At 42.8% G+C, this 41,441-nt stretch carries 30 protein-coding genes (1 of these 30 cut by a window edge); 25 read left to right on the top strand and 5 right to left on the bottom strand.

Annotation, left to right across the window (positions count from 1 at the left end):
- The first annotated feature begins 805 nt into the window (after positions 1 to 805).
- The 8 genes from G610_RS22815 (at position 806) to G610_RS0115710 (ending at position 14,191) form a co-directional block, all read left to right on the top strand.
- Positions 806 to 2,242, top strand: coding sequence for an ABC transporter permease subunit (locus G610_RS22815; RefSeq protein WP_242829668.1), 1,437 nt, complete (start codon positions 806 to 808; stop codon positions 2,240 to 2,242).
- 12 nt (positions 2,243 to 2,254) lie between these two features.
- A complete protein-coding gene (locus tag G610_RS0115740) occupies positions 2,255 to 3,229 on the top strand; it encodes a carbohydrate ABC transporter permease (RefSeq protein ID WP_026525531.1) in 975 nt (324 codons plus the stop codon).
- Positions 3,230 to 3,493: 264 nt separating this feature from the next.
- On the top strand, positions 3,494 to 5,377 hold the full coding sequence (locus tag G610_RS0115735) for an ABC transporter substrate-binding protein (protein ID WP_026525530.1): 1,884 nt from the start codon (positions 3,494 to 3,496) through the stop codon (positions 5,375 to 5,377).
- Between the two features lie 151 nt (positions 5,378 to 5,528).
- Entirely contained in the window at positions 5,529 to 7,130 is a 1,602-nt protein-coding gene (locus tag G610_RS0115730; RefSeq protein WP_051198056.1) for a response regulator transcription factor, read from the top strand.
- 79 nt (positions 7,131 to 7,209) lie between these two features.
- A complete protein-coding gene (locus G610_RS0115725; RefSeq protein ID WP_026525528.1) occupies positions 7,210 to 10,791 on the top strand; it encodes a DUF5717 family protein in 3,582 nt (1,193 codons plus the stop codon).
- A gap of 14 nt (positions 10,792 to 10,805) precedes the next feature.
- Positions 10,806 to 12,113, top strand: a complete 1,308-nt coding sequence (locus G610_RS0115720) for a DUF5716 family protein (protein ID WP_155831050.1) — start codon at positions 10,806 to 10,808, stop codon at positions 12,111 to 12,113.
- Positions 12,110 to 12,940 (top strand): hypothetical protein, encoded by an 831-nt coding sequence (locus G610_RS0115715; RefSeq protein ID WP_026525526.1) that lies wholly within the window; start codon positions 12,110 to 12,112, stop codon positions 12,938 to 12,940. Before G610_RS0115720 ends, G610_RS0115715 begins: the two co-directional genes overlap by 4 nt.
- 54 nt (positions 12,941 to 12,994) lie before the next feature.
- Positions 12,995 to 14,191, top strand: coding sequence for a hypothetical protein (locus G610_RS0115710; protein WP_026525525.1), 1,197 nt, complete (start codon positions 12,995 to 12,997; stop codon positions 14,189 to 14,191).
- A gap of 125 nt (positions 14,192 to 14,316) precedes the next feature.
- Here the strand turns inward: G610_RS0115710 and G610_RS0115705 are convergent, their stop codons facing one another.
- Positions 14,317 to 15,333 carry a LacI family DNA-binding transcriptional regulator gene (locus G610_RS0115705; RefSeq protein ID WP_026525524.1) on the bottom strand — a complete coding sequence of 339 codons (1,017 nt, stop codon included), beginning with the start codon at positions 15,331 to 15,333 and terminating at the stop codon, positions 14,317 to 14,319.
- 287 nt (positions 15,334 to 15,620) lie between these two features.
- Between G610_RS0115705 and G610_RS0115700 the strand changes: the two genes are divergently transcribed.
- From G610_RS0115700 to G610_RS0115665, 8 genes are all read left to right on the top strand, one after another.
- Complete coding sequence (locus G610_RS0115700; RefSeq protein WP_051198055.1) at positions 15,621 to 17,510, top strand: beta-N-acetylhexosaminidase; 1,890 nt, start codon at positions 15,621 to 15,623, stop codon at positions 17,508 to 17,510.
- A 25-nt stretch (positions 17,511 to 17,535) separates the two neighbouring features.
- On the top strand, positions 17,536 to 18,528 hold the full coding sequence (locus G610_RS0115695) for a glycoside hydrolase family 130 protein (protein ID WP_026525522.1): 993 nt from the start codon (positions 17,536 to 17,538) through the stop codon (positions 18,526 to 18,528).
- A 10-nt stretch (positions 18,529 to 18,538) separates the two neighbouring features.
- On the top strand, positions 18,539 to 19,855 hold the full coding sequence (locus tag G610_RS0115690) for a glycoside hydrolase family 125 protein (RefSeq protein WP_035797767.1): 1,317 nt from the start codon (positions 18,539 to 18,541) through the stop codon (positions 19,853 to 19,855).
- A 179-nt stretch (positions 19,856 to 20,034) separates the two neighbouring features.
- The gene (gene purF, locus G610_RS0115685; protein WP_026525520.1) at positions 20,035 to 21,474 is read left to right on the top strand and encodes an amidophosphoribosyltransferase; all 1,440 of its coding nucleotides are present in this window, start codon (positions 20,035 to 20,037) and stop codon (positions 21,472 to 21,474) included.
- 176 nt (positions 21,475 to 21,650) lie between these two features.
- On the top strand, positions 21,651 to 23,084 hold the full coding sequence (gene purB / locus G610_RS0115680; protein ID WP_026525519.1) for an adenylosuccinate lyase: 1,434 nt from the start codon (positions 21,651 to 21,653) through the stop codon (positions 23,082 to 23,084).
- Positions 23,085 to 23,241: 157 nt separating this feature from the next.
- The gene (locus tag G610_RS0115675; protein ID WP_026525518.1) at positions 23,242 to 26,067 is read left to right on the top strand and encodes a glycoside hydrolase family 3 protein; all 2,826 of its coding nucleotides are present in this window, start codon (positions 23,242 to 23,244) and stop codon (positions 26,065 to 26,067) included.
- 12 nt (positions 26,068 to 26,079) lie between these two features.
- Positions 26,080 to 27,039, top strand: coding sequence for a glucosamine inositolphosphorylceramide transferase family protein (locus G610_RS0115670; protein WP_026525517.1), 960 nt, complete (start codon positions 26,080 to 26,082; stop codon positions 27,037 to 27,039).
- Position 27,040: 1 nt separating this feature from the next.
- Positions 27,041 to 28,144, top strand: coding sequence for a hypothetical protein (locus G610_RS0115665; protein WP_026525516.1), 1,104 nt, complete (start codon positions 27,041 to 27,043; stop codon positions 28,142 to 28,144).
- 64 nt (positions 28,145 to 28,208) lie between these two features.
- On the opposite strand, the gene G610_RS0115660 is transcribed toward G610_RS0115665, so the two are convergent.
- From G610_RS0115660 to G610_RS0115645, 4 genes are all read right to left on the bottom strand, one after another.
- Positions 28,209 to 29,078 carry a carbohydrate ABC transporter permease gene (locus tag G610_RS0115660; protein WP_026525515.1) on the bottom strand — a complete coding sequence of 290 codons (870 nt, stop codon included), beginning with the start codon at positions 29,076 to 29,078 and terminating at the stop codon, positions 28,209 to 28,211.
- The gene (locus G610_RS0115655; RefSeq protein WP_026525514.1) at positions 29,078 to 30,130 is read right to left on the bottom strand and encodes a carbohydrate ABC transporter permease; all 1,053 of its coding nucleotides are present in this window, start codon (positions 30,128 to 30,130) and stop codon (positions 29,078 to 29,080) included. The genes G610_RS0115660 and G610_RS0115655 overlap by 1 nt, the downstream gene beginning before the upstream one ends.
- Before the next feature lie 159 nt (positions 30,131 to 30,289).
- A complete protein-coding gene (locus G610_RS0115650) occupies positions 30,290 to 31,651 on the bottom strand; it encodes an ABC transporter substrate-binding protein (protein ID WP_026525513.1) in 1,362 nt (453 codons plus the stop codon).
- Positions 31,652 to 31,943: 292 nt separating this feature from the next.
- Positions 31,944 to 32,957, bottom strand: a complete 1,014-nt coding sequence (locus G610_RS0115645) for a LacI family DNA-binding transcriptional regulator (RefSeq protein WP_026525512.1) — start codon at positions 32,955 to 32,957, stop codon at positions 31,944 to 31,946.
- A 163-nt stretch (positions 32,958 to 33,120) separates the two neighbouring features.
- On the opposite strand from G610_RS0115645, the gene G610_RS0115640 reads away from it, so the two are divergent.
- The 9 genes from G610_RS0115640 to rpmI all read left to right on the top strand — a co-directional run.
- On the top strand, positions 33,121 to 34,095 hold the full coding sequence (locus tag G610_RS0115640; protein WP_330368172.1) for a hypothetical protein: 975 nt from the start codon (positions 33,121 to 33,123) through the stop codon (positions 34,093 to 34,095).
- 71 nt (positions 34,096 to 34,166) lie between these two features.
- A complete protein-coding gene (locus G610_RS21300; protein WP_035797766.1) occupies positions 34,167 to 35,879 on the top strand; it encodes an alpha-amylase family glycosyl hydrolase in 1,713 nt (570 codons plus the stop codon).
- A 190-nt stretch (positions 35,880 to 36,069) separates the two neighbouring features.
- The gene (gene cysK / locus G610_RS0115630) at positions 36,070 to 36,999 is read left to right on the top strand and encodes a cysteine synthase A (protein WP_026525510.1); all 930 of its coding nucleotides are present in this window, start codon (positions 36,070 to 36,072) and stop codon (positions 36,997 to 36,999) included.
- Between the two features lie 69 nt (positions 37,000 to 37,068).
- Positions 37,069 to 37,983, top strand: coding sequence for an Ig-like domain-containing protein (locus tag G610_RS0115625; RefSeq protein WP_026525509.1), 915 nt, complete (start codon positions 37,069 to 37,071; stop codon positions 37,981 to 37,983).
- A 51-nt stretch (positions 37,984 to 38,034) separates the two neighbouring features.
- Complete coding sequence (locus G610_RS0115620) at positions 38,035 to 39,327, top strand: adenylosuccinate synthase (protein ID WP_026525508.1); 1,293 nt, start codon at positions 38,035 to 38,037, stop codon at positions 39,325 to 39,327.
- 96 nt (positions 39,328 to 39,423) lie between these two features.
- Complete coding sequence (locus tag G610_RS21295) at positions 39,424 to 39,711, top strand: hypothetical protein (protein ID WP_051198054.1); 288 nt, start codon at positions 39,424 to 39,426, stop codon at positions 39,709 to 39,711.
- A gap of 53 nt (positions 39,712 to 39,764) precedes the next feature.
- On the top strand, positions 39,765 to 40,370 hold the full coding sequence (locus G610_RS0115610) for an HAD family hydrolase (protein ID WP_026525507.1): 606 nt from the start codon (positions 39,765 to 39,767) through the stop codon (positions 40,368 to 40,370).
- A gap of 250 nt (positions 40,371 to 40,620) precedes the next feature.
- On the top strand, positions 40,621 to 41,157 hold the full coding sequence (gene infC / locus G610_RS0115605) for a translation initiation factor IF-3 (protein WP_196809863.1): 537 nt from the start codon (positions 40,621 to 40,623) through the stop codon (positions 41,155 to 41,157).
- 115 nt (positions 41,158 to 41,272) lie between these two features.
- A protein-coding gene (gene rpmI / locus G610_RS0115600) for a 50S ribosomal protein L35 (protein WP_026494948.1) crosses the window boundary here: on the top strand, positions 41,273 to 41,441 show its 5' portion. It continues 32 nt past the right edge of the window; only the first 169 of its 201 coding nucleotides appear in the window; its start codon is at positions 41,273 to 41,275; its stop codon lies off the right edge, out of view.

Genomic DNA, 41,441 nt, shown 5'->3' with positions numbered 1-41,441 from the left:
CCTTGATAGGAGGTGCTCAAGCAGAGGAAATGGTCAAAAGTTGGATTTTCTCTGCGCAGGAAGGGATATTCAAGCCTAGGTAGGGGGGACTCAAGCAGAGGAAAACGTCAAAAACAGAATTTTCTCTGCTCAGGAAGGGATATTCGATCCTTGGTAGGAGGTACTCAAGCAGAGAAAAACGTCAAAAACAGAATTTTCTCTGCTCAGGAAGGGATATTCAAGCCTTGATAGGAGGTACTCGAGCAGAGGAAATCGACGAAAACTAGATTTTCTCTGCGTGAAAATAGAAATCGGAGCCTAAAGAAAAAGAGCATTTTTGATACAGGAGTCAGGTGTGAGGTTGACTGTCATGTATGCCCTGAATGTGGATATATAGAATTGTATGCTCATGATCTTCAAAAACTCAAAGACCTAAGATAAATAACGTTTATAAATGATGAGCCGCTACGTTTGCTTCAGAATAGAAGCCGGTGTAGCGGCTTTCCTTTTTATATTGGCACGAATTGAAGCTCAATTTAAATTTAATAATCTATATAGATTTGCGAAATAAATAGACCGAACTGACATGTTAAAATTATAGACGCAATATTGTTTCTTGTAATTGTTTTAACGACAAGGGAGAGATTTATGGAAGTGTCTTATCAAGCCAATTTAAAGGATACATTCCTCTCTCCACTTTTTGTTATGTACAAAAATTAGGGTGTTTTTAATCGGATTCTGAGGGTGCTGTAAATCCTCCCAAAACTCTAGAATTATTAGTATCAGATGATAACTGATGTCTGGTCAGTTTAGGGGAGGGGTTATAGTGTCTAAGGAAAAAGTTACGAAAATCGTATACTATCCATATAGGATAATTTCTGTTTTTCTTCTGATAATCCTGTTTTTTCCGGGGCTCAATGTAGCCAGGATAAGCGGACTTATCAATCGAAGCACATCGCTTCTTACAGCAGGTTTTTCTTACGGAAATCTCATAGCGAATTTTGGAAGAGCCTTTAAAAAGGGATGGGTCATGGAATCTACCATGCATCTTCTTAACATAGCAAGTCTCTTTATTTGTCTTGGAATAATGGCCTGTGCCATAGGTGCCTGTCTTTCTCTTGGAAATAAAAAATGCAGGTTCATGGGCAATCTTATAAGTACCGTTGGAGCTCTTGTTTCTGCCATTTCAATGTGGGGAATATGGTCGGCATATTTTCAGATTGCTGCTACCACAAAGCCCTCCAAGGTTGAGCCAATGTTTCAGAATTTCTACTACATAATGCTTGTGCTTCTGGTGGTAATGGTGGTCTTATCCGTACTTGAGCTTGTATTTGTCGGAAAGCCATCTAAGGATGAGAAGTTTGAAATGGAAACAAAGTTCAAGCTTTTCCTGATGTTCCTTCCCTTCATTATTTTGGCATTTGTATTTTGCTACCTGCCACTTTGGGGATGGAGATATGCCTTCTTTGATTACAAAGCAGGTGACACGCTTTCCATGGACAGCTTTGTGGGATTTAAATGGTTCGCTCAGCTGGTTCGAAATAAATCCACTACAAGAGACATCATAAATGTAATGAAGAACACCCTGGCAATGAGCGGCCTTGGAATTGCTACAAGCTGGATGCCTATGGCTTTTGCGATTTTCCTTTCGGAGATAAAAAACAGCAGATTCAGAAGGTTCGTTCAGACCTTTACAACAATACCGAATTTCATAAGCTGGGTTCTTGTTTTTGCTATTGCCTTCTGTATTTTTTCAACAGACGGATTTATCAGTTCTTTGATGATCAATCTTGGAATCTGGACTGAGGGTAAGAACTTCCTTATGAGCGGCTCCCATACATGGCTTAAGATGCTTTGCTGGGGATTGTGGAAGGGTCTTGGATGGAGCGCAATCATCTATATCGCGGGAATTTCAGGTATCGACCAGCAGCTCTATGAAGCGGCTACCGTTGACGGTGCAGGAAGATTCCAGAAGATGTGGCACGTAACAGTACCGGGACTTATGCCTACCTTTTATGTACTTCTGCTTATGGCGGTTGCAGGCATTTTGTCAAACGGTATGGATCAGTATTTGGTATTTGAGAATTCATCCAATACTTCACAGATCATGGTGCTTGATCTTTACGTTTATAAAATGGGTATCGTCAAAGGCGCAATTCCGCTGTCTACCGTGGTGGGAATGCTTAAGTCGGTAATAAGTGTGACGCTTTTGTATGTAGCCAATACGATCAGTAAGGTTCTCCGCGGAGAGACCATTGTATAAGAGGGGAGAAAAATGAGCGTATCTGAAATAGCAAAAAGAGAAGCGAAAGCTGAGAGGGAGTACATGAAAAAGCACAAAAGTGCTATCAGGCAAAAGCCCTCTGACATAGTTTTTAATGTGATAAACTACTTTGTTTTCGCAGTCTTTACCCTGGTATGTATATTCCCGTTCTATTACCTTTTCATAAACACCATAAGTGACAATGAACTGGTGCGGAAGGGCCTTATAAATTTCGTTCCAAGAGGAATACATTTTGAAAACTACATCCGTCTTTTGCAGGTTAATGACCTGTTTGGATCCTTTGGAGTAACACTTGCAAGAACTGTTTTGGGAACACTTCTAATGGTGCTTGCATCAGCCTTTGTGGGATATCTGGTTACTCAGCAGGACATGTGGGGGAGAAGTTTTTGGTATAGATTTCTGGTAATCACCATGTACTTTAATGCAGGAATTATTCCCTGGTATCTGAACATGGCTATGCTTGGTCTTACCAACAAATTCTGGGCATACATCATTCCGGGTATCGTTGCTCCTTACAACATTATCCTGGTGAAAACCTACATAGAGTCTGCAATTCCCGGAGAGCTTCAGGAAAGTGCAGCTCTTGACGGGGCATCTCATTTGAAGATTTTCTGGACCATAATTTTGCCGCTGTCAAAACCAATTCTGGCAACCATAGCAATTTTCGGTGCGGTAGGTCATTGGAACTCATTCCAGGATTCGCTGATCCTGATGCAGTCAGCGCCGCAGCTCTATACATTGCAGCACAGACTGTACATCTACCTTAATACCACAAGTAACCTGGCAGCACTTATGAGCGCGGGAAGCACCTCGGGAATCAGTAAAAGTGTGCTGGATTCAGCACTTAACGGCAAAGTAATCAAATACACAATAGCAATGGTAACAATCATTCCGATCCTGTTAGTATATCCTTTCATGCAACGCTACTTCGAGAAGGGCATAATGATCGGGGCTGTGAAAGGCTGAGCTGTATTTCATGCCCTGTCGAACCAATAATACATACATATTGTGTTCTGCTGACGCTTTCGCTCGATTAAAAACGTAGTGGTTCTAAAGTGGTAAAGAACACCACTTAAGAACCAACGTTTTTACACGCAGCTTCACACAACATATATGTATTCTGGTTCTGCCAGGACATTGAAATACATTCACTACTTTAAGTGATGATTTTGCTTCGAAGCGTTTGAAGTAAAAACATATAACAAAAACAAGTAAAGGGAGGTTAGTGAAATGAAATCAAAGAAAGTTTTAGCACTACTGATGGCATCGACTATGACTATGTCAATGGCAGCCTGTGGTACCAGCAATCCGGCAGGAACTGTGACAACAGATACTGCGGACGCTGACGACGCAGAAGAGGTGGTTGAAGAAACCGCAGAAGAAACTGAAGCTGCAACTGAGGAAGCAGAAACTGAAGAAGCAGCTACAGATGAGGCTGAAAGCAGCGAGGATGCAGGTGATGCAGGTGATGCAGCTGATGCTTCAGGGGATTTAGAGGCAGACTTAACTGACATCATTCCTAAGGAGACAGTTACACTGGATGTTTATGATCAGCTGGCAAACTACTCAGGTGAGCAGACAGGCTGGTTTGGCAAGATCATGCTTGATAAATTCAATGTTAAGCTGAACATCATTCCTGAAAACGACGGTGTCTATGACACACGTATGGAGTCCGGTAACCTGGGTGATCTTGTTATCTGGGGACAGGACGGAGATGACTACCAGCAGGCAGTTGATAAGGGAATGCTTTTTGACTGGGAAGAGGATGATCTTCTCACAGAGTACGGCCCTTACATCAAAGATAACATGCAGGCAGCTCTTGAGAAAAATAAGGGAATTTCTTCAGACGGTAAGCTTTACGGCTTTGGTTTTGATGTAACACGTTCAGCAGAGGATCCGGGCTCATTCATGTATACATGGGATCTTCGTTATGACCTTTATGAAGAGATCGGCTCTCCTGAGCTCACTGATTTTGACAGCGTTGTAGACTGCCTTGCAAAGATGAAAGAGGTTTGCCCTACAGATGATAACGGCAATCCTACATACGGTGTATCTCTTTTCAATGACTGGGACGGCGACATGGTTATGTTCGTTAAGTCAACAGCAACAGCTTATTACGGATATGATGAGTTCGGACTTGGACTTTATGATCCAGGCACCCAGACCTTCCATCCCGTACTTGAGGAGAACGGACCTTATCTGACAGCTCTTAAGTTCTATAACAAGCTCTATCAGATGGGACTTCTTGATCCTGATTCACAGACACAGGGATTTAACGGAATGCAGGAAGACTACCAGAACGGTACAGCATTCCTTAACGTATTTAACTTCATGGGATCAGCTCTTTACAACACACCTGATCACCTTGAGAGTGGAAAAGCTATGTTCCCTGTAAAGCCTTCAAAGGCTACACCTATCCGCTATGGTCTTAATGTTTACGGTGGTAACAGAATCTGGTCAATCGGTGCAAACACAGAGTATCCTGAGCTTTGCATGGCTATCATTAACTGGCTCTCAACTCCCGAGGGACGCATGATCTCTGAGTATGGTCCTAAGGACGTATGCTGGTACTATGATGAAAACGGAAAGACCTGCTTCACAGATATCGGACTTGCATGCAAGACAGATATTTCCACAGAGATGGGTAACGGCTATGACGGAACTTATGATGACGGTTCCTTCAAGATGAATAACTCAACATGGTCACTTGATGCTCCTAACCCTGACAGTAACGGCGAGACCTTCAACTACAGAAACTGGGAAAGCTTCTCAACAGAGGCAGGCTCTGAGATTGAGCAGAAGTGGAGAGATTTCGCAGGCGCTGATACACCTGATGAGTACCTTGATAAGTATGATTATGTTCTTTCGCCCGGAACAATGTACACCGGCGGCGTTCATTCAGATGAGCTCCAGGTTGTTTGGGATCAGGTATCAACCTGCGTAAAGGACAACACATGGAAGGCTATTTATGCTTCATCTGATGAGGAATTCGATTCTATCGTAGCAGATATGATTCAGCAGGCAGAGGAATATGGCTATGCTGAGTGCGTCGAGTTCCAAGAGAACGAGGCAAAGCTTCGCGCAGCAGCAGAAGATGCTGCTATGGCAGAATAATAACCCTCTTTAAGGCGGAGGCTGCGGTCTAAATGGCCGTAGCCTTTTCCTACTTTTTAGAAAGAAGCCTATTCATATTTTTCAGTATATCTAATGTTAATATGCTAGAATTGTTTGTAGATCATTTGGAAACGAAATGGAGGAAATCCGCGTGGAAACAGTACTTATAGCGGATGATGAGGAAAACATAAGAGAGGGTATTAAGCTCATTATTGACTGGGAAGAGTTGGGATTTACTGTTGTGGGAGATGCCTCAAACGGCGAAGAGGCGCTGATGGCCATAACGAAATTGCAGCCTTCTTTGGTTGTGATGGATATGCAGATGCCCAAGGTCCATGGAATGGACGTTATAAAAATGGCAAGAGAGCAGGGCTTTAAGGGATATTTTATTATCCTTTCCGGCTACTCTGATTTTTCCTATGCAAGGGAAGCCATAAAAAACAAGGTGACAAACTACATCACAAAGCCTGTGGATGAAGATGAATTATATGTCACAGTAAAAAGAATAAAAGAGGAAATTGATAAGAATACAAAAGAGGATCTTAAGTCCGGCAAAATGCAGAGTAAAGCCAAGGGTGTCGTGGCAAGAGAACTTCTTCTTGGAACTTATTTTGACAATATAGATTCAAAGGTCAGCGAAGAACAAAAGGAAGAACTGTCAGAGCTTGGCCTTTTACAGAATGCCTATCAGGTGGTTATTTACGAAACCTATCACAACAAGCTTGGCAAGGGCGAAGTGGATAAAAAGGACTACAGCTTTACGGATATGCTGGGTACCTTCCTTGAAAGCGGAAGCTACGAGGTGATTCCTGCTGAAGGATATAACTGTATTCTGTTAAAGGGTAAGGCCCAGATCGCGAGGTTTGAGGATTTCATTTCTCACTATGAAAAGCAGCCCATAGAATCCGGCAGTCCCCTGGATATGCTTTTTATTGCCATGGGAAAAATTGCATATTCTCCGGAAGAGATATATGCGTCCTTTGAAACTGCCAAGGCTCTTGCGAAAAGGCGATTTTTCTGCGAGGAAGGAGCTCATTTTACACACGAATACAGCGATGTTATTCCTGAAGGCAAAAGTGAAAAAGAGGATGTAAGAGAGAATCTGAAAAAATATTTGGATCAGATTTTCGATGCTGTGATAAACGGAAACAGATCAAGACTTATCAATGTCCTCGAGGAGATTTCCGACTACATAAAAGAGCAGGATATAGACAGCTCCGATGTGTGCCTTTATGTGACTGAGCTTTTGCTTCAGATAAAGGACAGGCTCACCAAGCAGTATCCCAAGCTCTCTGACATTTTTGACTCCCATGCAGGGATTATTGAGTTCATAGAGAGCAGATTTTATCTGTATGAGATTATGCAGTACGTAAACGAGATTTTGGGAAAGGTCATGGACAGACTTCATGATCATGTGGGATCTGAAAACATCATAGATGATATTATTTCCTATACCGACAGGAATTACATGCAGCCGCTTACTTTGGAGGAGCTGGCAGCAGAGTTTGGATATAACAGCGGATACCTTGGAAGACTTTTTACAAGGACCACCGGCACAGGCTACAACTACTATCTCAACGAGTGCAGAATAAAAAAGGCTAAAGAATTTTTATCCGGCGGTAAATACAAGGTCTACGAAGTTGCTCAGATGGTGGGCTACAGCGATGTGGATTATTTTGGCAAGAAATTCAGGAAACATGCCGGTATGACTCCTGCGGAATTCAGAAAACAGAGCATAAACGAAATCGAATAAATCCGGTCATAAAAATCCCTCAATAAATAAATTCTTATGCTATAATATTTAGGAATATGTTTATTTTGGGGTTTTCTACGTGAAAAGTGTAATTGATCGTCTTTTAAAGGGACAATTTGAATATAACGAGAGAGTGCTGAGCTTCTCGATACCTCGTCTTGAACTTAATATCAAGCCCGGGGAGGTGGTTGAAGGAAGCTTTACGCTATACGGACCTGCTGACAGAATGGTGCAGGGGATAGTGGGCTCTCTTGAAATGCGCATGGAGATCATCACTGCGCAGTTTTCAGGGGCTGAGTTTGAAGTGGCTTACCGTTTTGACGGTACAGGTCTGTGCCCCGGTGATGTCATTAAGGGCGATATCAATGTCATCTCCAATCAGGGAGAATATCAGCTTCCCTTCGTGGTTAATGTAGAAATAAGCCACGTTATGTCCAGTATGGGTGCCATCAGGAACATGTTCCATTTTGTGAACCTGGCTAAGACCAACTGGGATGAAGCTAAAAAGCTTTTCTATTCCAAAGAATTTATAGAAGTGTTTGCTGAAAATGATACTGAGTATGAGAACCTCTACAGAGGTCTTTCTGCTATACCCATGTCTGAAGCGAACATGGAGGAGTTTCTTGTTTCTATCGGCAAGAAACAGCCTATTTCATATATTCCCGACAGAGCACAGATTGAAATCGATAATCCCGCAGGCGTTACCGAGCATACAGTTATGATCGCAAGGAACGGATGGGGATTTACTGACCTCAAAGTCATCTTTGACGGTGAGTTTATTTCTGCTGACAGAACAGAGCTGACAGATCACGATTTCCTTGGAAATAACTGCTACTACAAGTTTTATATCGACGCTGCGGCTCTTCATGACGGCAATAATTTTGGCGCCATTATTTTAAGGACTGCCTACAATGAGGTGAAGATTCCTGTAACGGTCAGAGTCAATCTTGGAAAGTGGCATCTTTCTACCATGATGATGGATAAAAAGAAGCTGACTGTCAGCCTTGTAAAGCTCTATGAGGATTTTAGAAGTAAAAAGATCGGTTCCAGGGAGTGGCTTACAGAGAGTGGCAAGCTTGTAAATAAGATGAACACTCTTGATCCCAAGGATCCGGCATTCAGACTTTACACAGCCCAGTATCTGATCACAGCATCAAGAGAGTCCGAAGGCAAATGGATTCTGGATTCCATAGGCCCCATGCTTGAGGATCAGGATACAGGGGATGATACCTTATATTGCTATTATCTGTATCTTACAACCCTCATAAGCAGGGAAGAGGATGTTATAAATGAGGTGTCCCGCAGGATAGAGGGCATCTTTTCAAGAAATTCAGGGAACTGGCGTATAGCATGGCTCCTTCTCTACATATCAGAGAATTATTCATCCAGCCCCACCAGCAGATGGCTTATGCTGGAGGAACAGTTTGAGCACGGCTGCAGAAGCCCCATTATCTATTTAGAGGCCCTTGGAGTAATTGCTGAGACTCCCACCATGCTTTCCAAGATGGGAGATTTTGAAATTCATGTTCTTGAATATGGTGTGAAAAAGGGATTCCTTCAGCCCACCATCATTGAGCAGATAGTTTACCTTGGACAGCGTGAGAGAAGCTACAACGACAGAATGTGTAAGCTTCTTATGGCATGCTATGACTTAAAGGGAGATAAAGAATCCCTTGAAGCTGTGTGCTCACTTTTGATAAAGGGAAACAGAACAGATAAGGAAGCCTTCATCTGGTACGCTAGAGGCGTTGATGCCGAGCTTCATATCACAAGACTTTTCGAGTATTACATGGCAGCCATTTACGTGGATGAGGATGGACTTTTGCCCTGCGAGATTTCACGAATGGTGCTTATGTTTTTCTCATACCAGAGCGACCTTGAATATGAGAAAAATGCCATATTGTACCGCTATGTCCATGAGCACAGGGAAGAGTATCCCGATCTTTTTGATACCTACAGGATTCAGATCGAGAAGTTCCTTCTTGAGCAGATAGACAGAGGCAGGGTAAACAGAGATTTAGGCTATCTTTATAAGCACATGATCACAGACAGAATGGTTGATGCCAGCAACTGTGAAAAGGTCATGCGCATAATTTACAGTAATGAGATAAAGACCAAGGATCCCAGAATGAAGAAGGTGATCGTGGTCTATGATAAGCTTGAAGAGGAACTCTCATATCCCCTTGTTAACGGCGCAGCTTTTCTGCCTCTCTATGGCAGTGACTATGCTGTTTTCTTGGAGGACGGTGAAGATCACAGATATGCGGAGGGCATTCCTTTTAATAATGAAAAGCTTATGCTTGCGGGACATATCAGTCAGTATGTTCAGCCTTTTATTCAGAAGGGTAAGGAGAGCCTTGAGCTATTCCTCTGCGAGCTTGAAAAGAGCACCTATACCATCACCATGGAGAATGTGGGCAGATATAAAGAGCTTGCGGACTCCGGACAGGTTAGGAAAAAGTGCAGGACTCTTATTAGAGAGTGTCTTATCAGATTCTATTATGATAACGACTTTGAGAGGCAGCTTTCAGAGTATCTGGATGAGGTTAATCTCACCGAGCTTACAACCGCAGAGCGCGGTGCCATGTTTGAACTGATGGTTATGTCCGGTAATTATGACAAGGCATATCAGCTTTGCAAGAGATTTGGCATGTACAAGCTGGATCCCAGAATTGTCATGCGTATGTGTGGCAGACTCATGGACAAGGAGGGCTTTGAGGACAGTGAAGAGAATTCACTGATAGCTTTTTATGCCTTTAAGAATTCCAAGTATGATGAGCAGCTTTTGTCATATCTTGTAAGGAATTATAACGGAACTCTCAGAGAGATGAGAGACCTTTGGAAGGCAGCAGCTTCCTTTAGCATTGATTCTTATGACCTTGCAGGCAGGATGCTGACCCAGATGCTTTATACAGGTGCCCATATCGGAGATAAGACCTCTATTTTCAGAGGTTACGTTATGAGATCCGGCGGCGGGGATGACCTTGAGAGAGCATTCCTTGCACAGGAAGCCAACGATTATTTTGTTCACAGCATGGTTACGGACAACTATATTTTTGAGCGCATAGGCGTCCTTGCTGATCAGGGATGTGAACTTAACGATGTCTGCAAGATGGCATATCTTAAGAGATTTACTGAGCCTCACAGAGAGAATCTTAAGGAAAACAGTACAATCATCAAGAGATTTCTTTCTGACCTTCTTGAGAAGAAGATATATTTTGCGTTCTTTACGCACTATACCAATGAGCTTCCCAAGATGCAGATGTTCTGTGATAAGACCTTCATCGAATATCGAACAACAAGAGGTACCAAGTGCATAGTTCACTATGTGGGCGGCGCTGAGGATGATGACGAGTACCACACAGTAGAGATGCAGGAGGTTTATCCCGGCATCTATGAGGCAGCGTTTGTACTCTTTTTCGGAGAACAGCTTCAGTACTATATCACTGAGGAGGGCAATGGCGGCCGAAGTGAGAAGCTTACGGAGTCAGGAATGCTCACCAAGAGTGATATAGTTCAGGAAGTTATTGCCGGCAGATATTCCATCATAAATGACATTATGATAGGTAAGACTCTGCAGGACTATGAGACAGTTAACAGACTGCTTTCCGAGTATTACAAAAAGAGATTTTTGACTAATAAATTATTCAGGATGAAATAAGGATTTTGAGAGTTATGTCGTTACTGAGGGGGGTAAAAAATACAAGAAGATACGTGCTTGGATACGATCTGGGAGAGGATGTCTCGCAGATCAGTTTCCTTGCGTCGGACTCCGATCTTCCGGAGACCTTGTCCACGCTGGCAGGAGCCGAGCTTTACAATATACCTACGGTTTTGTGCAAGAGACGCGAAGTAAACCAGTGGTTCTATGGGAAAGAAGCCCTCTCCAGAATAGAGCATGAGGACGGAATAAGAGTTGATAATCTGATTCAGAAGGCAAGAGATGGTAAGAGAATAGAAGTAAATGGAACAGGTTATGATCCGGTATCCCTTCTTACACTTTTTGTAAAAAGAACCCTTTCTCTTTTGTCTATGGAAATGTCCATGACCATGGTTGATGCTATTGTTTTCACTACATCCACCATGGATGCCAGAATGATAGAGGTTTTATCAGAGGTAACGGGAGCTTTGTCACTGCCTGTTAAAAATATCTTTTATCAGAGCTATGAGGACAGTCTTTACAACTACATGCTTTATCAGCCCGATGACCTTCTGACTCATTCGGTTATTGCATATTACTACAATTTCGGCAGCCTTACTGTCTATGATATGAAGCTTAATCATAAGACCCAGCCTATCGTTGTCACCATCGATAAGGATAATTATGATGAGTTTGCTCTTTCAAGACCGGGATTTTCAGAGGATCCTGCTGAGCGTATTGAGGAGAAAAAGCATCTGGATGATAAGCTCTTAGAACTTTCTCAAAGACTTATGGAAGGCAGAATTGTAAGCTCGGTATTCCTTTTGGGAGATGGCTACAAGGATCAGTGGACGCAGAAGTCCCTTGAGTTTTTGTGCCGTGGTAAAAGAGTATTCCAGGGCAATAATCTTTTCAGTAAGGGTGCCAGCATAGCTGCCAGGGAGAAGGTTGGACAGAGCGATAGATTTTCAAAATACGTGCTTCTTGATGCAGATAAGCTTAAGGCCAATGTGGGACTTATGGTGAGAAAGCAGGGCAAGGAAGCATATCATGCCCTTCTTGATGCCGGTGAAAACTGGTATGACGTAAGCGGAAGCCTTGACCTTATTCTTGAGCAGGAGCCTTATATAGAGATCATGATTACGCCTCTTACCGGAGGAGAAAAGAGAATCCAGCGAATAGAGCTTACGGATATTCCATTAAGGCCCGCAAGAACCTCCAGGATCAGGATGAAGGTAAGTATGACATCAGCAGAGAGAATAGTTATTCATATAGAGGATATGGGCTTTGGCGAGCTTTATGAGAGCTCAGGTCTTAGCTGGACAGAGGAGGTGAAGGTATGAACGCACCACTTCTGTGCACGGGCAGATATGCAATAAGGCCCTTCTACTTAGAGAAAATAGGCAGAAGGATTTATTCCATAGAGGAGCTTTGCTACTGCATCGTTCAGAATGCATATATGATCGATACGGATTCCTTTGATATGGATCTGATCGATTGGATTGAAATGGAGCTTGGACTAAAAAAGCTCGCTGACGAGCTTAGAAAAATGGTGGTTCACAAGTGCTCCGCAGCTTCTTTTTTCGGAATGATAATCGACTATGTGGGTTACACCACCAAGGAAGACTATGACAAAACCATAGAGGTACTTCGTGGCAATGCTGACATGGATATATATGAAAAGCGCATGGCCAGAGCGGAATTCCTTATGAAGCAGGGACATGTGAGTCAGGCCTTTGATGAGTATGAGACCATACTCAAAAATACGCCTGACATGGATGTTAATGTCAAAGCCAAAATAGAACACAATGAAGGTGTTCTGTATGCTCATCTTTTTATGTACGACAGAGCTGGGGAGCTCTTTTTGAAGGCATACGAGGATGGCGGAGATGAAGAGTCTTACATGTGCTATCTTGCCAGCAAGCGCATGACCATGAGCGAGAGAGAATACATCACCTTTGTCGGGGAGAACAAGGATGCAAGAAATTTATCTCTAAGGCTTGAGCAGCGCATGGATGAGGCCAATGATCTTTACGATTCAAGCAGTGCCAATATTAAGCTCAGAAGTCTTGAACTGTACAGGACAGGAGCTAAGATGACTGAGTATTACGAAGAAGTAGAACGCCTGACGCAGGATATGAAGGCAGAGTATCGCGATCTGGTGAAGTAATTTATATCCCGTTTTTTTTGCAGCGGGGAAGTTAACTTTTGGGGAAGATTTTTAATGGGGTTCTTGGATTTATTTAGGAAAAAAGACACATATCGCGCCGAGAGACAGGAACAGCACGCACTGGAGAACTGGAACGACATCGTCTATACCAGGAAAAATATTGACATGGACGATCAGGCTCAAAGGCGTGAGTATGTGGAGAACTGTCTTAATCAGATGGCTGAAGCCAGCCGTGATCTTGACTCTCTTCAATTCGAGTACAGGGCGGTGACATCCCACCTTCGTGATATGGAGGAGATTGATGCACTTCCGCCGGAGCAGAGAGCAGAGATCAACAGAATCGCAGACAGGATTCTTGAGAGCGAGGAAAAACAGAAGAATTTCAATAAGCGCAGAACCCGAATGACTGACCGGGAATTCGAGAGAATGGAGAGGCTTCAGGGAGATGTACTAAGGGGAGCCAATGCTCTTAAGGAAGCGGAGGAGTACCGTAAAAAGATAAAGAACGATCTTCGAAGACTTGACGGCGAGCGCAAGGCTAATGAATTCAGAAAAGCCGAGATTGAGATGGCCACAGAGTACTGGCACAAGATTATCATTATAGGCTCCTGTGTTATTATTGCTCTTACCATTATTCTTGCGATTTTGTCGGTGGTATTTAAGCTTGATGTTTCCTATGCCTACATGCTTCTTATAGTGATAGGTGCTCTTGTTTTTCTTATGTACAATCAAAAGCGTGTGGAATACAGGCGTGAAAAGAAGGTTGTTCTAAATACCATTGCAAGACTTATTCAGATTCAGAACACTGTTAAGATAAGATATGTAAATAATAAGAATCTCATCGATTACGAGTGCCTTAAGTACGGTGTTGAGAACTCCAAGGAACTCTATCAGCTTTACAACAAGTTTATGCTTGAAAAAGAGGAGAGAGCAAGATATGCAGAGGCTGCCAAGTACCTTGACAGTCATCAGAAGAACCTTATCTACACTCTCAGGAAGTACAGAATTAAGGATCCTGAGATATGGATTCATCAGGCAGCAGCCCTTATCGATCACAACGAAGAGGTTGAGATAAGGCATTCCCTTGTGGGACAGAGACAGCAGCTTCGTAAGCAGATGGATTATAACCGTGACGTTGTCGCAGGAAATGCTAAAAATGAGATTCAGGATCTGGTAAAACAGTATCCTGTTTACAGAGCTGAGATACTTGATATGGTTGATCAGTTTGAAAAGAAATATCCCGGAGCGTAAAGCAGCCCGCAAGTAAAAAGATAATGTAGATATTTAAAGCCGGTAATCACAATTTGTGACTACCGGTTTTTTATGCCATGCTGTCTTGATAGTGTTTCGCAGCAAAATTTCATCTTATGCTCATATTAAACTGTAATTTTTGAATCTCTGTAGATGATCTTCGGTCTTACGTAAGTGAGCTCATAAGGTGCATCCGGGGTAGCGATGCGATAGAGAGATTGCTGCGCAAGGCGCTTGCCCAAAAGATCTATGCGGGCATCTGCTGTTGTGATAAGACCCTCTACATTGGCGAATTCTTCACTGGCATCGAAGCCTGTAACGATTATTCCATTTGGAATGCGCTCAGGGTGCTCAGTGAGATAGAAGTGTACAAAGTGTGCTATGAAATCACTGGCGCAAACAAAAGCATCCGGGAGCTCAGGGAGACTGTCCAGGTAATCATACAAAGTCTGCTTGTATGAGAAAATACCGATTCTGTCAGTCATAACAAATTCTTTTTTTATCTCAATATTGTTATCAAGAAGACATTGACCAAAACCCTTAAATCTGTCTGCGTTAGTCCATGCGTAATGTATGTCGCCGATGAAACCGATTGTCTTGGCGCCGCTTTTAATAACGGATTCCGTGATGTTATATGTGGTGTGAAATCCTTCGATAAGAATAAGGTCTCCCGGTATGTCAGCAGAAGTGAGATCCGGAATAGTATCAAGGAAAACCTTGGGAATTGCGATATCGGTTATTCTTCTTACAATCTCAGCATCATAGACATTCATTACAATTGCCAGATCGCAGGATCCATTCTTAAGTCCGGTCGGAAGAGAGAACCCATCAGAAAAAATGGGATCTATACTTGTATAGATCAGATTGGAATTATTTCTGGCAAATTCTTCTGCCATGTTGTGAATGATGCTGGTCCAATATGTGGAAGACTCAGGTCTTGATACCACAAGAGCAATATTCTTGGGTTCAGAAGGAGCAGAATTCTCGGGAATACCCTTTAAGTAGCCAAGCTGCTCGGCCTTTTTCAGAACGGCCGTCTTAAGAGCTTCGGATACACCTTCATGGTTGTTAAACACCTTCCATACAGTAACTCTGGAAATTCCGAGTTCATCTGCAATGGTTTGCATTGTTACTTTACGCATAAAAATACCTTTCAAATGTTTCTTTTATATAAAGTACCACGATGTTAATAAAATGTAAACAATAAAACAAAATGTAAAGAGCCAAGGAAAAATCAGTTTTATGGATAATTTTGGAACAGGATATCGCAAAAACGCGATAAAATGCACGTTTTTAGGGTGGAACTTCATGTGAAAATGAATAACCGGTTATTGACATTGAATTAGTGAAAATACTACAATTATGTATATAAATGATAATTGATGTTAACAAAATGATAAATCCAGTGATTTTGTTTCAGAGGTGATAAATGGCAAATGAAATTATTAGAAATTCGTTACACTCAGCACTTGATTATATAATTCCGGCTCCTGCGGAAGCATCGGCAAAAAGCGGTATTTTCAGGTTCTGTTTTGACACAAAGATCATCATTTCAGATAAGGCATCTGCCACCGACTATGATGCTGCAAAACTTCTTAAGGAGACTATCTTTGATAAGACAGGAATCCCGGTGGAGATTCAAAAGGGTGAAAAGAAAACCGGATGCATTTATATGGAAAGATGTGAGGGGCTATCTGATGAAGAGTATGAGCTAACAGTTTCAGAGGATGAGATTGTGGCAAGGGCCTGCGGAGACAGAGGGATGCTCTATGCAGTTCAGACACTCAGACAGCTGATTAACCTTAGCGGCTATATTATAGAAGCCTGCTGTATAAAGGATAGGCCTAAGATCCAAAACAGAGGCTTCTACCATGATGCTTCAAGAGGCCGTATCCGTAAGCTTTCTTCCTATAAGAAGCTTGCCGATATTTGCAGCTATTTTAAGCTGAATCAGCTTCAGCTCTACGTTGAGCATTCGTTTTTATTCAGTAATTTTACTGAGGTTTGCAGGGACGATACTCCTCTTACAGCAGAGGATATCTTAGAGCTTGATGACTACTGTGCAAAGCTTCATATAGAGCTTATTCCGTCCATATCAACCTTTGGACATCTCTATAAGGTCCTTAGGACCAAGAGCTTTCAGCATCTTTGCGAGCTTGATGATCCCAGAAAAGAGAAGTTTTCTCTGGAAGACAGGATGCAGCATCACACCCTTAATGTCACCGACGACAGATCCTTTGAGTTTGTAAAAAGAGAGTTGGATGAATTCCTTCCTCTTTTCAGAACAGATTATGTGAATATCTGCGCTGACGAGACCTTTGACCTTGGAAAAGGAAAGAGCAAAAAGCTGGCGGAAGAGATCGGCACGGGGCAGATGTATGTGGACTTTGTAAACAGGATTATGAAATACTGCATCGAAAAGGGTAAAAAGCCTATGTTCTGGGGCGACATCATTGTGGGCTCCCCAGAGAAGGCATCCCAGCTTCCAAAGCAAGCTATCTGTCTAAACTGGGGCTACAGCGAGGAGGAGAAAGAAGACAATACAAGAATTCTTCATGATGTGCCGGTCAGACAGTATCTGTGTCCCGGAGTTCAAGGTTGGAATCATTTTATAAATCGCCTTGATGCAGCATATAAGAATATATCTCTCATGTGCGGCTATGCTTTCAAATACGATGCGGAGGGTGTTTTAAATACCGACTGGGGCGACTTTGGACACCTGCAGGATCCTGCTTTTTCAATACCGGGACTTATCTACGGAGCAGCTTTTTCCTGGTCCGGTATTGTACCTGAGGCTGTGATCAACAGTAAAATCTCAAGGCTTTACTACGGCGATGATACTGAGCAGCTCCTTGGTATTTTCAGGGACCTTGGAATGCTTGAGGATAACAACTGGTGGCAGTTTGTTGTTCTTATCGAGCATTTAGATGGCAAATCAAAGCCGGATGAGCTTAAAGGTTTTTATGAGAGTCTGAACATCGTAAAACCTGAGATAAATGCAGGACTTATTGATAAAAAGCTGGATGAGCTTAGGGCTATCGCTAAGAATTTTGGCGAAGAAGGCATCTACCTGACGTCCAGACTGATACTTTTTGCAGAGGGACAAAAGCTTACGAGCAGAGCGCTTTTCCTGCTTGGACAAAAGCTTTTTGGAGCAGCGGATAATATTCAGGATAAATGCGATGACATGGCAACAGCCCTTGAGAGCTGGCTTTATCAATATAAGAAAATATGGCGCGTTGACAGCAGAGAGAGCGAGCTTTTCAGAGTGAGCGATGTCCTTTGCAAATGCGCTGATGCACTGAGGGAGTGCAAATAAATCTTTAAGAAAAGTGGAGGGAATTATGAGCAAGGTAATTGGCAAAGAACTTAAGAATATCCCGTGGCAGGAGTGCCCGGAGGGGGAGACCAAACCGGTATGGAGATATAGCGAGAATCCCATTATTGAGAGATACGCTATTCCCACATCCAACAGTGTGTTTAACAGCGCTGCAGTTCCCTTTGAGGGGGGATTTGCAGGTGTTTTCAGATGTGATTCTATGGCAGTCAGCATGGATCTGTTTGCAGGCTTTAGTAAGGATGGAATTCACTGGGATATCAATCCCGAGCCTGTTAAGTTTGAGTGTGAGGATGGAGAGATCGCCAAAAGAGAGTACAGATATGATCCCAGAGTTGTTTTCATTGAGGACAGATATTATCTGACCTGGTGCAACGGCTATCACGGACCGACTATCGGAATTGCCTATACCTATGATTTTAAGAAATTTGTTCAGCTTGAAAACGCATTCCTCCCTTATAATAGAAATGGAGTACTTTTCCCCAGAAAAATAAATGGTAAGTACGCTATGCTTTCAAGACCCAGTGACACCGGCCACACTCCCTTTGGAGATATTTTCTATAGCCAGAGTCCTGATCTTGAGTACTGGGGACACCACAGATATGTAATGGGTACCTACAAGGGCGATGAGTCTGCATGGCAGTCAACGAAGATTGGTCCCGGACCTTGCCCCATCGAAACAGATGAGGGATGGCTTCTTATATACCACGGCGTTATCAACACCTGTAACGGCTTTGTTTACAGAATGGGATGTGCGATCCTTGATATTGACGAACCCTGGAAGGTTAAGTACAGATCCAAATTCTACATTCTTTCACCCAGAGAGACCTATGAGCTTTGCGGTGATGTACCTAATGTAGTATTCCCCTGCGCTGCGCTTTGTGATGCTCCTACAGGCAGAATTGCTATCTATTACGGATGCGCAGACACAGTTACGGGACTTGCATTTACAACTGTAGACAGACTTATTGAGTGGGCTAAGACCAACAACTTAGAGTAAGGATGGGACTATGAGCTTTGAACGAGACATTGTCAGAGAAAATGAAATCAAGGAAAGTATAAACAGACTTTCAGAAGAGCTGGCTGACAGACTTAAGGAAAAAGGCGCCTCCGACAAGCTTGTAAGTACTTTTAAAAAGTGCTTTGTGAACACTGCTGATACCACAATGCAGTGTACAAATGATGGCAAAGTTTTCCTTATAACAGGTGACATTGAAGCTATGTGGCTTCGCGACAGCAGTGCTCAGGTATGCCACTATCTGCCCTTTGCCGGAACAGATAAAACAGGCGCAATCGGTGAGCTCGTAAAGGGCGTAATAAGGAAACAGTTCGAGCAGATCTGTATCGACCCTTACGCCAACGCTTTTAATAAAGAGCCGGACGGCAGATGCTGGGCAAAGGACAGAACAGACGACAATCCCTGGGACTGGGAGAGAAAATACGAGCTGGATTCTATCTGCTATCCTATCAGGCTTCTTTATATGTATGTGGATGCGACGGGTGATGAGTCTGTACTTGATGAGGAAGTAAGACGAGGAATCGGTAAAATCCTTGATACCATGGAGACAGAGCAGGATCATACAAACAAATCCGCATACTATTTTGAGAGAGATAACTGTCCTGAATCAGACACCCTTCCCTTTGAAGGAAAGGGTAATCCCGTAGCTGCTACCGGTATGATCTGGTCAGGCTTTAGACCCAGTGATGATGCCTGCAAATATGGCTATCTTATTCCTGCTAATCTCTTTGCTGTTGAGGTTCTCGGATACCTTGAAAAATTATCCCAGAGAATAGGCGATGAAGAGATAGGAAAAAGAGCAAAAGCCATAAAAGAGCAGGTAAAAGAGGGCATAGAAAAGTACGGCATGACAAAGGATGCAGAGGGCAACACAATTTATGCATACGAGACAGATGGTCTTGGGAATGTGAACTTCATGGATGATGCCAATGTGCCAAGCCTTATGTCCATTCCCTTCCTTACATCCATTTCAGGCAGCGATGCTGTTTACAAGGCTACAAGAAAAGCTGTCCTTAGCAGCATGAATCCTTATTATTATGAAGGAACTGCCGCAAAGGGAATCGGCTCACCTCACACGCCAAAGGATTATATCTGGCATATCGCTTTGTCCATGCAGGGACTTACCAGCGATGATAAAGAGGAGAGAGCAGAGCTTATCGAGAAACTAATTAGTACCGATGCAGGCACAGGCTATATGCATGAGGGCTTCCATAAAGATGATCCCGCAAAATTCACTAGAGAGTGGTTTGCATGGTCCAACTCTCTTTTCTCACTTTTTGTAATCGATGCCTACGATTTGTACTGCTAAGCTTAATTCCTGCTTTTGGTTATGGCGATAGTGAAGCATAAAAATAATCCTAGCGTATTGCACAAAATTTATTGTCTGATGAGCCGTAATTTTTTTATTATGGATTATTGCTTACATAGACCTTGTAATGTTACTATAAGTCTTGTTTCAAAAGATTGCTTATAGTAGCAGGTAGGAATATGAAAAATTACTTTTTAAGTGAAAGTGACAAGATTGGGGAAGAGTGCGGCGTCTTCGGAATGTATGATTTCGATGGCGGTGATGTCGCACAATCAATTTATTACGGGTTATTGTCCCTTCAGCACAGAGGGCAGGAGAGCTGCGGTATAGCCGTCAGCGAGACAATGGGACCCAAAGGTAAAGTAACGAGTCATAAGGACATGGGACTGGTTAATGAAGCGTTTAATCACGACATTCTTTCGGGAATGCACGGTGATATAGGTGTAGGACACGTCAGATATTCGACGGCAGGTTCAAGCACCAGAGAGAACGCTCAGCCCCTTGTCCTTAATTACGTTAAGGGGACTTTAGCAATGGCCCATAACGGTAATCTGGTTAATGCTCCGGAGCTTCGAGAAGAGCTTGCTTACACAGGTGCTATTTTCCAGACCACCATCGATTCAGAGGTTATTGCTTACCACATCGCCAGGGAGAGACTTAATACAGCAAGTGTTGAAGGTGCTGTGGCTAATGCCATGAATAAGATAAAAGGTGCTTATTCACTGGTTATCATGTCTCCCAGGAAGCTGATCGGAGCAAGAGATCCCAACGGCTTCAGACCCCTTGTGATAGGAAAAAGAGATAACTGCTATATCCTGGCATCAGAGACCTGCGCTCTTGATACCATCGGAGCAGAGTATATCAGAGATGTTGAGCCCGGAGAGATTGTTACCATTTCGCCCCAGAAGGGCATTGAGTCCAACAGACAGATGGTTGGCAGCGTAAAATGCGGTCATTGCATTTTTGAATATATTTACTTTGCAAGACCGGACAGCATTCTTGACGGCGTAAGCGTATATGAATCCAGAATTAAAGCAGGTCGTTTCCTTGCTCAGGATTCACCGGTGGAAGCGGATGTTGTTGTGGGTGTTCCTGAATCCGGTAACTGCGCAGCCCTTGGCTATTCCATGGAATCGGGAATTCCTTATGGACAGGCCTTTGTTAAAAACCAGTACATCGGAAGAACCTTCATTAAGCCCGGACAAAAGAGCCGTGAGAGCAGCGTACAGGTTAAACTAAATGCTCTAAAGCATGTGGTTGATGGCAAGAGAGTTATCATGATCGATGATTCAATCGTCCGCGGAACCACATCAGACAGAATCGTTAGAATGCTTAGAGATGCAGGAGCTACAGAGGTTCACATGAGAGTCAGCTCACCGCCATTCTTATGGCCCTGCTATTTTGGAACAGATGTCCCTGCAAGAGAGCAGCTTATAGCATATAATAGAAGCATCGATGAGATATGCGAGATAATCGGTGCTGATTCACTGGGATATCTTAGAGAAGAGAGACTTGAGGAACTCGTTGGACATAAGTTTGATATCTGTAAGGGATGCTTTACGGGAGAATATCCTGTAGCACCTCCGGAAGAAGATATTAGGGGAGAATTTGAGCGATAGATGGATGAGAGTTTACTCAAAAAAATTGCTGGCAATTTTTTTTGAGTGAATTCGAAGACATAACGTACATGAGGAAGTAGCACGATTAGTGCGGATTCCGAATGTGCGTAGCGTGACGGGAGCTAAGCGAAGTCACGCGTTATAGCGTAGTATATGTTGATTAAAAGGAGGACCATATGAGTACAGATCGTTATACCAGCCCGCTTTCAGAGCGCTATTCAAGTAAGGAGATGCAGTACATCTTTTCACAGGATATGAAGTTCAAAACCTGGAGAAAGCTTTGGATTGCCCTGGCAGAGATTGAGAAGGAGCTTGGCCTTAATATTACACAGGAGCAGATCGATGAGCTTAAGTCTCACCAGGATGACATCAACTATGATGTCGCAAGAGCCAGAGAAAAGGAAGTTCGCCATGATGTTATGAGCCATGTGTATGCTTACGGACAGCAGTGCCCCAAGGCAGCAGGTATCATTCACCTTGGTGCTACAAGCTGCTATGTTGGTGATAACACAGATATCATCATCATGACTGAGGCTCTTAAACTCGTTAGAAGAAAGCTTCTTAACGTTATCAGCTGTCTTGCAAAGTTTGCCGATGAGTATAAGGATCTTCCTACTCTTGGATTTACACACTTTCAGCCTGCTCAGCCTACCACAGTAGGTAAAAGAGCATCCCTGTGGCTTCAGGATTTCACAATCGATCTTGAGGACCTTGATTATGTTCTTGATAACATGAAGCTTCTTGGTTCAAAGGGCACAACAGGAACACAGGCATCCTTCCTTGAGCTTTTTGACGGAGACCTTACCAAGGTTGATAAGCTTGATCCCATGCTTGCTGAGAAGATGGGCTTCAAGGGCTGCATGGCAGTTTCAGGTCAGACCTACAGCCGTAAGATCGATATGAAGGTTGTAAATGTTCTTGCCGGAATCGCATCATCTGCTACAAAGATGGCTCAGGATATCAGACTTCTTCAGCACCTTAAAGAAGTTGAGGAGCCCCATGAAGCTAAACAGATCGGTTCATCCGCAATGGCATATAAGAGAAATCCCATGAGAAGTGAGAGAATCTGCTCACTTTCCAGATACGTTATCGTAGATACACTTAACCCTGCAATCACAGAGATTTCACAGTGGTTTGAGAGAACACTTGATGATTCGGCTAATAAGAGACTTTCAATAGCTGAGGGCTTCCTTGCGATCGATGGTATCCTTGATCTTTGCATGAACGTTACAGACGGTCTTGTGGTATATCCCAAGGTTATCGAGAAGCGCCTTATGTCAGAGCTTCCCTTCATGGCTACAGAGAATATCATGATGGATGCTGTTAAGCTTGGCGGCAACCGTCAGGAGCTTCACGAGAAGATCAGAGAGCTCTCCATGATAGCCGGCGACCACGTTAAAAAGGATGGTCTCGACAACGACCTTCTTGATATGATCGTAAAGGATCCCGCTTTCCACATGACAGAGGATAAGATCAAGGAGTGCCTGGATCCGGGGAAGTATACAGGCTGCAGTGCACACCAGGTAGAGCGTTTCCTTGCAGAGGTTGTTAATCCCATTCTCGATGCCAACAAGGCAGATCTTGGGCTCACAGCTGAGATTAACGTTTAATATCTGAACCCATTTTTTACAGGTAAAAAATAGGACATCTCAATAACAAAAAAAGAGCATCAAAAGTAAAATATCGCTACTTCATTTTCTGTATGTTATGTTGCATAATATTTAATATGCACTAACAACCAAGTACAGAAAATGAGGTAGTTTTTATATGGGAAAGACATGGGATATTAAGAAATTTGCGGAAACTGCACGAGCTGCAGCAGCAGAAGGTATTGTTCTTCTGAAAAACGACAGAGGTGCACTTCCGATTGAGAAAAATGCTAAGGTAGCAGTTTTTGGAAGAAGCCAGATGAACTATTACAAGAGCGGAACAGGTTCAGGCGGTATGGTCAATGTAGACTATGTTGTTGGAATTTATGAAGCCCTTGAAGCATCTAAGAAATTCAAACTCAACAAGAAAGTGAGAAAGGCCTACGAGGAATTCGTTAAGGAACATCCCTTTGATACAGGTGTGGGCTGGGCAGCAGAGCCATGGTTCCAGGTGGAGATGCCTCTTACAGACAAGCTTGTTGCAGATGCAGCAAAGGAATCTGAGGTTGCTATTTTCATAATTGGCAGAACTGCAGGTGAGGATCAGGACAGCAAAAATGAGCCGGGAAGTATCCTCCTTACAGATACCGAGAGAGATGCTATTGCAAAGCTTTCTAAGAAATTCAAGCGCACAGTAGTGCTTCTTAATGTAGGTAATATCATTGATATGAGATGGGTTAAGGAACTTGACCCTGCAGCTGTACTCTATGTATGGCAGGGCGGTCAGGAAGGCGGTAACGCTGTTCTTGACGTTCTTACAGGCGATGTTAATCCTTCAGGTCATCTTGCAGACACCATCGCTGAGCGCATCGAGGACTATCCTTCAACAGAGAACTTCGGTTCCGAGAAGGAGAATTTCCAGAGCGAGGACATCTACGTAGGATATCGCTATTTTGAGACCTTTGCTAAGGATAAGGTTCTTTATCCCTTCGGATTTGGCCTTTCATATACAGAGTTTTCTATAGAGAAGAAGTCCTTTAAATATGATAAGGATGCTGTGAAGGTGGCTCTTACAGTTACCAACACAGGTAAGGTAGCAGGTAAGCAGGCAGTTCAGGTTTACATGCAGGCTCCTCAGGGCAAGCTTGGCAAGGCTGCAAGAGTACTTGTGGGCTTTACCAAGACTGAGCTTCTTCCCGCAGGCGCATCACAGACTGTGGAGATCAACGTTCCTGACTACTGGATGTCATCCTATGATGATTCAGGCAAAACAAAGCATAAGTCCTGTTATGTAATGGAAGAGGGTACTTATACCATTTACGGAGGCTTTGATGTAAGAAGCGCCGAGGCTGTAGGAGAGTTTGAGATTAAGAAGCTCAAGGTTACAGCTAAGTGTGAGGAAGCATACGCTCCTGTTCAGAACTTTAAGCGCCTTGTTCCCGAAGAAGCCTGCGGACTTTTTGCAAAGGGTTATGAGGATGTTCCCACAAGAACCTCAGATCCCAATAAGAAGAGAAAAGATGCCCTTAAAGAGGCTAAAGCATACACAGGTGACAAGGGCTATAAGCTTAAGGATGTGGCTGACGGTAAGGTTTCCATGGAGGATTTCCTTGCGCAGCTTTCAGATGATGACCTTTGCGCTATGATGCGCGGTGAGGGTATGTGCTCTCCCAAGGTTACCCCCGGTATTGCAGGAGCATACGGCGGCGTAACAGAGAACCTTAATGGCTTTGGCATTCCTGTAGGCGGCTGCTCCGATGGCCCCAGCGGTATCAGAATGGACTGCGGAACACATGCTTTCTCACTTCCTAACGGAACCTGCCTGGCTTGTACTTTTAATGAAGATATAAACGAAGAGCTTTTCAGATGGGAAGGCCTTGATCTTAGAAGAAACAGAATCGATGCTCTTCTTGGACCCGGAATGAACATTCACAGAAGTCCTCTTGGCGGAAGAAACTTCGAGTACTTCTCAGAGGATCCTGTTCTTACAGGAAAAATGGTTGTTGCTCAGCTTAAAGGTATGCACAAATATGATGTTACCGGCGTTATCAAGCACTTCTGCGGCAACACTCAGGAGCTTAAGCGTCATTTTGTAGACTCTGTAATCTCTGAGCGTGCCCTTCGTGAGATTTATCTTAAGGGCTTTGAGATGGCAGTAAGAGAGGGTGGTGCCCGCGCTGTAATGAGCACTTATGGCCCTGTAAACGGTATCTATACCTCCAGCAGCTATGACCTTCTTACCACAATCCTTCGCGGTGAGTGGGGATTTGACGGTATTGTAATGACTGACTGGTGGGCAATGGGTAACGACGAAGCAGGCCAGAAGGGCAGTTATAAGAATCTTGCTGCACAGGTAAGAGCTCAGAATGACCTTAACATGGTTAACAGCGATGCCGGTGCCAACAGTAATGAGGATAACCTTAACGGTGCCCTCAAGCTTGGAACAGTAACAAGATATGAGCTTGTAAGATGTGCTGCAAACATCTGCAATTTCCTTCTTAAGGCTCCCGTTTGGAAGCATAGCCTCGGTATTGAGTCCGCTCTTGATAAGGAGCTTGCAAAGGCTGTAGATGCAGGTGATGATGCTATGCTCAAGAGTATGGTTCCTGTTCTTATGGATAAGGAAGAGATGGTTCTTGATCCTAAGCACTTAAAGGCAGAAAAGGGCGAAACAAAGGCATTTGCCATCACTACTGCCAGAAGAGGTGCCATCACTGTAGAGCTTGTGATGAGAGCAAAGGATCAACCTGCAATGGCACAGCTTCCGCTTTCAATATTTATGGACAGAAATCTCATCCGTACCATCACACTTACAGGTATGGACACTGAATGGCAGACAGTAGAGGTTGAGCTTCCTCCGTCATTTATGGTTAACTATTATCTGAAGTTCTACTTTGGACAGGCAGGACTTGAGTTTAAATCCATTAAGCTTAAGCTTACAAAAGACCTTGAGGATATGTTCAAGGGTGGCCTTGAAGCCTTAATGAAAAAAGATGAAGAATAATTGGAGCCGTTAATGAGTGGTATTACAAACAAGCTTAAAAAGATAGCAAAAATGGATAAGAAGACCATTGTAAAGAAGCTTCTTTCCTTTGATGATGTGTATGTGACAGGTTATAGAAAATACAGCGATGATACCTTTCTTGGAATCACAGGGCATGGTGAATTTGATGCGGTGCCCACAAGCAAAAGATACTGGTATGCTGATCCTGTAATCTACACTAGAGATAGCAGTTCCTATCTTTTTATGGAAGCCTTTGATAAGAAAAAAGTAATTGGAAGGATTGCGGTGTGTGAGCTTACGGTGGCAGGTGCGACCAAACCCAAAGTTATCATTCGTGAACCCTTCCATATGTCCTTCCCTATGGTCTTTGACTTTAGGGGAGAGACCTATATGATACCTGAGACCAGCGCAGATGATTCCATACGCTTATACAAGGCGGTTGTATTCCCTGATAAATGGGAGACCGTAAAAGTATTCAAGCTTGGAAGAAAATTCGTTGATACAGCCATTATAAGTAAAACCGCTGACAGTATCAGGATACTTACCTGTGAGGTCAGCCCTTATAAAGAGTATGAATGCAGATTCCAGAAATTTGAGATTAGATTCGATGAGGAGAAGGGCTTTAGTATCGAAGAGGATGTAAAGTTCAACAGCGCTCAGGAGTATGATCTTAAATCCAGAAATGGCGGAAATATCCTTACCTACGAGGGCAAAAGATATGTAGCTGCTCAGGAGAGTAAACAGACTTCCTATGGAATAGCCATGGATTTTTATCCCTACAGTGAAGAGCGCATCCTTCTTGCAGATAAAGCCAAGTGGCGCATTCCTGCAGATGATATAGTAGTAAAGGGAGCTCCTAAGGGGGATGGAGTTCATTCCTATTGCCACAATGATGCTTATGAAGTAATTGATCTTAAGTACATGGAATGGAATCCTCTTAAATATGTGAAAAGAGTGTTGAGGAGACATTGACATGAGCATTTTGGACTCACTGACAGAAAATCAGCGAAAGTCATTAGAAGAAGCCATGGGGATAATGAATCAGGTCTATGGAGATGAAATAGAAATAGATCCTGAGATTTATGCTAATGAGCATTATGGTAATCCATTCAGGGTATCAGAGCCTTTCTCAATTACATGGGAGGATGATAAGCCTGCGGGACTATCTGCTTTTATCGGTATGAAGCTCATATATGATAAAAGAGTTATGAATGTAGCACAGGCAGTTGACGGAGCCGTTGCGCCCCATGCAAGGGGGAAGGGCCATTATTCCAAGGCTTTCAAAGCATTTGAAGAAGGTAATAAGGAGTGCGATTTTATCATCGGACTTCCTAATAAGAATTCATATCCAAGGCTCTTGCATTACGGATACAATAAAGTAGTCTGGCTATGTCACTACGTTTATCCCACAGCACCCTGGGGATTCGTATTTGGTGAGGGTAAGATCACTAAGATACTGGATAAAGGTTTTAGGGGCTTTTGCTCATTAAAAAATCTTAAGCCGGGAGATAATGAAGAACTGGAGCTTTTCCCTGTAATAAGCTACAGTGAGCTGGACAAGGATAACATCAAAAAGGAGCTCAAAAAGTTCATGGTGCCCATATCCGATGCTGAGATTTCAAGGTTATGGGCAGAGTCCATGTGCCATTTCATGCATACTTCTGACATATACAGGTGGAAGTTCTCATATAATCCCGATACCAGATTTTTTTGGTCGGTACTTAGAACCAGAACCGGCAGCCTTATGGGCTATGCTCTTTGCCATCTTAGGAAAAAAGCAAAGGGATACATGGTAATAATAGATGATTATCATACAGAAGCTCGTGATAATGATGAGAAACTCAGAATCTGCAGGCTTCTTTTCTCGAAATTCATTGATCTTGGCGGACTTATGGAAGTGCCCTTTGTCAATGATGAGACAGAAGATGGATACATCCTTAAAAAGCTTCATTTTAGGAATGCGACGAATATGCCCTTTGGGCTTCGCGGTGGCCCGCTGATAGTATCAGCCAATTGCCGCTATCGCAAACAAATGGAAGGTTGTGAATTTAGGAATATCGACAGCGATGTGCTGTAATGAAAAGATGTAATATAAAAGCCGCCCGGTGGTAGTAAACCGGACGGCTTATTAAAATGGAAAGTTAACCTTTAACAGCTCCCTCGATCATACCTTCCATGATTTGCTTCTGAGCGATAAGGAAGAGGATGATCATAGGCAGGATTGCAAGAAGTGCAGCTGCCAGAATCAGGTTCCACTGCTTAACGTAGGAACCTACGAAAGCCTGAACTGCAACGGGAAGTGTTTTAACCGGACCGTTCTGACCAAGCATCATTGAAGGCAGAAGATAATCGTTCCAGATCCACATTCCGTTAAGGATTGTTACTGTTGTAATAACAGGTGTAAGAAGAGGGAAGATAACCTTGAAGAACACCTGCTCAGGTGAGCATCCGTCGATTGATGCTGCTTCCTCAAGATCAAAAGGAATTCCCTTAATAAATCCTACGAGAATGAATACTGTCATGGCACCACCGAATCCCAGATAAGCAAATACGATACCGGGAACGGACTTAAGCATCGGGATACCGATGAATTTTCCTACATCTCTGAAGGTAGAGATAAGAGGCAGCATAACTACCTGGAAAGGAATGATCATGGATGCGATGAATGTGAAGTAGATCACATTTGACCATACAGTCTTGTTACGGCAGATAACCCATGCTGCCATAGCTCCGAACAAAGCAAGAAGTCCAAGAGACAGAACAGTAATAAGTGCTGAATAACCAAAGGTCTGCCAGAATGTAAAGCTTGAGTTGTTAATAACTTCATCAAGGTTTCTAATAAGCTTGCTGAAGGATGCGCCGTTAAATCCGATAGGATTTGAAGTGATCTCATTAGCATCCTTGAAGGAGTTGATTACAACAAGGAAGAAAGGGAACAGCACATAAGCTGCAATTATAATAGCAATGATGAAGCGGATTATTACGCTGGATGTTTTTTCCTTGGTATGCATTATAATTCAACCTCCTTCTTGTTAGATATGCGAACCTGTAAAATGGATACGCAGGCCAGAATAATGAAGAACAATACGGCCTTTGCCTGACCAAGTGCGTAATTGTTCTTAATAACTGCTGTGTTATAGATATTAAGAGCAAGCATCTCGGTACCATTTGTGAGGTAATTTCCAAAAATATCAACGGATCCCTTACCATTTGTAAGTGCAAGGTTTACATCGAACTGCTTGAATGCACTTGTAAGTGTAAGGAATGTACAAATAGTAATTGTAGGAGCGATCATAGGAATCTTTATCTCGAAAAGAGTCTGCATGGGACCTGCTCCGTCAATAGCTGAAGCTTCAAGTACATCGCCGGGAATAGTATTAAGACCTGTGATGTAGATGAGCATTATGTATCCGGCGTACTGCCAGATATAAACTATGATAACTGCAAGGAAAGCTGTTCCTGTGTCAGCGATCATCGAATACTGAGTGTTAAATACCTTAGTAACAACGTTACTGAAAATGAACTGCCATATGTAACCAAGTACGATACCACCGATAAGGTTAGGCAGGAAGTAAGCTGCTCTGAAGAATCCAAGACCCTTGATCTTTGATGTGCAAAGAAGAGCCAAAAGGAATGCTACCAGGTTAACCATTATCATGTTACATACAACGAACAAGAATGTCAGGAATATAGACCAAAGGAAACTTGGCTGTGTAAACATACTTGTGTAATTGGTAAGTCCAACAGTATTTCTTACTCTGATTCCGTCCCAATCAGTAAAGGAATAACCAATACCAAGGAAGAGAGGAATGATAACTGTTACCAAAAAGGCAAACAGCAGCGGGAATAAGAAAAGAATGTTAATAATTGTACGGTGATGCTTAAGTGTGGGGAAGAAGTATAATCCTAAAACTATGCCTACAATACCCAGGATAAGTGTAGTGCCACGGAAAGAAGCTTCCGATTTAGTGAAATCCAGAGCGAGAGACCATATAAGTAGTCCTAGCCCTGCGATCAGGCAAAGTATGGAAAGAGCTCCTTTAGTCGAAGATGGTGTTTTCATGCAAGAATCTCCTTTATGGCCTAAAGCCTGTCAATAGATTTAAAGTTCTCTGCTAAGTAAATAATTTGATAAGTAAAATATGTTGAAAATCAGTTAGTATTACGAGATAAATCGGGCAGAGCATTTGCTCTGCCCGGTATTTATAAAAGTGACTATAAATTATTCAGCGTAGTAACCCTTGATTACAGATGAAATCTTCTCAACGAACTCATCAGCGTCAGCGATTGATCCCTTTGCATAATCTGCAAATACCTGACATGTCTCGTTCTGAAGACCGTCCTTCTTAAGCATTGTGTGCCATCCGCTGTAGTTACCAGCATCGATGTAGCTCTTCATGCTCTTGTAGAAAGGATTTGTAGCTTCATACTGGCAATCATCGAAAGGAGATACAAGACCAGCCTTGTTAACAAGGATGTTCTGAGCTGAATCGCCTGCGCACCAGTTGAAGAATGCCTTAGCAGCGTCTACGTTACCGTCCTTGTATGCTACCCAGTATGACGGAGGTCCAGCGATGATTGTGTTCATGCCATCCTCAAATGCATAAGGAGCAAAACCAACTTCGAATGATACATCATCAGGAGATGTTACACACCAGTTACCCTGTGTGATGAAAGCGAACTTGCCTTCCTTGAATCCGGCAACCTGCTCATCATATGTTCCGTCAACAAGAAGATGATCCTTGTCAGAGTACTGGTTCATCATACCAACGAACTCAGCGAAGTTCTTCATTCTTGCCTCATCGATCTGACCGCCGTCGTTAAGAAGATCGATGTATGTTGTGTCGTCTGCCTTAAGACCTGCATCAAGGTACTGACCAAATACGTGTGTACCTGAAGACCAGCCAAGGTTTGTGGGCTCTGCGCACCATGCGAATACAGCTGTAAGTCCAAGCTCATCCTTCTTGGCATCGATTGCTTCGCAAGCAGCCTTCCAAGCATCAGGGCTTGTAAGAGTAGAAGGATCAACGCCTGCCTGTGAAAGGATGTCAGCGTTGTAACCAAGAGCTGTAGCCTCTACTGTATAAGGGAAGCCGATTGTTCCCATGGAATCATTAACAAGCTCGAAGCCTGTCTTGTCTGTCCATTCTTCACCAGCGAGATCAGCAAGCATTCCGTCCCATGTAGCAGCCTGGTTTGCTTCGATAACGAAGATGTCAGGCATGTTGTCAGCCTGGTACATTTTCTTAAGCTCATCACCAGCGCTTGTGTCGCCACCGATTGTCTCGATAACAACTTCATTACCAGTCTCAGACTTGTAAAGCTCAGCGAGTTCTTTAAGCTGATCGTTGATCTCAGGCTTACCATTAAGAAGTCTGATTGCTCCAGCTGAAGCAGTAGACTCAGTAGCCTCTGTAGACTCAGCAGCCTCTGTGGACTCAGCAGCCTCTGTGGACTCTGTAGCTGTCTCTGTTGACTCTGCTGTATCAGCAGCTGTGTCAGTTGTGCCGGTTGATCCGCCGCATGCTGTCATGCTGAGCGCCATTGTTCCGGCGAGAAGAATAGATAATACTTTCTTTTTCATGTTACCCTCCTTGTTGTGCACTTTGCTAGCCACCCGCATAGTGGTTAGCGGTTACTTTTGCGCATAAGTTTTATGCTATGAAGAAAATACCACGTTAACGGATTAATTTCAAGAAAAAATTTTATAAACTTATTAGATTTTACAACACCTTATGCGTAAAAGCCCGTCAACACTGACTTTGCCAAATTATAAATTTTTTAGAAAGTGGAAAAAAGAAGAGCAATGTGTATTATATACACATTGCTCAAACGATTTCGATATTTTTAGGCTTTTTGTTGTATAGATTGTATAGTTAAAGCCTGCATTTTACTGTGTCTCGGATGATTAGCTCTGTGGGAAGCTGAACCTGCTTGGGAGTTTTTTCTCCCTTAATTCTTTTAAGCAGGATATCCGTGGCCATGATTCCCTTCTGCTTTACATCCTGGTGAACAGTAGTAAGAGCAGGTCTGTGGAGCTGACCCAGCAAAGTATCATCAAAACCTGCTATGGAAATATCCTCGGGAACATTTACGCCTCTGTCCTTGAGAGCACACATGAGCTGTACCGCATACAGATCGGATACGCACATTACGCCGTCGAATTCCGGAATGCGCTTGCAGATATCATCAAGTGATTTTTCTATATCCTCGTTTTTGGGTTTTATCTGCAAAAACCAGCTTTCATCATAATGTATGCCGTTCCCTTCAAGAGCATATTTGTAACCTGAGAAGCGCTCGTAGTCGACACCTCGCATGTTATCTGAAAGGAATGCTATCTTTTTATGGCCCTGTTTTATCATATAGTTGACCATATCAAAGCAGCCCTGTCTGTCGTTCAGACCTACATTTATGAAGTGCTTAAGACCTTCTATAGAGTATGTGTCTATGCATACTATGGGCTTTTTATATCGCTCACTGACACGGATTCCGTCGTTGTCGATCATACCGAATAGAAGGAGACCATCCACATTCCAGGTCGATACGTGACGCATTATTTCGTTGGTATCTCTTGAAATATAGAGCATCATAAAGTAGCCTGCGTTCCTTATGGATTCCTCGATGCCACCGATGAGTTCGGAAACGAAAGGATCCATCAGAAGATTCTCGTATTTGTCAGCACGGGCCTTCAGGGCAACGCCGATTATTTTCGATTGGTTCTGTGCAAGATTTCTTGCATTGATATTTGGAACATAATCGACCTTCTTTAAGTAATCCTCCACAATTTTAATCGTGGCAGGAGAAACTTCTCCGGTCTTGCCGTGAATAACGTTGGAAACCGTAGTGGTACTCATATTTAGTTGTGTCGCAATTTCTTTAATTGTAATCATGAAAAAACCCGGTCATAAAATTTTACTTTACAAAAGTTCCAAATTGATTATATTGTTAACATAGCACGAGAATAAAGTGCTGTCAAAAACTCGAAAATGCACATAATATAAGAAACTTTTGCGTTAAAGTTAAAACCAAGGATTTTTTTGAAAGGAATAAAAGATGAATACTGTTTTTGGTAAGATTGGTCCAATGACACCTGTGACTGATGAAATGGTTGAGACACTTAGTGTGAAGGAGTTTACAATTCCTTCTGATATACCTCACGGAGATATGCCCGGAGACAAGATAGAGATTGGCGAGAGCCATATTGCAAAGGCAAAGACTATTTTCCCTAAGCTCCTTAAAGAGCTCTCAAAGGTAACTGCTGCAAATCCTTTTGGAAGAGCCGTTGTTACTGTATGCGGAGGATCAGGTGTAGGTAAATCCGAGATCGCATCACTTCTTTCATATATGCTTGAGCAGAGCGGAATCGGAAGCTACACAATGTCAGGTGATAACTATCCTCACAGAATTCCTATGTATAACGATGCTGAGAGACTTCATACTTTCAGACAGTGCGGAATCAGAGGAATGGTTGACGGCGGTGCTATGAACCCTGAGAATTACGCTGTAGTTAAAGGCTTTCAGGAGCAGAATGATGATGCCAATGCAGAGCATGTAAAAGAATATCCCTGGTTTGAGACTTATCTTGAGGCAGGCAAAAAAGGACTTGATGCATATCTTGGAACTCCCAATGAGACAGATTTTGCAGAAGTTGATTCTATCCTTGCTGCTTTCAAGAACGGCGCAGATAAGCTCTGGCTTAAGAGAATGGGCAGAGATGAGAGCACACTCTGGTATGACGAAGTTGATATGTCAGCTAAGCAGGTTCTTATCATTGAGTGGACCCACGGTAACACAGATTGCATGAAGGAAGTTGATATTCCAATCCTTCTTAACAGCACACCTCAGGAGACTCTTGAGCACAGAAGAAGCAGAGCTCGTGACGGTAAGGTAGACAGTCCTTTCACAATGATGGTTCTTGAGCTTGAGCAGAACAAGCTTATGTCACAGGCTCACAAGGCTAAGATCATCGTTAGTAAGCAGGGCGAGATCATCAGCTATGATGAGTACAAGACCCTTATGGGACTGTAAGAATACGTTTTGAAGTGTTCTTTTTATTGAAGTGAGTTAACGGCTTCATTTTTGGATTTAAAGGAGAAATTATGAGTAAATTTGTAGATAACGGACCTATGCTTAATGCTTATCCCGACAGTATGGGCGGTACTCTTGATGATATTGTAACAGTGCTTGAAAAAGAGGAGTTTAAGGATACCTTCAGTTCCTTCTATATTCTTCCCAGCATTTACAATACCGACCTTGATCGCGGATTCTCAGTTATCGATTATGGTATCAATAAGGAACTTGGCTCTAAGGAAGATCTGGACAGATTAAGAGCTCTTGGAATCGATCTTAAGCTTGATTTCATTCTGAATCACGCATCAGTTCTTTCACCTCAGTTTCAGGATCTTTTGAAAAACGGTGAAAAGTCCAAGTACGCTGACTTTTTCATCAACTGGAATAAATTCTGGGATGGCTGCGGCGAGATGACAGAAGAGGGTTACATTCAGCCCAGAGAAGACCTTATTAAGGATATGTTTTTCAGAAAGCCCGGTCTTCCTATCCTCATGGTTCGCATGCCTGACGGAAAAGAAATTCCTTACTGGAACACCTTCTATCAGGAGGTTCAGTACAGAAAGCCTGATGCTCAGGACATTATTGCAGCAGTTGAGGATTATAAGGAAGCTCATGGCGTTGCAGCTTCTACAGATGAGCAGGGTGGCGGAAGACTTCAGTATATGAGCGCTGAGAGAATTGCAAAGCTCGTATGCGAAGGTCTTGATGAAGGCAAAAAGCCCGAGGAAATTGAATTTGGCAAGTATGAAGAGTATCGCGCAGCGGTTCTTGAATTCCTTGCAAACGGCAGAAAATATCTTGGACAGATGGATCTTAATATCAAGTCTGATCTTGTTTGGGAGCACTATGAGAATACACTAAAGACTCTTGCAGGCTACGGCGCAGCAATCGTAAGACTTGATGCTTTTGCATACGCACCCAAGGATCCCGGCAAGAAGAACTTCCTTAACGAGCCCGATACATGGGATGTTCTTGAGAGAGTAAAGGGTATCGCTGATAAGAACGGCGTAAGACTTCTTCCCGAGATTCATGACAGCTACAGTGCAGGAATTTATGAGAAGGTTGCAGGTAAGGGCTATATGACCTACGACTTCTTCCTTCCCGGACTTCTTATCTATGCTATGGAAAAACATAGCGGAGAAGTTCTAGCTAAATGGGCAAACGAGCTTATGGATAAAAATATCCGCGTAGTCAACATGCTTGGCTGCCACGATGGTATTCCTGTTCTTGATCTTAAGGGATTTATTCCTGATGAAGAAATAGAGAGTCTCATCCAGACAATCGTTGGAAGAGGCGGACTTGTAAAGAACCTTCACGGTCAGAAGAATATGTACTATCAGGTTAATGCTACATATTACAGTGCTCTTGGCGCTGATGAGCAGAAGATGCTCTTTGCAAGAGCAGTGCAGATGTTCATGCCCGGCAAGCCTCAGGTTTGGTATCTTGACCTCTTTGCAGGCGAGAACGACCTTGAAGCTGTTAAGAGAGCAGGTGCAGGCGGACATAAGGAGATTAACCGTACAAATCTTTCTAATGAAGCAATCAAAGAGATGATGAAGAAGCCTGTAGTTCAGAAGCAGCTTGAACTCCTCAGACTTCGTAACACCAATCCTGCTTTCGGATTTGATGCAAAGCTTAGCATCACACAGGATGGTTCTGTTATGAACTTTACATGGGAGAACAACGGATCAAAGATTACACTTAAGGCAGATTTCTCTACTTATAATTATGAGATAATTTAATAGTAGCAAGATGATTTAAACTAATGAATCCCTCATCGGTGCAGAACCATCTGATGAGGGATTTTTTGTGCCACACTAGAATCAAAAGAGAATCCGCTTCTCATAAAACAAATTCTTGTTGATAGATTATCAATAGTATAAAATATGTGAGTGTGTTTAGAATAAATATGCGGAGGAGAGCGATTTTTCCATGATATATGAGAATATTCTTGAGGCGGTAGGACATACTCCTATGGTAAGGCTTAACCACATGACGGATTCTGACAGTGCGCAGATTCTGGTTAAGTTTGAAGGAACTAACATAGGCGGCTCAATAAAGACAAGAACTGCCCTCAACATGATAAATGAAGCTGAAAAGCAGGGGAAGATAAATAAAGACACTATCATTGTTGAACCAACCAGCGGTAATCAGGGTATAGGACTTGCGCTTGTAGGTGCAGTCAGGGGCTATAAGACAATTATTATTATGCCTGATTCAGTCAGTGAGGAGCGCAGGAAACTCATAAAGCACTATGGCGCAGAGGTTGTTCTGATTCACGACGATGGAGATATCGGAAAATGTATCGATGAGTGCCTTAAAACTGCTCTCAAGATGAAGGAAGAAGATCCTAATGTATTTGTTCCACAGCAGTTTGAGAATCCCGCAAACACCATGGCCCATAAGAATGGCACAGCCCTTGAAATAATTCAGCAGGTTGAGGGACCTGTAGATGGTTTCTGCTCCGGAATAGGAACAGGCGGAACTCTTACCGGAATAGGTGAAGTACTTAAGGAAAAGTATCCATCAATCGAGATATGGGCAGCAGAGCCTGAAAACGCAGCTATCCTTGCAGGAGGAAATGTGGGTACACATCTTCAGATGGGTATCGGAGATGGAATAATTCCGGACATTCTTAATCAGAATATTTATGATGAAATTTGTGTTGTATCTGATGATGATGCAATAACTACCGCCCAGAAGCTTGCCCACCTTGAGGGACTTATGTGCGGTATTTCCAGCGGAACCAATGTTGCTGCTGCAATCAAGCTTGCGAAGAAGCTTGGCAAGGGGAAAACGGTTGTGACGGTTCTTCCAGATACAGCAGAGAGATATTTCTCAACACCGTTATTTGATGAATAGTATTTATTCTTCCATTTACAGGAAAAAAGAGTATAATGTTTTAACGTAAAGGAAGTGATATTTAGTATTATGAAAAAGGTTTTAAAAAAATTCTTGATTTTGGCACTTATGCTTGTGCCAGTATTTCTAATTAAGCCTGACTTTATCGGCTACAGGCAGCTTGGTAATGTAGAGGCTTCATCTTTGAACGGTGCAGAGCTCCTGACCAAGGAGTACAAGGTTCAGAAAAGCAATCAGCCATACTACAAAAAACTGGATTTAGGAAAGGATTTGCAGCTCATCATATATTCGGGGAAAAAACAGATTGATGCCAGCAAATGTAAATTTTCTTCTGAAAATAAAAAGGTTGCTACTATTGATAAGAACGGTGTGATTCATTCAGTTAAGAAGGGCCGTGCAGTAATCAATGTTAAAGAGAAAAAGACCGGTAAAAAGCTGAAGATAATTCTTTCTGTTGCCGACGAGACTACAAGAACATTATTCCTTGGTGATTCACGAGGAGTTGATCTTTTCACAGGAACTCCCGGAACCTATGAGGGCTATGTCAGAAATGGAATGGTGGTTTACACCGCTGATGGAGCTACCAACAGCTATCTTGAAAAGATTTATAAATATACAGATCTTAATGATTACGATACTGTTGTTTCCTGGCTTGGTGCAAATAATTATGGTAATTTCAAGGTGTACAAGAAGACCTATAATAAGTTATTAAAAAGAGGTAAGAATCTTGTACTTTGCACAATCGGAGCCGTAAGTCCCGCATATTTCCCAGAGGGAGATGATTACTATTTTGGCGTTAATGTAATCGGACATTTTAACAAAGCTCTTAGAAACTATGCCAAGGGAAACAGCAGAATCAGAACTATCGATTTGTACAAATATACAAAGAAGCATGTCACCATAGAAACAAGAGATGGTGTTCATTATCTTCCAAAGCCAACCAAGGCTCTTTGGAAATACATTGTCAAAAAAGTATTTTCGTGATATGTTTGTAACGTTGCGAAAAACCCATGCGTAACACAGAATGGAGGAAATATGGTTAAAGCAGTAGTTGGTGCAAACTGGGGTGATGAAGGAAAAGGTAAGATCACAGACATGATGGCAGACAATGCCGATGTGGTTGTACGTTTTCAGGGAGGAGCCAATGCAGGTCATACTATCGTAAATCAGTATGGCAAATTTGCGCTTCACACACTTCCATCCGGAGTTTTCCATCAGCATATAACAAATATTATTGGTAACGGAGTTGCTCTTAATATTCCGGTTCTTATCGGTGAACTTCAGTCAGTTATTGACAAGGGCGTTCCTACACCCAATCTTTTAATTTCAGATCGTTGTCAGTTTGTGATGCCTTATCACATCCTGTTTGATCAGTATGAAGAGGAGAGACTTGGCGGTAAGTCATTTGGTTCTACCAAGTCAGGTATTGCGCCTTTTTATTCAGATAAGTATGCAAAGATTGGTTTCCAGGTAAATGAATTATTTGATGAAGAGCTTCTTAAAGAGAAGGTTGAGAGAGTTCTTGTAACCAAGAACATTCTTCTTAAAGAGCTTTATCACAAGCCTGAGATTGATCCTGCAGAGCTTCTTGAGACTCTTCATGAGTGGAGAGATATGGTTAAGCCTTATGTTGCAGATACTTCTCTTTTCCTTGACAAGGCTATTAAAGAGAACAAGACTGTTCTTCTTGAGGGACAGCTTGGAACCATGAAGGATCCCGACCACGGCATTTATCCTATGGTTACATCATCTTCAACACTTGCAGCTTACGGTGCAATCGGAGCAGGTATCGCTCCTTACGATATTAAGCAGATCGTTGTTGTTAACAAAGCATATTCATCAGCAGTTGGAGCAGGTGCTTTCACATCAGAGATCTTTGGTGAAGAGGCAGATGAGCTTAGAAGACGCGGCGGTGACGGCGGCGAGTACGGCGCTACAACAGGTCGTCCGAGACGTATGGGATGGTACGACTGCGTAGCCAGCAAATATGGCTGCAGACTTCAGGGCGCTACAGATGTAGCTTTCACAGTTCTGGATGTACTTGGATATCTTGATGAGATTCCGGTTTGCGTTGGCTATGATATTGACGGCGAAGTTACTAAGGAATTCCCTGTAACACACCTTCTTGAGAAGGCTAAGCCTGTTTATGAGACTCTTCCCGGATGGAAGTGCGATATTCGCGGTATCAAGAATTATGAAGAACTTCCTGAGAACTGCCGCAAGTATATCGAGTTCATCGAGAAGGAGATCGGATATCCTATTACCATGGTATCCAATGGCCCTTCACGTGAAGATATCATTTATCGTGAGAGCCCTCTTAGCAAATAATAAGAGTAACTGATAGCCTCGCCGCTGATATTACGGCGGGGCTTTTCTATAATTATGGTAGATTATGTTGATTCCTTTTTATGGAGAAGAATTATTATGGAGAATGAAAATAAGAAGACACCGCTTGCAAAGCGCGTAATTGCATGGGTTGGAATTGTTTTGCTTCTTTTGGTGTATGTGGTATTCTTTTTGGTGGCATTATTCGGTAAGACGGGTTCCGGAAGTGCATTTCTTGCTTGCGCCGCAGCAACGGTCGCAATACCGATACTTGTGTGGCTCATACTTTGGGTTTATACTGCTCTTTCAGGTAAGAGAACTGTTGCATCACCTGACCCTTACGGGAAATTTGATACGGCAACAGAAGATACAGACAGCGAGAAGTAAGTTTTTGATAGGCGCTGATGGCGCCTGTGTGATTGGACGGACGAAGGAAAATTATGGCAATTACAACAATAATTTTTGATATAGGCGGAGTTCTGGTGGATTTTTGCTGGGATGACTTCCTTAGAAGCAAGGGCTACAGCGAAGAAATGGTTCAGCGTATGGGAAATGCCAGTGTCAGATCCGAGGCCTGGAACGAGTTCGACAGAGGCGTCCTTAATTCAAAGGAAATAATTGACGGCTTTGTAAAGAACGATCCCGAGATCGAAGAGGAGCTTAGAAGTGCATTCAGCGACCTCACAGGACTTCTTAGAAAAAGAGAACGTACCATTCCATGGATAAAAGAGCTTAAGTCAAAGGGTTACAAGGTACTTGTTCTTTCCAATTTTTCCAAACAGGCCCTTGAACCCAATATGTTCATGCAGGAGTTTTTGGATGAGACTGATGGCGGAATCCTCAGTTACAGAGATAAGATCATTAAGCCTGACAGAGCAATCTATGAACTTATTACCAAGAGGTACGATCTTATTCCTGGTGAATGCGTATTTATAGATGATACTGAGAAGAATATCATTGCAGCCAGAGAATTTGGCATGAACGGTATTGTTTTTAAGACCTACGAACAGGTTGAAGATGAGTTGCAGGCACTTGGCGTACGCTGAGAATGAACTAAAAAGCATTACATTGTAAAAAAGTGCTTGACAGACATGAGTTTACATTGTATCTTATACAGGTATGAAAACAAAGCAGAGGTTTCCACTCTCACCCTGCGGCTAAGCTGGCAGGTGTTAATATTTTCAAGACATAACATGAGTTTTATATCCGATGTATACAGACTTGCGGGTAGCTTAGATCATGGTTGTGTATGATTTTGAAGATTATTAAGTGGATTCCGAGCGAGTCCACTTTTTTATTTACTATTGGAGGTACAAAGCAATTAGCAACAACGATTTATTCATCAATGAACAGATCAGAGACAAAGAAGTTCGTGTAATTGGGGTTAACAATGAGCAGCTTGGTGTAATGTCTATCGCAGATGCCAGGAAGCTTGCTGATGAAGCCGGTGTTGATCTTGTAAAGATCGCTCCTAACGCTAAGCCACCGGTTTGTCGTATAGTTGATTACGGTAAGTTCAAATATGAACAGCTTCGTAAAGAGAAGGAAGCCCGTAAGAAGCAGAAGAATGTCGAGATCAAAGAGATCAGACTTTCACCCAATATTGATACAAATGACCTTAATACCAAGGTTAATGCAGCTAAGAAGTTCCTTGAGAAGGGCAACAGAGTTAAGATTACTCTTCGTTTCAGAGGACGTGAGATGGCTCACATGGGAGCTAGCGTGCATATTCTTACAGATTTTGCCAAGGCTCTTGAGGATGTTGCTGTTATCGACAAGCAGCCCAAGGTTGAGGGACGTAGTATGACCATGTTCCTTACTGAGAAGAAGTAATGTCTCCTGCCATTAGCAGGTTACATATAAAGTAATTGTTCAAAAACATTCATGGATGATTACGCTGTCTTAGACAGGCTATAGCAATAATTTACAAGCATAGGAGGATTTAGTTATGCAGCACAAGATGAAAACAAACAGATCTGCTGCCAAGCGTTTCAAAGTAACAGGCACAGGTAAGCTGATCCGTAACAAGGCGTACAAGCGTCACATTCTTACAAAGAAGACAACAAAGAAGAAGAGAACTCTTAGACAGGCAGCAGTTGTTGACGCTACTAATGTTA

The sequence above is a fragment of the Butyrivibrio sp. MB2005 genome (assembly GCF_000424285.1).
GTDB lineage: Bacteria > Bacillota > Clostridia > Lachnospirales > Lachnospiraceae > Butyrivibrio.
The sequence above is the reverse complement of the archived record's forward strand: the minus strand, read 5'-3'. Positions and strand labels throughout refer to the sequence as shown.

Excerpts from the sequence above, each read along its gene's own strand:
- G610_RS0115740 (WP_026525531.1), top strand. The coding sequence starts at position 2,255 with ATGAGCGTATCTGAAATAGCAAAAAGAGAAGCGAAAGCTGAGAGGGAG.
- G610_RS0115735 (WP_026525530.1), top strand. The coding sequence starts at position 3,494 with ATGAAATCAAAGAAAGTTTTAGCACTACTGATGGCATCGACTATGACT.
- G610_RS0115720 (WP_155831050.1), top strand. The coding sequence starts at position 10,806 with ATGTCGTTACTGAGGGGGGTAAAAAATACAAGAAGATACGTGCTTGGA.
- G610_RS0115715 (WP_026525526.1), top strand. The coding sequence starts at position 12,110 with ATGAACGCACCACTTCTGTGCACGGGCAGATATGCAATAAGGCCCTTC.
- G610_RS0115710 (WP_026525525.1), top strand. The coding sequence starts at position 12,995 with ATGGGGTTCTTGGATTTATTTAGGAAAAAAGACACATATCGCGCCGAG.
- G610_RS0115705 (WP_026525524.1), bottom strand. The coding sequence starts at position 15,333 with ATGCGTAAAGTAACAATGCAAACCATTGCAGATGAACTCGGAATTTCC.
- G610_RS0115700 (WP_051198055.1), top strand. The coding sequence starts at position 15,621 with ATGGCAAATGAAATTATTAGAAATTCGTTACACTCAGCACTTGATTAT.
- G610_RS0115695 (WP_026525522.1), top strand. The coding sequence starts at position 17,536 with ATGAGCAAGGTAATTGGCAAAGAACTTAAGAATATCCCGTGGCAGGAG.
- G610_RS0115690 (WP_035797767.1), top strand. The coding sequence starts at position 18,539 with ATGAGCTTTGAACGAGACATTGTCAGAGAAAATGAAATCAAGGAAAGT.
- purF (WP_026525520.1), top strand. The coding sequence starts at position 20,035 with ATGAAAAATTACTTTTTAAGTGAAAGTGACAAGATTGGGGAAGAGTGC.
- purB (WP_026525519.1), top strand. The coding sequence starts at position 21,651 with ATGAGTACAGATCGTTATACCAGCCCGCTTTCAGAGCGCTATTCAAGT.
- G610_RS0115675 (WP_026525518.1), top strand. The coding sequence starts at position 23,242 with ATGGGAAAGACATGGGATATTAAGAAATTTGCGGAAACTGCACGAGCT.
- G610_RS0115670 (WP_026525517.1), top strand. The coding sequence starts at position 26,080 with ATGAGTGGTATTACAAACAAGCTTAAAAAGATAGCAAAAATGGATAAG.
- G610_RS0115665 (WP_026525516.1), top strand. The coding sequence starts at position 27,041 with ATGAGCATTTTGGACTCACTGACAGAAAATCAGCGAAAGTCATTAGAA.
- G610_RS0115660 (WP_026525515.1), bottom strand. The coding sequence starts at position 29,078 with ATGCATACCAAGGAAAAAACATCCAGCGTAATAATCCGCTTCATCATT.
- G610_RS0115655 (WP_026525514.1), bottom strand. The coding sequence starts at position 30,130 with ATGAAAACACCATCTTCGACTAAAGGAGCTCTTTCCATACTTTGCCTG.
- G610_RS0115650 (WP_026525513.1), bottom strand. The coding sequence starts at position 31,651 with ATGAAAAAGAAAGTATTATCTATTCTTCTCGCCGGAACAATGGCGCTC.
- G610_RS0115645 (WP_026525512.1), bottom strand. The coding sequence starts at position 32,957 with ATGATTACAATTAAAGAAATTGCGACACAACTAAATATGAGTACCACT.
- G610_RS0115640 (WP_330368172.1), top strand. The coding sequence starts at position 33,121 with ATGAATACTGTTTTTGGTAAGATTGGTCCAATGACACCTGTGACTGAT.
- G610_RS21300 (WP_035797766.1), top strand. The coding sequence starts at position 34,167 with ATGAGTAAATTTGTAGATAACGGACCTATGCTTAATGCTTATCCCGAC.
- cysK (WP_026525510.1), top strand. The coding sequence starts at position 36,070 with ATGATATATGAGAATATTCTTGAGGCGGTAGGACATACTCCTATGGTA.
- G610_RS0115625 (WP_026525509.1), top strand. The coding sequence starts at position 37,069 with ATGAAAAAGGTTTTAAAAAAATTCTTGATTTTGGCACTTATGCTTGTG.
- G610_RS0115620 (WP_026525508.1), top strand. The coding sequence starts at position 38,035 with ATGGTTAAAGCAGTAGTTGGTGCAAACTGGGGTGATGAAGGAAAAGGT.
- G610_RS21295 (WP_051198054.1), top strand. The coding sequence starts at position 39,424 with ATGGAGAATGAAAATAAGAAGACACCGCTTGCAAAGCGCGTAATTGCA.
- G610_RS0115610 (WP_026525507.1), top strand. The coding sequence starts at position 39,765 with ATGGCAATTACAACAATAATTTTTGATATAGGCGGAGTTCTGGTGGAT.